Raw genomic sequence first — 57,671 nt, 5'->3', positions numbered from 1 at the left:
ATCCTGTCCTCCTTTAATGATTATGTATTAGCCAATAAACAATTTATGCTTTTTACTTTATCAGTAGATATAAGCATCATTGTTTGTCGCCAACACATACCTGATTATTAGTATTTTTAATTGAAATTATTTTGGAATGGGATTGAAAAGATATAGGTCAACATCCTGTACGATTGATAACAAAATCTACGTTCTGTTACTTCTTACCTTAACCAATTTAGCTTAGCGGAAGTAATGAGGGATTTAAAGATAGAAAGCTTAACCTCTTACTATAGTTGTGTGATAAGTTGTTATTTTTGTAGCGGAAATTAACATAGACTGTACATTTGACCGATAATTTCAAGGGAATCGTAGCTCCTAAAACTAAGATTTGCTATGATAGAAGAATGTGACATCTCGCCACTATCCTTACAATTTGAGAGTATTCTATGAAAAAAATTACTACCTTAAGCATTAGTGCACTTGCTAGTGCGATGTTATTAGTTACCGGCTGTAATGCTAGTAATGGCAATAAAGAAAGCGCCAGCAAAAGCGTTTCAGTAACTGAAAAAAGCCCAGCCAATGAAAAAGTGGGTTACAGCTTGGGTTATATGATGGCAGAAGGTAATAAAGAAGCGGTCGGCGATCTGAACCTTGATACCTTTGAAAAAGGCTTCCGTGACGGCTACGAAGGTAAAGACTCAGCATTGACGCAAGAACAAATGCAGGAAGTGTTGATGACCTATCAAAAAGAACAAGAAGAGAAGTTCGTCAAGGAGATGGAAGGCAAAGCTGAAGATAACAAAACCAAAGGTGCGGCGTTCTTAGCAGAAAACGGTAAAAAAGAAGGCGTCAAAACTACTGCTTCTGGCTTACAGTATAAAGTATTGACCCCAGGTACTGGCAAATCACCAAAAGCAACCGACGTGGTTGAAGTCAACTACGAAGGTAAATTGATTGACGGTACGGTGTTTGACAGCTCTTATGAGCGCGGTGAGCCAATTGAATTCCCACTAAACCAAGTTATCGCTGGCTGGACAGAAGGTCTACAGTTGATGAAAGAGGGCGGCAAATACGAATTTTACATCCCATCAGATATTGCTTATGGCGAAGCGGGCAACGCAGGTATCGAGCCAAACAGCACGCTTATCTTTACCGTTGAGCTATTAAAGGTAAAATAAGGCGTTATTGGACTTTTGACCTTTTTAAGCCACAGTGGTTATAAAAGAACGGTTATGAAGTATAAAAAAGCCCTCATGTATTATGAGGGCTTTTTAGTGGGAGAGAATTAAGTCAGTCGTTTATAAATCCGTGAATAATTAACTCGATGTTTACAGCGTTTTTTGGAACACTTTAGAATTACGACCGTTATTGTATTTCTCACGGCGCGCTTCTGGTAGAGCGCTGGCTTCAACTTCAGCAAAACCTTGCTCGACAAACCAATGCGCGGTACGAGTGGTTAAGACAAATAATTTATGTAGGCCATGGCTTCGTGCTTGTTGCTCCAAAAATGCCAGCAAGTCAGCACCGCGGTTGCCACTACGGTATTCAGGGTGAACTGCCACGCAAGCAACTTCAGCCGAATTGTCGTCTAATGGATAAAGCGCTGCACAACCTAAAACCATTCCGTCGCGCTCAATGACGCTATAGTGGTCAATTTCTTGTTCTAAGCGCTCGCGTGAGCGGCTGACTAAGATGCCTTGTTCTTCTAGCGGAGATAATAGCTCAAGCAGCCCGACTACATCGTCGATATTGGCACGGCGAATTTCTTCGTAAGGGTCATGACTAATCAAAGTTCCAGAACCATCACGGGTGAACAGCTCTTCGAGTAGCGCGCCATCTTTGGCGTAAGAAATAATATGGGTACGATGAACGCCTTGACGGCAAGCATTACTGGCGCAGCTTAAAAAGTAATTAATCTCACAATTTAAGTCACGGTCACGTAAGAAGCGATCGACTTCATTTGGAATCATCTCACGTAGCAGGCGGTCATCATGGTTGATGCCAGCTTCTTCGCCTAAAAATATTAGCTTATCCGCGCCAAGCGCTACGGCAGCGCTAAGCGCGACGTCTTCAGCCAATAAGTTAAACACTTCACCAGTCGCTGAATAACCCATCGAGCCTAAAATCACAATATGATCGTGTAATAGGTTGTTTTTAATGGCCTCAACATCGATAGAGCGAACTTCTCCGGTCATCTGATAATCGACACCATCACGAATACCGTAAGGACGGGCGGTGACAAAGTTACCCGAAACCGCGTCAATGCGCGAGCCATACATCGGTGAGTTTGCTAGGCCCATCGATAACTGGGCTTCGATTTGCAAACGAATGGCGCCAACGGCTTGTAAGATAGCGGGCATGGCAACGCGCGGGGTGACGCGAATATCTTGATGCAATGGCGAGGTAATCTGAGCGTCTTTTAAGTTTTTTTCGATTTGCGGTCGTGCCCCGTGCACTAATACCAATTTGATCCCAAGACTGTGCAATAAAGCAAAGTCATGAATCAGCGTGCTAAAATTGGGATGATTGACCGCCTCACCACCAAACATAATCACGAAAGTCTTACCGCGATGGGTGTTAATGTAAGGGGCGGAGTTACGGAACCAATGGACGTATTCAGGATTGATCTGTGGCATGGCGCTAGTAGTCATAATGGGAGCAATAGTCGTTAGAATAAGAAAAAGAGCGTGACAGAGCAAGCCTGTCGCTAATGAATTACCATAGCAAAAAACGCTGTTATGAGCTATCTTTTATTTCAGGCACGTTAAGAAGTCTTGGTAGTCAATAGATGATATACACAACCTCAACACGGGGTTAGTGTGCCAAGAAATGCTTTTTGATATGCTAAGCGCTATTGCTTTAGCGATAGCTTACGCAGATAATTGATAAAAATAACAATCGCCAAAAATGGTGACGGTAAAAAGTTAACATTAACCGTGATAGCAATATATGATGATGTTTAAGTAATCAGTTAACTGTTTGAGCAATCGGACAGTTGCTTGCTTAGCATCCAATGTTTTAAAAACTGGCCAGTTTTACTAGCTTCGTTTTACCGACATGCGCTTTATAAAGAAATCGTTTTATCGATATACTGTTTTACCGATACATTAACTAGGGATAATGAATGTCATGAAGAAAAGTAACCATTTTGCAAACCCATTCAGTGCATGGAGCGGACACCGCTTATTTCATGTTGTTGCTGGTACGCTTGTTGGCGTGATGGCCGTGACACAGGCGTCAGCGATGTTGCCAACGCCAGAACAAGCCGTTGACAATTCAGTGGCAGTTCAGTCAAACGCTAATCCGGCCAGTAGCTCAAACGCCCAAGCAGTTAATAGCAAAATCACCGCGTCACTGGTTAGTGTCGATGCCAATGGTCAGGAGCTATTGGTGCCTGTTAATGCCAATACGCGCTTACAGTCGGGAAATGTTTTGGAATATCATGGCTATTTTACCAATACCAATGCTGATCGCGTACGCAAAATGACGGTTACCATGAGCATTCCAGAGCAAGTAGAGTTGCTACGTGCGGTATCGCCTGATTTCCCCTATGGCAGTGCCGATGGCGATACGTTTGCTCGAATGCCATTACGCGGTAAGGTTGACAACCAATTGCAAGAAATCCCGTTAAAATACTATAAAGCGGTGCGCTGGGATTTAGAAGGCGTTGGTCTAAATGATACGGTCGTGGTCAAATATCGTGCGCGCGTTAAATAAGTTGTTTGGCTAATATTTGCATTAACAAAAAAGCACCTCAGTCTATGCTGCGGTGCTTTTTTGTTTTCAATTTTGAAGAGTTGGATTGAGTAAAATAACTATTTATAGGGGAGGTAACTTCTACATTAGAGCGTTGCCAATTTACTTTGTGCTTTGTCTTTCAATGACTGCTCTTTAATAAGTTGTTTAATGGCATTCATTTGCGCGGCAGTCGCTTGCGTGCCCGCCGTCATTAACGCGCGACGCTGGCTAGTATCTAGCGAGCTAATATGACCGACATTTGGGACAATGACAATGTCAGCACGATCGCGTTCGCGGCGCATTGCCGTAGAACGATTAATTCCCGCTTGGCTAACAGTTGAGGCATTAGCAAGATTTGTGACGACAGTACTCTCAAGAAAGCTCCAAAAACTGGTTAATGGATTAATAGTCGTCGGCATTTTGCTATTAGCGGAAGTATTAACGTTAGCAGCCGTCACATCAACAGCAATAATAATATCGGCCCCTAAATCACGGGCGGTATCGACTGGTACTAAACTGACCACTCCGCCATCGATATACTTTTTACCACCTTTTTCGGGAATGCGCGGCGCAATAAAGATATTGGGAACACTGCACGATGCTTGAACCGCAAGACCCGTATCACCACTTGTAAAAATGGCTTTTTTTAACGTGTGTTTTTCGGCAGCAACCGCGGCAAAGCTGATCGGCAAATTCTCTATGGTACGTCCGCCAATTTTAGTATTAATAAAGTTTTTTAGCTTAATACCTTCAATAAAACCTTGATTGGATAAGGTAAAATCTGTCAATTCATTATCAGAAGTGTTCAGTGCTAAGTGCTCAAGCTGATTGGCGTTATAACCGCTGGCATATAAGCTGCCAACCAAACTACCGACACTGGTACCGACCACTAGTGTTGGTGTGATACCATTTTCTTCAAGCGCCTTAATCACGCCAATATGGGCAAAGCCTTTAGCACCGCCGCCGCCTAAAACTAAGGCGACTTTTGGTTGGTTGATTATAGGTGTGACGGTTTCAGTGATCGGCGGTAGACTTTGACAGGCGCTGATAAGCAACCCCAAAATACTAAGCATACTAAACCGTCGTAAAAAATGACGAGAGGAAAAATAGTTAAAAGGTAAGGACATAAAAAACCTTAACAAAAATCGTCGTAAAGAAATAAATGATTGCATGCTACGCTATTCAACAATGAGAATGCAGAAATCAGCTAGACGCCGTATTGTTAAATAGCTTAGCATAAGCAAGCGCCTTATCCGTTATAATCATTATGACTGAACGTTTTATCGCAGCTTGATGATAGTTTTTATAAGTCGGTGCAGAAGTTAACGTACAGATTTTAAAAACTCGCTTAGCAATTAACATGTATATTCATTTTGTTAGGATTATTGATGCCCAAATCGGTAAATCACGCTACTACCCTTAACCCATCAGAAGCTATAAGGTCTGACATGCCCATCTCAGCGCTTGATATGCCGGTGACAGCGCTAGCAGGTGTGGGATCCAAAGTGGCGGAGCAATTGTCTCAATTGGGAATTGAGCGTATTTTTGATTTGCTGCTGCATTTGCCGCGTGATTACGAAGATCGTAGCCGACTGGTATCGATAGCTGATGTGGCGCATGGACAAGCCGCTTTAATTACCGGGCGCGTGGTGCATGTCGATACTAAGCGCAGTGGCATGACCGTGATCGTAGATGATGATACAGGTACGATATCGCTGCGTTTTTTTAAAGTATATCGCGGTCTGGCACAAACCATGAGTATCGGCACCCAGCTACAACTATTTGGTGAAGTTAAAGTCAGCCGTTATGGTAAGCAGATTCACCATCCTGAGTATCAGATTATCAGCAGTAACGAAGCCATCGTCAATACGGGACTTCAGCCAATTTATCCGAGCGTTAAAGGCTTACATCAAAATAAGCTACGAACGTTAATTAAACTTGCTTTGCAAACGGTTCGCACTCAAGGGTTACCGATGACCTTGTTTACGCCAGCCGACTTTGCCGTCGTTGCTGATTTACCGTTAGCACCTTTTGAGCCAACTAAGTCTCCAGTCGCAGAACCAGAATATTCAGATGATATCTTTTCGACCCTTGCACGTAGTGTGCCTGATAATTCGATAAACAATAATCGCCACACAGCCGCTACTAACGATATCGCTAATAATAACGTTTATAACTTAACGATATTTGAGGCCTTAGTATTGCTGCACACACCGCCGACTTATACCGATGCGGGGCGGCAGTATCAGCTGCTGACGCAGTTAAGCGCTCGAACCCATGCTGCTTGTCAGCGATTAATCATTGAAGAATTAACCGCACATCAACTTAGTCTGCTATATCGCCGTCAGCAATTACATCAGCATAAAGCACCCAAATGTACGATGAATAGCCCTCTGGCCGACAAGCTATTTGGCGCGTTGCCGTTTGATTTAACCAGCGCACAGCAACGAGTCATGAAAGATATCACAGCTGATATGGCGACTTCTATTCCGATGTTAAGGTTGGTGCAAGGGGATGTCGGAGCTGGCAAGACTTTAGTGGCAGCAGGTGCGGCAGGCTATGCGTTAGATAGTGGCTGGCAGGTAGCGGTCATGGCGCCGACGGAGATATTGGCAGAACAGCATTTGGTGAATTTTAAGCAATGGTTTGAACCTTTAGGGATTGGTGTCGGCTGGCTTGCTGGCAAACAAACGGCAAAGCAGCGCCGTGAAGCGTTAGAGGCGGTAAGCGAAAATACCGTACAAATCGTTGTCGGTACTCATGCATTGTTTCAAGAGCAGGTACAGTTTGCCAAATTGGGACTGGTTATTATTGATGAGCAGCATCGTTTTGGCGTTGAGCAGCGCATGGCCTTGACCAATAAGGGCGTGGCCAATAGTACCCCGCATCAGCTGATTATGACCGCAACGCCGATTCCGCGAACGCTTGCGATGAGTGTCTATGGTGATATGGATACCTCTATTATTGATGAGCTACCACCGGGAAGAACGCCAATTACCACTGTGACCATTGACCGTAATCGCCGCGATGAAGTGATTGAGCGTATTGCGGTTAATTGTGAGGCGGGCAGGCAAGCGTATTGGGTGTGCTCATTGGTAGAAGAATCTAGCGTGCTTGATGCACAGGCGGCAGAAGCAACTTTTGAGGACTTAAATGAGCGCTTAGATATTAGAATTGGCTTAGTACACGGAAAAATGAAATCCGCTGATAAACAAGCCATCATGCAAGAGTTTAAAGCGGGTAATTTAGATTTGTTGATTGCCACCACTGTTATCGAAGTTGGGGTTGATGTACCGAATGCGTCACTTATGGTGATTGAGAATGCCGAACGTTTGGGATTATCGCAATTACATCAGTTGCGCGGGCGGGTTGGACGCGGCTCGACCAAAAGTTTCTGCGTACTGTTATACCAAATGCCGTTGTCGGAGACGGGAACGGAGCGTTTAAATGTTCTGCGTGAAAGTACCGACGGTTTTGTTATTGCCCAAAAAGATTTAGAGCTGCGAGGCCCGGGCGAGTTATTAGGTAAACGCCAAACGGGAAACGTCGGTTATTATTTGGCGGACCTTATCCGTGATGAACAATTATTTGCCATTGCGCAGCGCTTAGCAAAACATCTCATTAGCGATCCGACGCGTAAAGCCGATGTCAGTCAGCTTATTCATCGCTGGATGCCTGAGGCAAGTCGTTATACCAATGCGTGATACCAATTGGGCGCGTCATTTTTTATTCTTAATTGTCATAAAAAAAGCCATTATTTCTAAGCAATAATGGCTTTTTTTATGATTTTTATAAGCTATTTATTAGCCTAAATAAACGCTCCATTTTATTTTTCATCAACTAATATTGACTTAGCTGTTCTCTAAAATTTCTTGATATGACCATTAGAGTGTGGCAGTTTACGGAAGTGGATTGTCAAATTGCGGTCCATTTACTTACTAAAATTTTGCTGTAGACCTATTTTTTTTATAACGATAGGTGGTTGAAATAGCTTATTTTTAGTCGTTTTACCAATTCTAACAGGACGTTAGAATAAGAACTTGATTGGCTTAATTCTGCCAGCTTTACCTGACCTGCTTAGTGATTACTGTGCCATTCATGCTTTTAATTAACGGCCTGAATTTTTTACAAGGATGTTTCATGAAAAAGACGTTAACCCTCGCTTGCGCTATCGCCGCACCCTTATTGTTTAGCCAGTCCGCTATTGCTGCATTCGATTATTTTAAAACCGATGGTAGCTTTAAACGCTTTTCTGTCTCTGCTGGTTGGCTGCACGCCTCACCGCAGGGCAAAGCCAATCCTATGCAAACCACGACTGTGATTAAAGATGGAACCGTTGCTAAGAATGGCAGTATCAAAGTCGATACGGTCAAAGATATTATCGATGATCCTAAAGAAGATGAGATAAATGGACTTTTAGATTTTGTAAGTTTAGGGAATGGCGACCTTGATTTAGGCAATGTTCCGGTATTAGGTAATCTTTCGGGTACTTCTGTGATTAACGGTCTAGGTGAGTGGACCAGTGCTGGAACAGGTCTTGAGGCTGATGATGCGGATACGGTAGGGTTGTTATTCAACTATTATATGAATGACAGGTGGTCAATGGAGCTAAAAGCGGGCATACCGCCCAAAGTCGATATTCTAGGTCAAGGTCAAGTGTTTGCTCCATTAACAGGCACAGTTACTCCTGGTAAGGTCATAGGGATACCATTACCTGAGTTTAATATTTCAAAAGATATTCCCATTACTGATTTAACTCAAGGCGGCGGTGTTGCGTCGTCTGCACGTGCTTGGTTACCAGCAGCGGAAGTTCACTATCAATTTGGCAAATCGGGCGTGAATAAATTCCGTCCTTATGTTGGTGCTGGTGTCCTTTATGCATACTTTAATGATATCGAGCTAAATGATGGTATTCGTAATGATTTGGAAATGGCTGGCCATCAAATACAAAATATTAAAGATGGAAAGGCAGGCGCGGCGTTAGAAGGGATAAAATCGAATCAGGGAATGAGCGTAGATGTTGAGGCAGATAGCTCTTTTGCGCCTATCTTTACTGTTGGCGCGACTTACGATTTCAATGATAGATGGTATGGTGTTGGTTCTGTATCCTACGCCAAACTAGACAGTGATACCACAATTACGGTCAAAAATGATTCTGGTGAGGAGTTGATCCGTGCAGGAACAACCCTTGATATCGATCCTTATATTACTTTCCTTGGCGTCGGCTATCGTTTCTAATAGACGAGGTATAAAAAGTCAAAAGTAGTGGTATGAGTCAACAATATAGCGCACATTCTTAGGGGTGTGCGTTGTGCTTTTTAAAAGATAAAAAAGGTCAATCTAGATCAATTTATTAACAAGCCGTTTTGCTTGTTTACCATTTTTATCATTTTCGCTTTGCAAATTTTTACGCCTATCCATGCTTAATAGCTGGCAAGCTTACGAACCTAAAACACTATATATAAAAATAAGATGATGACTTAATATATGCTATCCTCAATAAATTTATAGACTCTTTTAATCATCAATAGCACTTTTTTCCACGGATTATTTTTCTAACTTTATACCTTTTCTAATTGCCTGTATTGACAGAGAGTTATCATGAGCGATGTTGAAGACAACAACCGGCCAGTTGAATCTGAGCTACCTCCCTACCGCCAAGCGGACGCGCGAGCGCCTAAACCTTCGTCAAAATTCCCTTTATGGTTGTTGCCGGTATTAGCCGTAGTGCTCGTACTTGGGGTTTTGGTCGGTAAATACTGGGGTGGTGATGAAGGCGTGAGCCATGACTCGCTAGCTACTAGCAGTGCCCAAAGCGATAGTGTAAATTCAAATGACGCCAGCCGCGAGCAGACAGTGCTATCGGTCGAAACCGTGACGCCAAGCCAAGATAGCATTGGCAACACGCTTCGTGCGGAGGGAACCATCAGCGCGAAAGATGTCGCTAATGTCAGTCCCAAAGTAAACGGCGTTGCTATCGAGCAAGTCTTGGTTGAAGAGGGCGACCGCGTCAAAGCGGGGCAAGTGCTGGCGATATTTGATACCGATGCCATGCAGCAGCAAGTGTTGCAAGCTGAGGCCGATGTTGCCGAAGCAGAAGCAACGCTTGCCAATGCGACAGCCGATGCTGCCCGCGTCCTGCCACTCATCGATATTGATGCCATCAGTAGGCAAGAAGCGGATCGCTATCGCACTGCCAAACTACAAGCGGAGGCGTCACTGCAAGCGTCCAAAGCTCGACTCAGTACGCAGCGCTTGAGTGTTAATAATGCCAATGTAGTTGCCCCTGTCAGCGGTGTCATCAGTGAAAAAATGGCTGAGGTCGGTATGGTCGCTGGTGGCGAGCCGTTATTTACCATTATTAAAGGCGGTGTTCTAGAGTGGCGCGCGGATATCGATCCTAAGCTTCTCGGTGAAGTCAATGTTGGTACTCCCGTGAGCGTCAGCTTACCAGGCGGCAATTCTGTCATGGGTAAGGTTAATCGTATTGCCCCAACGGCCGACGATAATCGCCAAATTACCATTTACGCCAGCCTTGCGGCAAACTCAAAAGCACGGGCAGGGATGTACCAAACGGGTGAGTTTTTATTGGGAAGCACCAGCGCGCAAACCGTGCCTAATAGTGCCATCGTCAGCAATGATGGTTATGATTATGTGATGATGGTGACCAATATCAGCAGTCAAGACGGCAAAAACATCGGTCGTATCAAGCAACAGCGCGTGACCTTGGGAGAACGCTTTGGTGATAATGTGGCGCTAACAGAGCCGCTACCAGCAGACAGCCGAATTGTGAAGCAAGGCGGTAGCTTTTTAAACGATGGGGATTTGGTACGTCTGGTTGATGGTCTCAATCAGGCAGATGCTCATACGAATGGTAAAGCAACAGGCAAAGAAGCGAATACCGCTGCCGCGCAGGCGCGCTCATGAATCTAAATGTCTCCGCTTACTCGATTAGAAATCCTTTAGTTGCCATTTTGCTGTTTGTGCTGTTGACCTTGGGCGGCATCTACGGTTTTATGCAAATGAAGGTGCAGCAGTTTCCTGATATTGACCTACCAGCAGTGGTGGTTACCGTTACTTTACCGGGTGCCGCGCCATCGCAGCTCGAAAACGATATTGCCAAAAAGATAGAAAATAAGCTCACCAGTATTGAGGGCGTCAAGCATATTCGCACGACGCTACAAACGGGTGCGGCGACCATGGTTACTGAATTTGTTTTAGAAAAAGATATCCAAGAAGCGGTTGATGATGTGCGATCGGCAGTCGGTGAGGTACGTGGCGATTTGCCTGCCGCTGCCAATGATCCCATCATTACCAAAGTTTCAACTGCTGGATTTCCCGTTGTTACATACTCGGTAGCGGCAGAAAACATGAATGTGGAAGACTTGTCTTGGTTCGTCGATGACACAGTTACCAAGCGTCTTTCTGATATTCCAGGTGTCAGTACCGTCAGCCGTATCGGTGGTCTACAGCGTGAAATCACCGTTGCTGCTGATCCGATTGCCTTGAGTGGTTTGAAGTTTTCCATCGCCCAGTTATCGGAGCAAATTACGGGTATCCAGCAAGACAGCTCAGGCGGTGAAGCAGAAGTGGGCACAACCACGCAAACCATTCGTGTCCTCGGAGCGGTTGATCGTGCGAGCGATTTAAATAACTTACAAGTTGCTGTTCCGACAGGTGGCACCCAAGCACTTGGCCGTATGGCGCAAATCACCGATGGCGCTGCAGATCCGAGCTCAATTGCCAAGCTCGATGGTGAAACGGTGGTTGCCTTTAATATCACGCGTTCGCGTGGCGCTAGTGAAGTGGAAGTGATGGAGCTGGTTGATGCTGAGCTTGCAAAGCTGTCAGCCGATGTCGGCAATATAAATATTGAGAAAGTCTATGATCGCGCCACGCCAATCGCCGAGGATTATCAAGCGTCATTACGCATGTTAATTGAGGGTGGTTTATTGGCTGTGGTCGTGGTTTTCTTATTTTTACGTAATATCCGCGCGACCTTTGTGGCTGCTGTGGCATTGCCATTGTCGGTCATTCCTACTTTTTTAGGCATGTACTTATTTGGTTTTAGCCTTAATATTATCTCGCTTTTAGCACTATCATTGGTTATTGGTGTATTGGTCGATGATGCCATTGTAGAAGTTGAAAATATCATTCGCCATTTACGCATGGGAAAAACACCATATGAGGCTGCGATGGAAGCGGCGGATGAGATTGGTTTGGCGGTCGTCGCCACTACCTTTACCTTAATTGCAGTATTTTTACCAACGGCCTTTATGGGCGGTATCGTTGGGCAGTTTTTCCGCCAGTTTGGTTGGACAGCAGCACTGTCTATCTTTGCGTCGCTCATGGTGGCACGTCTTATCACGCCGATGATGGCTGCTTATATATTGCGACCTGAAAAAAAGCATGTTGAAAAACAAAGCGCGTTGACGGATTGGTATTTAAAAGTTGTGTCATGGACGCTGCATCATCGCTGGATAACGATGGGGGCGACGTTACTCTTGTTTGTGGCGTCGTTGACTCTGGTGAAGTTACTGCCAACGTCCTTTATTCCTGATAATGATATTGATCAGACGCGGGTAGAGATTGAGCTAACTCCCGATGTGGCATTAGAAGATACCGAACGCGTTGCTGCGCTGGCAAGTGAGCGTATTTTAGCCATGCCCGAAGTGACTCATATTTTTACCTCAGTAGGGGAAGCACAAGCGGCAATGGAAGCCAGTTCCGGCGGTAAGGCTGAAAATATTGCTGGATTAGATATTGTGCTTGCGCCAAGAGCAGAGCGTAGCTCTAAGCAAGAGATTGAGCGCCAGATAAGTAGCATGTTGGCAGAAGTGCCGGGTGCGCGATTTACTGTTGGTTTATCGAGTGGCGGCGAGACAGGTTATAATTTTTCTTTGACCAGTACCGATCCGCAACTGCTCGAACAAACCGCTCAGCAAATGATGGCAGAGATTCGCGCGTTACCTAGTGCTGGTGCTGTCACTAGTGATCGCAGTCTGCCGCGCCAAGAGCTGACGGTGACACCAGACCGACTGTCAATGGCGGACAAAGGCGTGACCACGCAAGACATTGCCACGACCTTGCGTGTGGCGACCGTTGGCGATTATGAGCAGCGTTTATCTAAGCTAAATCTCGATACGCGGCAAATCCCCATTGTGGTTCGCCTCCCCGATATTGCTAAGCAAAACGTCAGTCAGCTAGAAGGTCTATATGTCCCAAGTGCATTGCCGCCGGGCCAAGGCGTACGTGTGGGCGAAGTAGCATCGTTAGATTTTGGCACAGGACCTGCGCAAATCAGCCGCCTCGATCGTGAGCGGGCAATTAGTATTACCGTTCAGCCTGCCAATGGCGAGCTTGGTGATTTGGTGCAAGCGGTTAAAGGTATACCCAGTATGCAACAGCTGCCAGCGTCTATTACCATTATTGACCAAGGTCAAGCAGAAAACATGGCTGAGCTATTTAGCGGATTTGTGATTGCGATGTCGGTCGGCGTGGTCTGTATTTTAGGCGTGCTTATTTTACTATTTGGACGGATATTGCAGCCGTTTACCATTTTGATGGCGCTACCTTTATCGATTGGCGGTGCCTTTGTCGGCTTGGTCATTACTAAAAGTAGTCTGTCCATGCCATCGATGATTGGCTTTATCATGCTGATGGGTATCGCCACCAAAAACTCTATCTTATTGGTCGATTATGCCTTGATTGCCCAGCGGCGCGGTTTGGCTCGTTTTGACGCCATTATCGATTCTTGCCGTAAGCGTGCGCGACCAATTATCATGACTACCATTGCAATGGGAGCAGGCATGTTGCCATTGGTCTTTGGTTGGGGCGATGCCGATCCTACCTTCCGTCGTCCAATGGCCGCCGCTGTCTTAGGCGGTTTGGTCACTTCAACTTTATTAAGTCTCGTGGTCATTCCCGTGTTTTATACTTTGATGGATGATATCTCAGGGTGGTTCGCTAAATGGTTGATACCGCATGGTAAAGATAAGGAAAGCCCAGCTATTGAAAAATGAGAAATACTGGTAGAGCGTTTAGGTCAATCACGTAGAAGTGGTTGACCTTTTTTATTTAAACGTAACTTACCCAAACGTAAGATGTCGAAGGCACGCCAAACTTAGCAGCAAAGTTTTGAATGGCTGACTATATAGAAGAATGAACGTTTAATATTTCAATAAACTTGTAAACAGAACATTCTTTAAGGCTGCTAGGTTAATTTTCAACCCATAATTAATTTACTGCTGTAAATACATGAATACAAAACCTTTCAAAAAATTACTTAAAGGTGTATTATATTTCGCCCGAAATATGGTAAGGCGAAAAAAATTGTACAATACTAAGAAGCTTTGAGTATGTTAAAGATTATTAAAAATCAGTTTAGAGAACAAATTAAGTTTAGAAAAAACGATGCAGAAAGCATTCCTAATGCATCGGCTCGTATTGCTGCGGATATCTTGAAAAGCGTCGCCTTTAATTGTCGGTGTGGTGAAATCTGTATTCCAACTGAATTAGTAGGCGATTCATACAGATGCATCCGATGTGGCAAGGAGATAGTTAACTCTCGATATAACCTTATCACGAGATCACCAAATTCATATAATCCATTTACGAATATGGACTTTTATGAAGCTGCTATGGTTTTGCTAAAAAGCGATAAGAAAAAACGCCTAACACTAAATGAAATAAAGTACCGTCTAGAGCACTAATTAGTGCTCTATATATCGAAATAGCCGCTGATTGTCTTGCTGGCTATGTTCACTACAACATATTGAAAAACCTGACCGCAAGTACGGCTGTTAATATAAAAATTAGAAGGCTCACGCCTAAAACCTGCCAAAGAAAATTTTTTTCATTCATAATCAATCGCCTAATATTCTTTTATACGAATATACACGTTAATTATCTTTTAATGTGAAAAAATCACGTGAAATATCAATATTTAGCACATCGCTAAACACACTGACAATAAGCATCAGAATCTCGCTTGCCAATCCTCCTTTAAATCAAAACATTACCAAAGTGAATTATACTCATCATTAATTTAAATAGTATCATTTTTATTCATGTTTTGGTTGGGGTATGATTTATCTCATACACAAATTAGGTTTTATCTCACACAATGAGATTAGGGTAGCGGATTATCATGAGTAAACAATTTACATATTCCATATCGAGCATTCGTTTTGATGAAAACTATCATCCGGCAGATAGCACACGTCTGACGACTAATTTTGCCAATTTGGCACGCGGCGAGCAGCGCCAAGAAAACTTACGCAAAACGCTTAACATGATAAACAATCGTTTTAACGCTTTGGCGCATTGGGATAACCCGACCGCCGATCGTTACTCTGTTGAAGTTGATATCATTTCGGCAGACTTGGATATCGAAGGTAATGGCGATACTTTTCCGGTCATCGAAACGCTAAAAACCACGATTATTGACCATAAAGAGAACACCCGTATCGACGGTATGATTGGTAATAGTTTCTCCTCTTATGTTCGCGATTATGACTTTAGTGTCGTGCTATTAGACCATTTTGATAAAAACCCGTCATCGCCACCGCCAGCAGATTTTGGTGAATTGCATGGCAAGCTGTTTCAATACTTATTGAACTCAGAAGCCTATAAAGCCAACTTTACCAAACAACCAGTAATTTGCCTGAGTGTATCAACCAGTAAAACCTATCATCGTACGATTAACCAGCATCCAGTGTTAGGGGTGGAATACCGACAAGATGCGTATTCCTTGACGGACGATTATTTTCATAAAATGGGCTTAACCGTGCGCTACTTTATGCCTGCTGGTAGTGTTGCGCCTTTAGCGTTTTATTTTGCAGGTGATTTGCTGAGTGACTACACCGATCTTGAGCTCATCAGTGCGATTGCAACTATGGAAACCTTCCAAAAGATTTACCGTCCTGAAATTTATAATGCCAACTCGACGGCAGGTCAGGTATATCAGCCCAGTTTGAAGTACCAAGATTATTCACTGACGCAAATCGTTTATGACCGTGAAGAGCGTAGCCAGATGGCAGTGAAGCAAGGTAAGTTTACGCAAGAGCAGTTTATCAAGCCTTACCAAGCGATTCTTGAAGAATGGGCGGCAAACTATGAGGTTAATGAGCGTTCGGTAGAAAAATGTGCGGATAAAAAGCACGCCGCCTAACCAACCCCCATAAACTCAATCGAGCCAAAATATAGAATACGAATAAATAAGAAGATAAATCCTATGACAATATTATTACCGACACAAAGATTATTACCAACCTCAACCGCTGGCAGCTTGCCAAAACCTTCTTGGCTTGCTGAACCTGAAAAAATTTGGTCACCTTGGGCATTAAAAGGCGAGCAGTTGCGGGAAGCCAAACAAGATGCGTTACGGGTTTCATTGCAAGAACAACTGCACGCCGGGATTGATATTGTCAGTGATGGCGAGCAGACGCGTCAGCATTTTGTGACTACCTTTATTGAACATCTTGATGGTGTCGATTTCGAAAAACGTGAAACGGTTAAAATTCGCAATCGTTATGAGGCAAGTGTTCCGTCAGTTGTGGGTAGCGTAAGTCGCCAAAAAGCTGTGTTTGTTGATGATGCCAAATTTTTACGCTCGCAAACCGATCAGCCAATTAAATGGGCGCTTCCTGGCCCAATGACGATGATTGATACCTTATATGATGGTCATTATAAAAGCCGTGAAAAACTGGCTTGGGAATTTGCCAAAATTTTAAATCAAGAAGCGAAAGATTTAGAAGCGGCTGGTGTGGACATCATTCAATTCGATGAACCAGCGTTTAACGTGTTTTTTGATGATGTTAACGACTGGGGTATTGCCACTTTAGAACGTGCTATTGAAGGTTTAAAATGTGAAACGGCGGTGCATATTTGCTACGGCTACGGTATCAAAGCCAATACCGATTGGAAAAAAACTTTAGGGACAGAGTGGCGTCAATATGAACAAGCCTTTCCAAAACTGCAGCAGTCAAATATTGATATCGTCTCTTTGGAGTGTCAAAATTCGCATGTACCGATGGATTTGATTGAACTGATTCGCGGTAAAAAGGTAATGGTCGGCGCCATTGATGTGGCAACCAATAATATCGAAACACCGGAAGAAGTAGCAGATACGTTACGTAAAGCGCTGCAGTTTGTCGATGCCGATAAGCTCTATCCTTCGACCAATTGCGGCATGGCACCGTTATCTCGCTTCGTTGCGCGAGGCAAATTAAACGCTTTGAGCGCGGGTGCAGCAATCTTACGCAAAGAGCTCAGCGTTTAGCATTTCTTAACAAAGCTTACCTTGTTTAAACCCATGAGTGACCTCAGTTATCAATATACTTAAAGATCAAAATTTAGGAGTTAAGTCATGATTGAAGCAACTGATTTTAGAGATGCCATGTCTCTATTACCGACAGCGGTCAATGTGATTACCACAAAAGGCGACTCTGGCTGTCATGGGTTTACCGCCTCTGCGGTCTGTAGCGTGACCGACACACCGCCAACCTTACTTGTCTGTATGAATCAGAGTTCGCGCTCACACGAACATTTTCTTGAAAACAAAACGCTAAGTGTCAATGTCTTAGGTACGCAGCATGAACCCATATCCAATGCCTTTGCCTCCAAACTATGCTCAGAAGAGCGTTTTTGTCACGGAGCTTGGACGACATTAACCACAGGTGCACCTGTTTTAGAGGACGCGCTGGTCAGTTTTGATTGTGAAATTGATGACATTCAACAAGTCGGCACACACAGTATTTTTATGTGCCGAGTGGTCGCCATCAAACAAGGTGTCAGCGATGAAAGTTTGGTATATTTCAATCGCTCGTACCACCAAGTCGGTCAAACAGAAATCGTTTAATTTACCTTGAAATCCATTGTTATTTAACTAAAACCCTATCTAACCGAGAAGTAACTATCCTGTGGAATTAATCATTTTTTTAATAATAGGCGCGCTAGCAGGATTTGCTGCTGGGCTTTTTGGTGTGGGCGGTGGCACAATTATCGTGCCATTATTGTTTATCGTTTTTACCCAAATGGATTACAGTACTGACACTATCATGCATCTGGCGCTAGGTACATCACTGGCGACCATTATAGTGACTTCTATTAGCTCGCTTATGGCACACAATAAGAAAGGCGCGGTGATGTGGCCGGTGTTTAAAAATTTGGCACCCGGATTGGCGCTAGGTTGTTTCTTAGGAGCAGGGATTGCAGGACAGATATCTGGGTTATATCTTCAACTGATTGTTGGGTTGTTTTTGTTGTGGGTTGCTTATAAGATGTTTTTTGCTGGTAAAAAACCTGTTGCTAGTCATGTTAATAGCGCTAGTGGCGCTCATACTGAGCTGCCATCAAAACCTAAGCAATTAGCAGCAGGCGGGGTCATTGGTGTCGCTTCTGCTATCTTTGGTATTGGCGGTGGCAGCTTAACCGTGCCTTATCTCACGCGTTATAACGTGGTGATGCAAAAAGCGGTTGGTACCTCAGCGGCGTGCGGATTGCCGATTGCTATTGCCGGTGCGTTGGGGTTTATGTTTTTTGGTATGCAGCAGCAAGTCGATGTGCCCAATACCATTGGTTTTGTGCATATTTATGCTTTTCTAGGCATTAGCATCATGAGCTTTTTTACCGCCAAGTTGGGCGCAAAAGTCGCTCATATATTATCGCCTGAACTATTAAAGAAATGTTTTGCGGTGTTATTAACGGTGGTGGGATTTTATTTCCTATATAAAGGGCTGGTTTAAATATTCATGTTTGTATAATAGGGCGTATTCTCTTTAGAATGAGGATGCGCCCTCATCATATTATTTTGGATAATTAGGTTCAATAAAATAACTAAGTTCAATAAAGATAATTATGTTTAATAAACTTAAAGCATTAGTTGTACTTTCAGCTTTTCTCACAGTTATTGCCTGTTCAGATGATAATTCGGTTTTAGCTCATGATGAAAAAGTTACCACAGCTAACAATCACGAGCGCGATGTACAGGAGATGTATCGTAAGATCGATACGTTAAAGAGAGAGCTGCCAAGCGTACTTGATGAAGTCACTACGTTAGAAAAGAGTGATTTTGACGGAACAACGGTCACTTTTGGCTATCGGCTAAAGATATCTGATTATAATGCTTCTGAAAGAAAAGAGATTGAAACGGCAATGCGCGATGAACGTACTGGGTTAGCCTGTGCAGAAGCAGAAGTTATGCAAGGGATAAATAAGGGATTTGATTATCAGTATAGTTATTACGATTTAGATGATAGTAAAGTGGCCAGTTTTGAGGTCACCAAAGACATTTGCGACAACCTAAATAAAGCCGACTCTGAAATTGAAATAGAAACATAATTAATTCTGATGTGCTTTGCTGCTTAATATAATATTTATACTGACATGTATCCAAGTTATTGAAATCTTTTATGTTCATTATAAAAAAATCCTTTGCTATCTAGAATACTAGACAGCAAAGGATTTAGTGTTATATAATATTGCGATAATATAAAAATATTTTAAAATCAAATACTTAGTCTACTCAACCGTGACTGATTTTGCGAGGTTACGTGGCTGATCGACATCTGTACCACGCATCACTGCCACATGATAAGAGAGTAGCTGCACTGGCACGCTATAAACGATAGGGGCGAGCGTTTCGCAAACCTCCGGCACATAAACCACGTGCATTCTATCTTCTGCGACCATCTTGCTTTCTTCGCTAGCAAATACAAATAGCTCACCATGACGCGCATGAACTTCTTGCATATTGGCTTTCAGCTTATCAAACATACTGTCTTTTGGCGCTAGCACCACGATTGGCATGTCTTTATCGACCAATGCCAATGGACCGTGTTTAAGCTCGCCTGCGGCATAGCCTTCAGCATGGATATAAGAAATTTCTTTTAGCTTCAGTGCACCTTCTAAGGCAATAGGGAACTGTAAACCGCGACCTAAGAATAAGCAGCTTTTCTTATATTCAAAATGCTCACTCATGACTTTGATAGGCGCATCAAGGTGTAAGCTGGCATGTAGTTGGCCGCGTAGCTCTTGTAACTGACCAAGCAGAGTAGTCAATTTTTCGCCAGTCATACGCTCTTGAACGACACCTACTTTTAAGACAAGTAACATCAAAGCGGCAAGCTGAGTGGTAAAGGCTTTGGTAGAAGCAACGCCAATCTCAGGACCGGCAAGCGTTGGTAAAAAGATATCCGTTTCACGTACCAAAGATGAGGTCGGCACATTACACAAAGCTAAGCTAACGAGACCTACTGACGTGTGCTTTTGAATATCACGCAGCGCTGATAACGTATCCGCCGTTTCACCAGATTGCGAAATGCAAATGACCAGCGTGTTATCGATGACGACAGGATTGCGGTAGCGGAATTCACTAGCCACCTCAACCGAGCACGGAACACGAATGAGGCTTTCAAACCAATATTTTGCCACCAATCCTGAGTGATAACTGGTACCACAAGCGATGACTTGAACGTGCTTAATACCCTTTAATTGTGCTTCATGACGCTGTAAAAAATCATCACGCAGCTTAGACGGCTCATCAAAGTCTAACGCCATCTCAATCGTACGAGCGACTGCATCTGGCTGCTCATAGATTTCTTTGAGCATATAATGCTTAAATTCACCTTTATCGGCATTGTGCTGGGCGGCGTCAATTTCATGTATCTGCCGTTTAACCTCAACGCCATCAGCATAAACCTGAATACTATTGCGCGTTAATTTAGCAATATCACCTTCTTCTAAGTACATAAAACGGTTGGTCACGGGTAAAAGTGCCAATTGATCAGAAGCAATAAAGTTCTCGCCAATGCCAACACCAATGACCAAAGGTGAGCCCAAACGAACGGTAATCAGCTCCTCTGGGCAGTCGATATGCACAATACCAAGGGCAAAAGCGCCGTGTAATAAAGGAATGACCACACGAACCGCTTCTAATAAATCAGGCGTATTTTTATAGATGTCATTGATTAAATGAGCGACGACTTCGGTATCGGTTTGCGAGGTAAACTCGTAGCCTTTAGCAATCAACTCTTCTTTTAGCTCGGCATAATTCTCAACGATACCGTTATGTACGACGGCGATTTTACCGGAGACGTGCGGATGGGCGTTACGCTGAGCAGGCTCGCCGTGAGTGGCCCAGCGCGTGTGCGCAATGCCAATATGACCATCGAAAAATTCAGGATTGGTTGCGACCGCATCGACCAACGCTTGCACTTTTCCCACTTGGCGCTCACGGTGGAGCTCGCCATCACGGATGACGGTCAGACCGGCCGAGTCGTAACCGCGGTATTCGAGTCGTTTCAGACCTTCAAGTAAGATATTAGCGATATTACGCTCAGCGACTGCTCCAACGATTCCACACATAGATTTTCCTTAAATTCGATGTTTCATGTCTTGATTTTCAACGCTTTAGTATTGAAATGCTTATGAGGTTTAAATGCTCAAAACTACATTCATAATTCTGATGCTATAAATATAAATAAGCAGCACCACAAAAATTGCCGTACTGCTTACCGTTATTCAATAGGCTTTTATTGTATATAACTATTTTGACTTTTTAGTCGGACGCTGAAAGTCACTTTTTTGTGTTTGCCGCGCTCGCCCAAAGGCCAACGCTTTTTCATCGACGTCTTTAGTAATCACAGACCCTGCAGCAACCGTTGCGGTATTACCAATCGTGACGGGGGCAACCAAGCTCGCATTAGAGCCGATAAAAGCGTTATCTTCGATAATGGTTTGTGATTTATTGGCGCCATCATAATTACAGGTAATCACGCCCGCACCGATATTGACATTTGTTCCGACAGTCGCATCACCCACATAGCTTAAATGATTGACTTTGCTACCTTGACCGATGGTTGATTTTTTAATCTCGACGAAATTTCCCACTTTGCTATGATTGGATAAAATAGTGTCGGGGCGCAGATGGGCGAAAGGACCAATATCGACGCCGTTACCGATTTTCGCGCCATCAATGACGCAATAAGGTTTCAAATAACAAGCATTGCCGATGTGCGCATTTTTTATCACACAGCCAGCTTCGATATAAACGTTGTCACCCAAGACGCAGTCGCCTTCAAATACTACACCAACATCGACAAATACGTCTTGTCCGGCGGTCAAGGTGCCACGAATATCAACACGGCTTGGATCAGCAAATTGAACACCCGCGTCTTGCAAATCTGCCACCAGTTTGCCCTGCCACGTGCGCTCTAAGCTGGCAAGCTGCTGGCGGTTATTAACGCCTTCAATCTCAAAGCTGTGTTCAGGCTCAATCGCAACAATATTAATGCCTTCAGCAACCGCCATTTTAACGATATCGGTTAGATAATACTCTTGCTGTGCATTGTCGTTAGACAGCTTAGGCAGATATTTATGCAATAACGCATTATCAACGCAGTAAATACCGCTATTAATCTCTTGGATTTTTTGTTCATCGGCATTGGCGTCTTTTTGCTCAACAATGGCTTCAATATTGCCGTCTTTATCACGTTTGATACGACCAAGTCCAAACGGATTGTCTACCGTTAGTGTCAACATCGACAGGCCATCAGTGTTGGCAGATTTTAATGCCGTTAACGTCTGGCAGCTGACCAATGGCACATCGCCATAAAGAATCAGGCTTTGCCCTTCTTTTGGTAATTCAGACAGTGTCACTTTGACCGCATGACCCGTGCCTAACTGCTCAGTTTGAGCGACCCAAGTAATCGGCAAATGCGCGTATTGCTCATTAATATTGGCTTGGACTTGGTCACCACCAAAACCATGAACAATGATAGTATCATCAACGGTCAATTGATAGCAGGTGTCAAGCACGTGGCCTAATAATGATTTGCCAGCCAGTGTCTGAAGCACTTTTGGCTTGGCCGATTGCATCCGCGTGCCTTTCCCAGCCGCGAGGATAATTACTGAAAGAGGAGAAGTCATAATAGCCCACAAATGTAACAAATTATAATTTTGAATTATAACGCAAACTGTCATTTAACTAAAACGCTAAGTCGTGACATCTTTGTAAACTGACTGTTTAGTTAGCTGTCTATAGGTCAATCAAATGATGGGGGATTAAAACTCTACAAGTTAAAAAGGTGATCAAATAAAAGACAATAAAGTAGTGACGTTTATTTAACGCTTAAGGGATAAGCTTGAGGCTAAAATTTAAGTGAAAAAATAAAAGTATAAATAATGACCCAAACCACTGCTGCCATCACACCAGCAATGATGTCATCGAGCATAATGCCGAGACCGCCTGCGACTTTTTTATCTGCCCAGCCAATCGGTGGTGGCTTAATAATGTCAAAAAAGCGGAATAGTATAAATGCGAGAATGAGCGCGACAATAGAAGAGGTTTGGGCGATATTTTGCCAAAAGCTTTCGGTAGCAACACCCAAATAAGACAACGGCAGTAAGGTAAGCCACATGCCAGCCCACTCATCCCAAACAATGTGCGGATTATCATGACCGCCCATCAGTTCGGAGGTGCGACCGCATATCGCATTACCAAGCAAACAAGCGAAAATGGTAATCATTAAAAATGGCACAAAACCTAAGCTTAATAACGGTATCGCGACGATTAAAGCGCCAACCGTACCCCAAGTACCAGGCGCACGGCGCGGCAGACCACTACCTAGACCGATACCAAGCCAATAAACCAGACGGTCAAGTGCACTGGCATGAATAGGTAAAGGTGGGCAGTCGTTGGCTTTACGGATATCAGGCTTAGATAGGTTGTGATCAATCATGGGTTAACCTGCAAAATGTTGGTAACCCGTCAGATTGGGCCAAGTAGAAAAAGGAGCGGGAGAAGTTGGTATGACGGCCTGATCTCGATAAAAAATCTCGGGTCGTAAATTCGTCGCAGCATCAATCTTATTTGCCGATATGACTTCACCAATACAGGTGACAGGCGTATCGCTGCTGTTATCAATCAGTGGCTCGATATGAGCAGGCAAGGTAAAAGCGAGCTCATAGTCATCACCGCCAGCCAGCTGACATAATAAGCGCTCAGACAAATCAACGCTTGCGAGTGCTTTACTAGTCGGAAGCTGCTCTATATTAAGACGCATATTAACCGCGCTTTGCTTACAGATATGACCAAGGTCTTGATACAGACCATCAGAGATATCGATCATCGCTGTTGCACCAATTTTTGCTAATGCTGCCCCTAAGGCAATTCGCGGGGTCGGCATATGCAATCTGTGTGCAAGCTCTATTCCCTGAGCATTATCAGGATGCTGTAAAGCATATGCAGCATCACCAAGCGTGCCTGAGACATAGACCTTATCGCCGACCTGCGCGCCTGAACGGTAGACAGCTGACGTGTTTGCTTTAAGAAATCCCTGTGCGCTGACACTAAGAACTAAATTATCACTACGCGTGGTATCACCGCCAATAAGGGTCACGCCAAATAGCTGGCAGGCGTGAAATAGACCTTTAGCAAATTCAGCTAGCCATGTCTCGTTGACTAAACGCTCAGGTAAGGCCAATGCCAATAAAATACTATGTGGCGTTGCCCCCATTGCCGCAATATCTGAAACGTTAACCGCGACCGCTTTGTAGCCAATTTGAAAGGCTAGTTGATTTACGTCATTCCAATCGGCACTAAAATGCCGCCCTTGAACGAGGGTATCGATACAGCTAACCAAGCGCGCTCCTGCAGGAAAGCTCATCACCGCAGCATCATCACCAATACCTTTTTCGATCTCGCTTGATGACGGCAGTGTGGCTTGCATTTGCGAAAATATGCGCTCAATCAGCTCAAATTCATTCATGGCTAGTCTTTGCTTTCTGCGTCAGAGCTGTTTGTATCAGTGCTATCTGTTGTAACTGCTTTTTTGCTCGCCTTAAACTCACTGATATTTGCCATTGCTTTACTGGCGCTATTGCGTTTAACGCTGGCATTATTGGCACTGATTCGTGGCTTGTTTGAAGCAGTCGGCTTATCCTCAGTCGCGGATTCAGTGGCGGTTTCGATAGCTTTTTCAGCATTTGCAGTAGATTGAGCTTCCGCTTGCTTGGTTGTAGATTGAGTCGCCGCTTTTTGCGAGGTGCGTAAATTGGCTTTGCTGTCTGCTTCTACTTCAACAGCGCGCAATTCAACCGCCATTCTATCTAATACGGCATTAATCAATTTATGGGCGTCAGTGGCACCAAAATGATTATTTAACTTCATTGCTTCATCAAGCACGACTTTATATGGAATCTCTAAGCGGTTTTGCAGCTCATAAGCACCAATCAATAAAATGGCGTGTTCAACGGTATCAAGTTTGTCGATGTCACGGTCAAGATGCTGACTGATAAGGGAATCTAGCGCCTCGATTTGTTCTGGAATATCGCGCATCATTTCATGATAGTAGCCGATATGAACGGTATGCATGGCATTGGTCGCGCGCGTACGGGCAGCGATATCATGCGGCGCATTGTCCTTCCAGCCAAGCTTGCCGTCTTTATCAAAACGGCGGTCGGTAACCAACCACTCATATAGGCCTTGCATCGCAAAGCGGCGCGCCTTACGAATGGCGGTGTGACTGGTCTTATAAGAAGACTCACTCATATCAAAGGTTTGCTCACCCGCACTGCTGCTCGCGATACGAGTAGCTTCAGCTTGTTTATCATTGGCTTGAGCGGTTTTTGCAGCGCTAATAGCGTGCTTGAGTTGGTCAGTCATAGGGGGTCAATACCTAAATTTTAAATAACTATCTTATAAAAATAGCAAGTTGTAAGAAATAGCATAAAAGTTGTTAAATAGTAGACGACTGGCAGGCCGTGACAGTCGAGTGTTAAAGCAAAGCTTAGTAGTGTTGTAACGCTGTTTATCACATTCATTTGTGGCATTGACGCTGCGAGTATTTATAAAAATTACTATAAAAACCACAGCGTCAATTAAATGACAAATAACATGTTATAAAATGAGGACTTGATTAAGCGTCATCACTATTGTCATAGTCATCATCGATGTCTAGCTGCGATAAAACTGCTAGCATTTCAAGCACAACCATCGCCGCTTCAGAGCCTTTGTTACCGGCCTTGGTGCCAGAGCGCTCAATCGCTTGCTCAATGCTATCGGTGGTGATGACGCCGTTGGCCACAGGAATATTATAATCAATAGCAACGCTGCTTAAGCCTTTGGCTGACTCGCTAGCGACAAAATCAAAATGCGGCGTGCTACCACGGATAATCGCACCTAGAGCAATGATGGCATCAAAGCGATCAGACTCAGCGGCGCGCTGAGCAACGAGTGGCAACTCAAAGGCACCAGGAACACGAATCACAGTAATATTGCTGCCCAAAACGCCATGGCGAAGTAGCGCATCAATCGCACCATCTACCAATGATTCAACGACAAAACCATTAAAACGACCGACGACGATTCCGACACGCGCATCTTCATTTTGATGTAAATTGCCATCGATATGGGTAATATCATTGCGCTGCTGTTGTAAGTTTGACATAAGAAAATCCTTTGAGTAAGTGGCGTTTAAACCAAAATTTTTATATAAAATCTCGATTGTTTTCAATAGTTAACTGACAAAAATAAATAAGTAGCGCTATGATACCATTTTTTGCACAGGCATTGATATTTTAGCAATCTTAAAGACGCATCTGTATGCCTTGTGCTGCCATATATGCTTTGGCTTCTTGAACGGTATATTCACCAAAGTGAAAAATACTGGCTGCAAGTACCGCATCAACGCCGCCTTCTAACACGCCTTCGGCTAAATGTTGCAAGTTACCAACACCGCCTGAAGCAATAACGGGAACATTAACGCGGCTGGTGATTTGCTGCATTAAGACCAAATCATAGCCTTTTTTGGTGCCATCGCCATCCATTGAGGTGACCAACAATTCGCCAGCCCCAAGCTCCGCCATTTTACTTGCCCAAGCAACGGCATCAATACCGGTTGGCTTGCGACCACCGTGGGTAAAAATCTCCCAACGCGGCACGATAATGCCATCGACCGAGATATCTTCAACGCGTTTGGCATCGATAGCCACGACGATACACTGATTACCAAATTTTTGCGCCGCTTCGCCGACAAATTCGGGCGTGAATACCGCCGCCGAGTTAATCGCGACTTTATCTGCACCCGCATTGAGCAAGTTACGAATATCGGCAATCTTACGCACACCGCCGCCGACTGTAAGCGGTACAAATACGGTTTCTGCCATGCGTTCAACGGTATGATAGGTGGTATCGCGCGCATCACTGGTAGCAGTAATATCTAAAAAAGTAATCTCATCAGCGCCTTGCTCGTTATAGCGCTTGGCAACTTCAACAGGGTCGCCGGCGTCTTTAATGTCGACAAACTGCACGCCTTTAACCACGCGGCCATTGTCCACATCCAAACAAGGAATGATACGCTTTGCTAACATAGGGTCTTTCACCTTATAATCAATTTATCCATAAGCGCTAGTCTAGCAAAATCGCTGCCATATCAGGCAGGTTTTCGCAAGATTATTATGCTTTTAACCACAGTTTGCTCATGCGCGGTACAATCACTGTCGTTACCGTATATATTTACCCTCTTATTCCATTGCCATAAGTGAGATGTCATGTCCGTCTATACCCAGTTAACCGATAATCAGTTTGCCGCTTTTTGCCAGCGTTTTGGCGTGTCATTTGCGCGCGCCATTCCGATTACCCAAGGTATCAAAAACTCTAACTGGTTTATTCAGACAACTGACGATATAGATGGCACGCACTCTTATGTGTTTACTTTATTTGAAGAGCGTCCACCAGAAGACATCGAAAAGATGGCGATCATTCTCAATCAATTAGATGGTAAGTTACCGGTCGCTGCGCCGTTAGCATTGCTTGATTTAGGCGCTGATAGTGAAGAAAAACGCTACATCATTCATTATGATAATAAAGCAATTACCTTAGTGCCTTGTCTGGCTGGCGCGCATCCACAGCAAACCACCCAAGCGATGTGCCATGAAATTGGTGCGGCGTTAGCGATGCTGCATGAGACCTTACAAGCATTACACCCTGCGGAAGAATATGGCGTGCCTTTATACCCATGGGCGGATGTGCGCGACCGTGAAATGCAATTTATGCCCGGTGACGAAGCAAGGCTTATGAGTGATATTTGGCGCGCTTACTCAGATTTGCCGCTTGCGACTTTGCCAAAAGGCTTATGTCATCTCGATATGTTCGCTGATAATACCTTATGGAACTTATCGTTAAATAATAGCCAAAAAGGCGAAGCGCGCCTCACAGGCTTATTGGACTTTACCGAAGTCAGCGTCGAGCATTATGTGATGGATATTGCTATTACCATTAATGATTTTTGTACGACGTGGGGCGATGCCGAGCAGGGCGAAACCGTCAATTTCGACCGCAGCAAAATGGCGGCTTTTTTACAAGGCTATGAATCCAAACGTACACTTGGCGAAGATGAAAAACGTGCCTTACCAGTGATGCTCGCCAAAGCGGCGGTGATTTTTTGGCTATTGCGTTTAAACGTTATCCACTATAACCGTACTGAAGGGCGGACTGGCGATAATATCATGGTCAAAAATCCTGACCTGATGAAACGCTTAGCGGCTTATCATTGGTCACATGTTGAAAAAGAACAAAATACGGTATTCGTGCTTGAACACGCACGCTGTAAAGACGATGATAAAGACAACGATGTCGAAGACTTTAAATTAATCGGCGTATTTGCGACTGAGCAACAAGCGCAAGCCGCTATCAACCAATTAAAATCACAACCCGGTTTTAAAGAGTACCCAAACGGTTTTCATATTGATGCTTATTCGTTAAATCAAATTAACTGGTCATCAGGTTTTGACTTTTATTAAATCCATTTGTATTAATAAAACATTTAACTGTTTAAAAGGAATTTATCATGACCGATCAAGTTGATAACTGGCACAAACTGGCACGCTACGATACCAATATGCAAGGCGAGCTGCATGCCAATCTGCTGCGTAATAACGGCATTACGGTGTCTCTGCAACCGCTAAGTGCAATGCCCGGAATGAATTCTGGGATAGTGCTGTGGATACAAGATACGGATTTGGCGCATGCGCAACGTATTTTGGCGAATATTGATACTGATGGCGCAACGCCTTATGAGATGTTTGATGAGGCTCCAGAAACTGATTTAGGTTCTACTTTAAATTCCCCAAAAGACGACAACAACGGCGGTACTCTATAAATGTGTCAACTCTTAGGAATGAACTGTAATACCCCAACCGATATTGGTTTTAGCTTTGCAGGGTTTCGCCGTCGCGGCGGCATGACCGACAGCCACGAAGATGGCTTTGGTATTGCCTTTTTTGAGCGCAGTGAATGTACCAATAATGACAAAACCGCCAATGCTTCAACTGGTTTACGACTGTTCCATGACAATCGCCCAAGCCATTTATCACCCGTTGCCGACTTGGTCAATAACTACCCAATCAAAGCCATGAACGTCATCGCTCATATTCGTAAAGCGACTCAAGGGCAAAGTTGTTTGGCAAATACCCATCCCTTTGTCCGTGAAGTTTGGGGCGAGCAGTGGGTGTTTGCCCATAACGGTCAGATGAATATCGAATTTATCAAACGCTGTCAGCGCTTGCAAGACAATGGTAACGCCTCACACTGTCAACCAGTTGGTAATACCGATTCTGAAATGGCGTTTTGTTATTTGGTCAATCGTCTAAAAAGTAGCTTTAAAACCCGCCCTGATGACCAAACGCTGTTTAATTTCTTGACCACTCAATGTCGCTATCTTTCTGCAAATGGTTTATTTAATTGCCTCATATCAAATGGTCAATGGCAATTGGCGTATGCAGGCAGCTTGCTGTTTTATCTCACGCGCCAAGCACCGTTTGGTGAGGCAAAATTGGCCGATGACGATTTGGCGATTAACTTTGGCGATGTGACCACTGACACCGATAAAGTAACGATTTTAGTCACCGTGCCATTGACCGAAAACGAAAAGTGGCAGCAGCTAGCAGTCAATGAATGTCTGATATTTCAAGATGGCGATGTGATTTATAAAGACAGCCCAAGCCAACGTAAATTTTTGACGATTGAAGAAGGTAAAGCGATTGCACGAGCGGTTGGGGCGAGTGTTTAGTTATCAAATCTTTATTAATGCTTAAAAATATAGCCCACAACACCGCTTAAACTTCTCACCCGAGCCACAAATACACGGCTGTTTCTGTGTGACAGACATAGAAACAGTTGGATCTAAAAAGTACCAACGCCCATCATTAGTAGCTTTGTCTTTTACCTTTACGAAAGCAGACAACTCATGATGCGCCTGTATACCGTCTACGGTATTGAAGTATGCTTTAAACTCAACCTGCGCATGACGTTTACCCCGCTTTGGCGTGTGTTCGACGATTTCTAGCCCTGCCCAATCTGTCTCTTTTGCCCAATTCTCCATCGCGTTAATATCAAGTAAGCTTTGCTGAGTAGGCAGCGTGGTTTTGACGATATAATCTGGCTTAACTAAGGCAAACGCACTATAGCGCGTGCGCATAAGACGCTCAGCTGATTCTGCCATTATGCTATCAGCTTCTTGGCTTAAAAGGCTGTCGTGATACGGTTGACAACAGTCTTTATAAGATAGCGCTGCTTTGATAGCCTCTGAGACGGGATTAATTTGGCAAGGGCACACTGGTAGATTAGGTTGCATATTTTACTCGGGTTATCATTTTGAATTTAGCGACATCTATGCCTGTTAACGCTGCATATTTTTTATTATCTCAGGCAGTATACCGACTTTTAGTTGGGCCCAAGGCACGGGGTCACGCAGCTGCTGCCAAAACGGCTCAAAAGGCGGCGCAAAATAGACCAATAACGCTAAAATGACGTACAGTAATAAATACCACCATTTGTCTTTATGTTGATAAAACTTCATCGCCGTGCCTGATGAGCGCTTTAATTTCATGTTAGATAAATTCACGCTATAAATCTCATCTAATGCCAAATGCACCATCGCGCCGCCAAATAAGAATAGACCATAAAACCAGCTCACCGTTAATGACAGATGCAAAATATCATAGCTTAAATAAGTAAGCCCTAGTCCCAAGATTGCCATATAAGGGACGGAGTGAATCACGCCGCGGTGCACGGTCATATTGGTAAAAATCGAGAACACCACATAGCGCATAAAGCCGTAACCGGCCAACCATAATGCAATTAATGCCAGTAAACTTAGCTCACTACGCCAATGCATGACCAAACCAAAGGCAAAGACAAAAGAGGTGACATTAAAGCCAAGTTTGATCGGTGTTGAATGATCAGAGTCCAAATCAGGTAGCAATCCGCCCATGGTACCGAGTGCCACGCACATCAAAAATCCCGAATCATCAATCAATCCAGCTTTATAAATCGTTAAACTCATCGTACCACTAACCATAAATGCGGTATTTAAGTGGGTGTTAAAATTTGCCATAAAAACTCATCAATAAATAGCGCACGAAACCGTCGTTTCGAGCGGCTTGTCTAGCCGTAAAAAAGCGCTCCATGATACCATAGCGCAGCCATACCGCTAACCGAGATTCCTAACATGACTGCCGCCGATTTATCTATCACGTCTCACTCTGACATCCTTTTTGATCATCCGTCTATATTTACCAGTAGCCTCGACAGTAGCTTTGCTATGATCGACTGGCAAGCGCCATGGCTTTGTCATTTACATCAATTGACCTACCTAAGCAAAAGCATTACCCAACTCAGTGCGTTACAGACTGACACCGCTAATGCCGATAAAGTTGAAAATACGCCTGATATTATTGCAAAGGTATTGAATACAGCGTTGCAGCAGCAAAGTGAATGCTCACAACAGCCACTGCCGCAAACCAAACCTGCGCTAAACAATCAAGCCCAAACCTTACAATTCGTCTCGCAAAAGGCGCTGCCAGAAGGCGAAGCGTATGAGAGCTTTATCGGTACGGTCGGCAATATCCCAACCCGTAATAATTTACACGATTTATTTAACGGTAGCATTTGGCTTACCTTTCCAAAGACTAAAGCGCTGCTCAATTATTATCATATGAATGAAATTGCGGCGCAGGGGATTGGCAGTAGCCGCGGGCGTGTGCGCGATACCATTACTGTATTTGATGAAAACGGTGCAGTACTGGTCACCTCTGACCCTAGAATTGGTGAGGCGTTGGTAGGTTTTGATTGGCAAGGAAGTTTGGTAAATCCGCGTGAGAAATGGGACGAGCCAAAGCAGCTTAATGATAAAGCTCAGGCGGCGGTTTATATTTTTGGTCATGCACTGCTAGAAAAATTAATACAGCCACGTAAGGCGTTATGCGCCCATAGTATCGGGATAAAGGTAACGCAGGATTTCTTTGCTTTAACGCTAGCTGAGCGCATGCGTTATTTGGATCAAAAAGTGGCGGATTATATGGACGCGTTATTATCGCAGCCAGATGTTACCCCGCGCAAACTATCGCCGTTACCCATTTTAGGAGTGCCGCATTTTTGGGCAGAAAATAGCAATCCTAGCTTTTATGAGGATAGCTTCGTATTTCGTGATGGTCGCCGCCGACAAAAATAAAAGGCGAGGCGTCCCTTGTCAATTAACCTTTAAGTTTTAGTCGCTAAAGCATTGTTCTGTTTACGATTGGGCCACGATTTAACTACGTCCAGACGTTAACAAAGCGTAGGTTATTTGTTATGGTAAAAGAACATTACTGTTAAGTGCAGCCATTTAGTTCAATTGCTTCATTTTAAGAAAAATTGAACCTCCATCTATTTAGCCACCAGTTATCATCATAACCAGTTATGCATTTAACGTAGTATCAATTGCATAGTAATTTATGTTCAGGATCTATAACAACGATAAGGAAGCTACCATGAGTGATATTTTTAATGTCAAAGACACGATTGAAGTCGCTGGCAAGGAGCATGCATATTATAGCCTGCCGAAGCTGACTGGCACCTACAAGAACATCAGCAAACTGCCATTTTGTATGAAAATCGTCTTAGAAAATCTATTACGTAATGAAGATGATGGCCAGTCTGTTGGTAAAAATCATATCGAAGCGGTTGCCAATTGGGATGCAGGCGCAGAAGCTTCAAAAGAAATTGCCTTTATGCCAGCCCGCGTGGTTTTGCAGGATTTTACTGGTGTTCCGTCGGTTGTTGATTTGGCGGCAATGCGTGATGCGGTGGTTGAGCTTGGTGGTCGAGCTGAGCAAATTAACCCATTTATTCCAAGTGAATTGGTCGTTGACCACTCGGTTCAAGTCGATGCGTATGGCCGCGAAGATGCGCTAGATTTAAATGAAAAAATTGAATTTAAACGTAATAACGAGCGTTATGAGTTTTTGCATTGGGGCAAAAATGCTTTTAAAAACTTCGTCGTTGTGCCGCCAGCAACCGGAATTGTGCATCAGGTTAATCTTGAGTATTTAGCCCGCGTGGTCATGGCCGCTGAAGTCGATGGTGAGCTGACGGCTTATCCTGATACGGTATTTGGCACCGACAGTCACACCACCATGATTAATGGTATCGGTGTGCTAGGTTGGGGTGTTGGCGGTATCGAAGCGGAAGCGGCGATGCTCGGTCAGCCGTCTTCAATGTTAATTCCCCAAGTGGTTGGTTTTGAGCTCAAAGGTAAATTGACCGAGGGTGTCACCGCAACGGACTTAGTACTACGTGTGGTTGAGATGCTACGTGCCCATGGTGTGGTGGGTAAATTTGTCGAATTTTACGGTGAAGGCTTACATAGTATGCCACTCGCTGACCGTGCCACGATTGCCAATATGTCACCAGAATATGGCGCAACTTGCGGTATTTTCCCAATTGACCAGATGGCGATTGATTATCTTCGTCTATCAGGCCGTGAAGAAAGCCAGATTGAGCTGGTTGAAAAATATGCCAAAGCGCAAGGTTTATGGCACGATGCCGATACACCAGCGGCAACTTACTCAAGCAAGCTAGAGCTGGATTTATCTTCTGTTCAGCCGGCCCTTGCTGGTCCAAACTTGCCACAGCAGCGTATTAATCTATCCGATATGCATGAGAAGTTTGGCGAAACGCTTGAAAGAATGACCAAAGACCGTAAGGCAGAAATCGAAGGCAAAGTACGCTTTGACCAAGAAGGCGGTGAACAAGAACAAGCTAAAGCTTTGGCGGCCAAACCTAAGCCTTTTTGCGCGGAGGGCAGTACTTACTGTACGGTCAAAATTGAAGATGAAGAATATCGATTGCGTGATGGCTCTGTCGTTATTGCTGCGATCACTTCTTGTACCAATACCTCAAACCCGGCAGTAATGATTGGCGCAGGTCTAGTCGCCAAAAAAGCCGCTGCAAAAGGTCTAACCGCTAAACCATGGGTCAAAACTTCCCTTGCCCCAGGCTCAAAGGTGGTGACCGACTATCTTGAAAAGTCTCAGTTAATGGATGAATTAGAGAAAATTGGCTTCTATCTGGTTGGTTATGGTTGTACTACCTGTATCGGCAACTCAGGTCCCCTATTAGGGGCAATCGAAGGCGCGATCGAAGAAGGCGACTTGGTTGCCGCTGCCGTATTGTCAGGTAACCGTAACTTTGAAGGTCGTATTCACTCCCATGTCAAAGCCAGCTACTTGGCGTCGCCACCATTGGTCGTTGCTTATGCACTAGCAGGAACGGTCGATATTGACTTAACTACGCATCCGCTAGGTCAAGACCAAGACGGCAACGATGTATTTTTAAAAGATATTTGGCCAACGTCCGATGAAATTAATGAGCTGATCGCCAATAATATCGACGCAGATATGTTCCGCAAAAACTACGGTCATGTCTTCGATGGTAGTGCAGAATGGAATGCTATTAGCTCGGCAGATAGCCAATTGTACCCATGGAGTGAAGCGTCTACTTATATTAAAAATCCACCGTTCTTTGATGGCATGACTATGGAGCCAGAAGGTATTCCAGATATCAATGGCGCACGTATTTTAGGTCTGTTTGGTGATTCAATCACCACTGACCATATCTCACCAGCCGGTAACATCAATGCTGAATCTCCAGCAGGTAGATACTTGCAAGAGCGCGGTGTGATGGAAGCCGATTTCAACAGCTATGGCTCACGCCGTGGTAATGATGCGGTGATGACGCGCGGTACGTTTGCCAATATCCGTATCAAAAATACCATGATGGGTGGTAAAGAGGGTGGTTATACCTATTACTTCAAAGACGATAATGCCTCGCTACAAGACGGCGAAGAAATGGCCATCTATGATGCGGCAATGAAATATAAAGAAGATGGTCGTCCGCTAGTTGTACTTGGCGGTGCAGAGTATGGCTCTGGCTCTAGCCGAGACTGGGCTGCCAAGGGGACTATTTTGCTCGGTGTAAAAGCTGTATTGACCAGCTCATTTGAGAGGATTCACCGCTCAAACCTCGTCGGAATGGGTGTGTTGCCATTAACCTTCAAAGATGGTGAAAATGCAGAGACTCATAACCTCGATGGCTCAGAAGTGCTGAGCATTACTGGTTTAGATAACGGTGAGAGTAAAACTGCAACAGTCACAGCCACACGTGCTGATGGCTCGTCTGAAACCTTTGAGGTCAATGTCATGCTTCAGACGCCAAAAGAGCGTGAATACGTGCGTCATGGTGGTGTATTGCATTATGTCCTACGTCAATTGGCAGCTGAGAATAAAGACGCTGCATAACGGTTTATTAGACTTAGTATGACAAAAAGTCCAATCCTAGTAAAATAGGGATTGGGCTTTTTTATGAAAAGTAATTTTTGCTTCATTAGGGCGTGTCCTCAATTCAATCGATGGACATCTAAATGGGCTAAAAATGGCTAAATTTTGCCAAACTTCGTTAAATAGCTGGGTAATATGCCGATATTAACTGCACTATTTTCCTTGTTTAGCTGCCATTTATCTCATTTTTATCACCATTTTTAAAATGAGGACACGCCCTAGTTTTTTACTGTTATCCCTTTTCAGTCAGCAACTTAATTCCCAGCCCAACAAACACAACCCCGCTTACTCTATTTAAAAACACTTCTATCGCAGGATTCTTCCTTAGGTTTTCGCTGAACTTTGATGCAAGTAGGGCCAAACATAAGCACCATATAAAACCGGTGACGGCAAAGGTTAGTCCCAAAACGATAAATGACACCATGCTATTGGCATAATTAGGATGGATAAATTGCGGAAAGAAAGCCAAAAAGAATAACGCGACTTTTGGATTAAAAGTATTGGTGAGTACGCCTTGTTTATAGATTTGTCCATAATCTAAAACGTTAGCACGGGCAGAATAACTATTGTTGGATAGGTTATCGGTTATTAGTCCATCTTGTTTCGTTATGAGCATCTTTAAGCCCAAATAACATAAATAACTGGCGCCAATATATTTGACGATCATAAACGCTGTAGGGGAATTGGCAAGTAACACTGACAAACCTAGCGCGGCTAATAACGTATGCACTAAAATTCCTGAAATAATACCTAGCACGGAATAAAATCCTGCCGTTTGTCCTTGCGAGATACTGCGGGTAATAATATACATACTATCGCTGCCAGGGGTGAGGTTTAACAAAATGGCCGTCATGACAAACCCTAGATAATTCTCAATACCAAACATCGCCAACATGCCTTTCAAATAGTAGGAGCAACTCTGAGTATAGGTTTGAGTAAGACGGAATGTCTAGTGTTTCAATCCTTCATCTCTAAATTGTGGCCAATAAAAAGCGCTTTCAATAAAAAATCACTCAGCAAAAAAAAGCCCAACCACGATATATCGTGATTGGGCTTTTTGACGAATGTTAATAAAGACTTTAAAGCTTTATGATTTCCATTCTAGTTAACATCTTAGCGAACATTATCACCTAAAGTAACGATAGGCTTGTCTAAACGATGGTTTGCTGCCGCACTTCTTGCACCCATGATAGCAGCGATAAAGGTTAGGATAGTGCTAATTAGCCAAAAGAGACCACTGTATAATGCCGCTTTACGAGCAACGTCTTCCGCTTGTTGAAGTTTTTCTTCAGCGGCTGCTTTTGCTTCAGCGATACTTTGCTCTGTTTTCATTTTATATTCGTTAAATGATTGTTGAACTTCGGTACGAACTTCGATAGCTTGCGCTTCTGTTAGGCCTTCTTGTTGCAAGCGCGTAATAAGCTCAGGGCCTTTTAGCGTCTGCTCAATTGATGCCATACGCTGTTTTGCATAGTCATCGATGTGACGCCATGTATCGATATCGGTAAAATCCATATTAGTGACTTGAGTTTTGGTACTATTTATCATGTCTTTTACCACACGACTGGTTGCTGCGACTTGTTGTTCATTTAAATTCTGCGTATTTTTTGCAATCATCGCTTGGATATCTTCTTCACTGATATCACCTGAAACGCGCTGATAAATTTCTTGTGCTTTTTGTTGTACGCCTTCATTTTGTGACGCTTGTCCCGCAGCAGCTGCGCCCACTGTTGCTGTCGTTGCAGCCGTCTTAGCAACGGTACCAACTGTAGAACCTACCACGTTCCCCGCTGTCGTTAAAATTCCAGTAGCGCTGCTTAAAGTGAAAAAAGTGGTAAACAATACAATCAAAGCGGCCGTTAGCATTCCCGTTAGAGTAGCATCTCTTGGGTCGACATCGGTACCATCGCCAAATAAAGCCTCGGGTGCTGAAAATTTAATCGCAAAATGACCTGCTACAAAAGCACTGACTAAGGCGGTAATAACCGCATAAATGCCACCTGCGATACTCGTTCCTTTTAAGTCAAACGGTAAAAATGAGCTAAGTACCAAAGCAAGGGCAACCATTGCCATAACGATGATCAATCCCATAACCAGACCGGCAAGTACACCGCGCCAGGAGGGACGACGCTGAGGGGTATAAGTAGTTAACATAACCATTCCTTTTTAAAATTTCTTACTCTTGTATGAATATTTATAATTTTCATTATTGGGGTGAGAGGCGTTGGACAAGAACCAACATTTACTTCCCATCATAGGCATTTACCTTTGATCGTTGTTCATCGTTCGCTATCACGATGAACATAAGATAAGCATAAGGAAAAGAAGGACTTATTAATAATACTATTAAGTAGAAAAGCATGAGGAATGTGTATTGGAGTGTTAATATAAGTGACAAAATCAACGAAATGTAAGTGGATGTAAGAAAGAATTAATCAATTAATATTTGTCTCATAATAGTTTTTTAAAAATAGGTGACAAAAAATACAGACGCAAAAAAGCCCAGTCACCATAAGATGACTGGGCTTTTTTATTGTTCGCTTATTAGTCTAACCTGACGCTAAGCAAAAGTGCTAATAAGTGACGCCGAATAGTGGCGTCCCCAGGGGGATTCGAACCCCCGTTACCGCCGTGAAAGGGCGGTGTCCTAGGCCTCTAGACGATGGGGACGCATAGAGTGTCATAACCAAGGGTTACAACGGTACTTCACAATATCAGAGTGCTTATCTATTAATAGAGCAAGCCTTGCCTAGGTGCTGATATCGTCCTACTAGCGAGTATTTATGTTAAGTTTCAGTCATACTGAGCGTTGCGATAAATAGTATGGTGGAGCTAAACGGAGTCGAACCGTTGACCCCTTGCATGCCATGCAAGTGCTCTACCAACTGAGCTATAGCCCCTCGCTAAGAGTGTGCGTATTTTAGGTAAGAGCGGCAGTCTTGTCAACTGCTATTTTAAAAATAATGCGTAAATATGCAAAAAAAGTTATTAAAAGTATTTAAACGGCTAATTATGGGCATTTTAGTACGGAGATTAACGTAAAAAAGGGCCAGTATTAGCCTGACCCTTTTTATTATTCATGCATTCTATTTTTAATTAACAAATGCAAGATTATTCAGCCGACAAACTATTTATCAGCTAAGAAGTCTGGCAGTTCTGCCGCTTGTTTCTCTAGTTTTTTCAGTTTCTTTTTACCCAAACCGCCAAGCACATCAATCGCATGACGTAAGCGTGTCAGAGTCATATCAGCACCAATAATCGCCATGGAGTTCATGACAGGCGTCGATGAGGTGCTGCCAGCGATAGCGATAAAAAACGGTGCCATAAAGTCACGCATTTTAATATCAAGATGAGCCGCAAGACCTTTTAGTGTGGCGTAGATATTTTCTTCCGACCACGTCGGTAAAGTTTCTAGTTGCCAAAGCGCCAGTTGTAGCATTTCGGTAATTTGCTCAGGCGTCAGTGATTTATGCGTAAAGCTCTCTGCTGTGATATCAGGTAGGTTTTGGAAATAGAAACCGCCCCAATTGACCGCATCAGACAGTAGTTCAATACGAGGCTGAATCGCCGCGGCAATCGCGGTCAATTTATCACTGTCACTTGCCCAGTTGAGGATTTTGTTTTTTAGCTCTTCAGGGGTGAGCGCACGAAGCCATTCGGCATTGAGCCAGTTGAGTTTTTCGATATCAAAAATAGGACCGCCAAGGGACACACGCTGAATATCAAAGCTGGCAATCATTTCCTCCAAGGTGAATTTCTCAGCTTCGTCAGGCATTGAATAGCCCATACGACCGAGATAATTGAGCAAGGCTTCAGGGAGCACGCCGGCATCGCGATAATAAGTAATCGAGGTTGGGTTTTTACGTTTTGACAGCTTTGATTTATCTGGGTTACGCAGTAATGGCATATGGCAAAGGGTTGGCATCTCCCAACCAAAATACTCATAAAGCAGTTGATGCTTTGGCGCCGAGTTGAGCCATTCTTCACCGCGCATGACGTGACTGATTTCCATCAAGTGGTCATCGACGACGTTGGCCAAATGATACGTTGGCATGCCGTCAGTTTTTAGCAGCACTTGCATATCGACCTGCGTCCAAGGAATCTCAACCGTTCCGCGCAGCATGTCATGAATCTGGCAGACGCCTTCGGTTGGCACGCGCATACGAATCACGTGCGGCTTTTCTTCAGCAACCAGTTGCGCGGTTTTCTCTGGTGCTAAATGTGCGCAGCGGCCATCATATCGCGGCGTTTCGCCATTGGCCATTTGTTCAGCGCGCATCGCATCGAGCTCTTCAGTCGTACAAAAGCAACGGAAAGCGTGATCGTTTTCTATCAGCTGCTCAGCGTGTTTTTTATAAATATCACTACGCTCGCTCTGACGATATGGCGCATGTGGGCCGCCAATATCTGGACCTTCCGCCCAGTCAAGACCGACCCAACGAAGCGCATCTAAAATCATTTTTTCAGATTGTTCGGTTGAGCGCGTTTGATCGGTGTCTTCGATTCGTAAAATAAATTCGCCGCCGTGGGCTTTGGCAAAAGCCAAATTAAATAGCGCGATATAAGCGGTCCCGACATGCGGAAAACCAGTCGGTGAAGGTGCAATACGAGTACGAATAGGGCGCTTGCCATCAGTAGTAGGTTGGGTCAATGATTGGGTCATAAAAATCTCGGAATAGGGTTATTAATGGTTGAAGCGGTGAAAAAAATTAAAGCTCAATTCAAATAAAACAATTGAATGAAGAATATGGATGAAACACTAGCCGTCAATAAAGAAAAATAGCGTAAAATATAGCGCTAGTATAACAGAGAGCTGAGATATTTTTAACGAAAAGCCTCTCTAGCGCTTGACTAGCCGTGTATCCTTGCGATAATAATGCTAGGTGAGTCATAACTTGTTTATTTTCATCTGATTTTTTACTATTACTGGCCAAAAAGGCCATCATCTACTGAGTCGTTTGTGTCCATATCGAAACCAAAGCCAAAAAACACGCTAAACCATACGCCCAATTCTAAAGTCAGTCATTCTAATGCCTCTGCTAACCCTGAGTCAGCGGTTGCGGATAATGCTATAGACAGCATTTCTGTCGAAAAATCTGCGCAAAATATTGCTCAAGAGCCAGTCATAGAGCAAGCGGGTTCTGATGAATTAAATTTCGTCCATGATGCCGTGCTTCTACAAGAAACGGTGGCGGCGGTGTTAGGCGTTAAATCGCTACCTAAGCAAAAAGATGACGACCAACAAAGTGGCTTACAAATGAGTGGGATATACGTCGATGCGACTTTTGGCCGTGGTGGTCATAGCCGTCTGCTATTAAGCCAGCTTGCTGACGATGCAACCTTGGTTGTTTTCGATAAAGACCCGACGGCCATTAGCGTTGCTCGCGATTTGGCAAAGACTGATAGCCGCGTCAAAGTGGTTCATGACAGTTTTGCGACCTTGACCGATAGCTTAGCTAATATGGGTATCACGAAAGTGGACGGTTTAATGGCAGATTTGGGTATCTCCTCGCCACAGATTGATGACGGTAATCGCGGGTTTAGCTTTATGCGCGATGGCGCAGTCGATATGCGAATGGATACCAGTCGCGGGCAGTCGGTTGCCGAGTGGCTAGAGACAGTCGATGATGAGACCTTGGCCAATGTGCTTTATGAGTTTGGTGAAGAGCGTCACAGTCGTCGAATCGCGCGTGCGATTAAGCAGATGGACAGCTATGACTCCACGCTTGCGTTGGCAGAGGTAATAAAAGCGGCGCATCCAAACTGGCAGCGTGGCAAGCATCCAGCGACCCAAAGCTTTCAGGCGATGCGTATTTTTATCAATAATGAGCTTGGCGATGTTGATGATTTTTTAACGCAAAGCGTTCCAATTTTAAAATCGGGTGGTCAGCTGGCCGTCATTAGCTTTCATTCATTAGAGGATCGCCGTATTAAGCAGTTTTTTCAGCGTCATAGCAAAGGTCAATATCCTGAGGATGAAAACTTGCCAATGCCGCCAAAGCGTCCGCGATATTTTACCAAGCCAAAACGTATCGGTCCTAGTAAAGCAGAGCTAAGCCAAAATCCACGTGCCCGCAGTGCATGGCTGCGCATGGCAACGCGTACCGATACCGATTATTTGTCTAACGCTGAAATATAACAGTGAGAAAATTTTGCATGATGGCAAGCAGGAATGGTAGATAGTTATTATTGAAAGGATTTCTGTCAGTGGTTTATGTAGCTATTTATGACCAAATGTTTTAATACTTACGCGGCTGTTAAAAAGCTGTAAATATTATCTGCTAGGCTCAGCAGTTACTTTTTTGCTTGGTTTTAGTTTTATTTCTGTTCGTAGTCGTTTTCGTTTTTATTGATGGTGCTGATGGCTTAAAAGGGTTTTATCACTCGCAAATAGTTATCGCTTTTTATATTTTGAAGTTCACTTTTTTGAGATCGTCATGGCAATATCTGACAAACCTGTAGACCGCCGCACTGCAATGCCCCCTAACACAGACATTGGCGAATTATTCGTGCGCCGATTTAATGTGGTCAGTATTTATGTGGTCATATTATTGTTGCTTGCAGCCGCGATTATTTGGAGTGGTATCAAAACGGCCGAAGGCGTTCAGCAATATCATCAGGATTATAAAACCTTGCAAGATATGAAAAAACAAGAGCGTAAGTTGCAAGTGGAACATCAGCGCTTGCTGATTGAGCAGCAGACCTTTAGTGCGACCCCGCAAATCGCCAGTCGTGCGGTTGCCGAGTTGGGAATGTTTTCCCCCACGCTTAAAGATAAGCTGATTATTCAACCCGGGGCCGCGGTTAAGCTCACACTAGCACCGGACGAGGCTGATGGCGAAGGTGCGGCTGCTAATGAAACAGATTTTTTTGAAGCGGATGCCGACCTAGCGGAGGCAGGACAATGAGTGATAAAAAGCCTACCGTCAAAAACGGCAAAGCCACCGTCAAGAATAGCAACAAAAAAGCAACCAGCGGCAAAGTCACTAAGCCGCTACGCCGTGCTAGTGCCGCCAAATCTGGACAGACAGGTGGTAAAAAAGATAATAAAGCTAAAGATAACCGCAAAGATAAGTTATTTAGTCGCCTAAAAAAGAACGAAGAGCAGGGCGCTTATACCAGTGTTAAAACCCAAAAAAGCAAAAGAACCTTTCTGGGAAAGGCATCGGGGGCGTCGTCTCGCGGCGGAGTCGAGCAAGATAAAAACCGTTTCCGTACCATTTGGGCGCTATCATTAATTATTTTAGGCCTACTCATCAGCCGGGCTTATTATTTACAAGTTGCTAATGCTCAGTTTTACCAAGATAAAGGCAACGAGCTCATCACTAGCGTAAGAACGCAAAAATCTTATCGCGGTATGATTACTGATCGTAATGATTTACCGTTAGCGGTCAGTGCACCACTGGCGACCGTATCTTTTAGTCCGCATGATTACGCGCGCGAATATTACGAGCTTAAACGTATTATCTTGACCAACCCTGAAAGTCCGCAGCTGATCGCGCGAATGCAAAAACGCTTGGACAATATGGATTTGACCACGCTTGCTGCCGCTGCCAATATTTCGCTCACTGAGCTCAAAAAGGTCACGGCTATTGATGACAGTATCGACGTTACTGATGAAGAGGCTGTTAAAGCGGCATTGCCATCGGGTGCAGGATCGCATTATCTGCCGCTTCTTAATAAAGTAACGCCAGAGATTGCACAAAGTGTTAGCTCGCTAGATTTCCCGGGCGTGTATGAAAAAAACTTCTTCCAGCGCTATTATCCGCAGCCGCAGCCGAACTCGCAGTTGTTAGGATTTATGGGTCAAAACGCTAGCGACCCTGAAGGGGGTTATGAAGGGCGTGCTGGTATCGAACGTCAATACGAAACTGAGCTGGCGGGTGATGACGGTAAAGTATTGGTATTAAAAGACGCCAAGCAAAACAGCCTTAAAGAAATCAAGCAAGTTAAGCCAGAAATACCAGGTAAAGATGTCGCGCTAACCATTGATTCACGACTACAATATTTGCTCTATAAAGAGCTAGAAAAAGCGGGTCGCCTACAAAAAGCGCGCTGGTCGACAGGTATGATTGTTGATGTTCAGACTGGTGAGGTGCTGGCTTTATCGACGTGGCCGTCATTTAACTCGAATAATCTCAATGAGATGACGGGTGAAAACCAGCGAAACCGCGCGCTACTTGATGTCTTTGAGCCCGGTTCTGTTATGAAACCGTTTACCGTTGCCGCCGCATTAGACTCAGGTAAGTACACGACGACCTCTTTAATTGATACCAATCCTGGCTCTATCCGTGTGCGCGGTTATACGATTCGTGACCATAATAATCTGGGACGCATTACGCTTGCGACGCTATTGCAAAAATCTAGTAATGTGGCCTCGACCAAGATTGCTTTATCTTTGCCGCCTGATGCCATTACTAATATGCAAAGGCAGTTTGGCTTTGGGGCAAAAACACCGCTGCAATTCCCTGGTGAGGGCAGTGGCCTCGTCGTTACACCAAAAGAAAAAGAAACCTCAAGACGGGCAACAGTCAGTTATGGTTATGGTTTGCAAGTAACGGTGGCGCAGGTGGCGCAGGCGTATTCGGCGCTGGCAGCGGGCGGCGTGATGCATCCATTAACCTTAATTAAAGATGACAAAAAACAGCCAAGCAAACGTATCATGGCGCATGAACAAGCCATGTCTATCGTACAGATGCTAGAAAGTGTGACCGAGCCGGGTGGTACCGCAAAAGCTGCGGCCATCGATGGTTATCGCGTTGCTGGTAAAACAGGAACCTCGCGGCGTATCAATCCGAAAGGCGGCTACTATAGCGACCAGTATCGTAACGTCTTTGCAGGTATAGCGCCAGCGTCCAATCCTAAGCTGGTCGGTGTGATGCTTATCGAAGACCCGCGAGGTCAAATTTATGCGGGTTTAACCGTAGCACCCGTTTTCCATAACGTCATGAAAGAGGCGCTGCGTTTGTATAACGTGCCGTTAGATAAGCCGCTAAAGACCGAAGACCAGTAGCTAAAAAATAGTTTTTAATTGTCCGCCCTTAACTATATGATGCGTTTTAACCGTTTAGGATTTGCCCATGACACTGTCCACCTCGCCGCTAAGCAGCACCCCAGTCACCTTGCAACAGCTGATTGAAGCCAGCGGCAGTGGGAGCAAGGCTAATGGACAAAGCCACCGCCATAGTTTAGCGCAGGCATTGTCTGCGATGATGGCAAAGCAGAAGCTATCCAATTCAATAGATTTGGTTGCCAATATCCCCTTTCAGCAATTCTGCTTAGACAGTCGTCAGTTAGCGGCCAACGATGTTTTTGTCTCATTAAAAAGTCAAACACCGAATTGTCAAAAAAGTCGTGATTATCTTTATCAAGCCACTGAACAGTCGGCTTTTATCCTATCAGAAATTGATCCAATTGCTTTGCTGTCTAAAGCTAATGTACCACCCCATGCCAATATTCAATTATCTCCTGTTGATTCACAGTCGGTAGCTCAGCAGCAATTAGCTGCCCTGCCTTGTCCAGTTTTATACGTTCCCAATATTCGCGATTTTTTAGGCAGTCTCATTCAAGCACGGTTGCAATATCAGCAGGCTGTGACCTTGCCAACCGTAGTCGCGGTGACGGGAACCAATGGCAAAACGACCATCAGTCAATTGGTTGCGCAATTGACACAGTTGACTGGCATGAGCAGCGCGGTGATGGGAACGGCGGGCAATGGCAGACTTGGTGCTCTGGAACAGGCCAGTCATACCACGGGCGATGCCTTAGCGGTACAGCAGTTTTTATATCAAATGGGCCTTGAGAAGGCAGAATTATTGGCCTTAGAAGCCAGCTCGCATGGCCTAGACCAGCAGCGATTACAAGGTATGCCAGTGTCGGTAGCGATTTATACCAATTTGAGCCGTGATCATCTCGATTATCATGCCGATATGGCAGAATATGCAGCGGCAAAAGCCAAGCTGTTTGATAAAGCACATTTTCCAGAGTTAACCCACGCCATTATCAATATCGATGACGAGTATGCGCAGATTATGCTCGACACCGCCCATGCCAGTGATTTGACAGTTTGGACCTATAGCTTAGACCCGTCAAAAATGGCTACTTTCGTCGCCGCTGATATCACGCCAAGTTTGCAAGGCGTTGAGATTACGCTGCGTACAGATTTTGGCAATGAAAAAATTCATACTATTAATATCATTAGCCCATTATTAGGGCGTTTTAACGTCGCCAATTTACTTGCGGCTATGGCAGCTGCAGTGGCTTTAGAAATTAGTCTTGAAAGCATTGCTGCCGTTGTTTCGCAACTGCAAGGAGCGATTGGACGAATGCAGCGCGTGCCGTCTAATAACGGCTGTTTTATTGTTGATTATGCTCATACTCCTGATGCATTAAGCCAGGTGCTTGCTAGCCTAAAAACCCATTGTACAGGTCAGCTTTGGGCAGTGTTTGGTTGCGGTGGCGACCGTGATGCGGGCAAGCGTCCATTGATGGCGCAAGCCGGATTGGCAGGCGCGGACAAGGTTGTATTGACGGCGGACAATCCACGTTCTGAAGACCCAAAGGCGATCTTGCAAGATATGCAAGCGGGTATGACAAATGAACAATATCAACGTACTCATATCGAGCCTGCGCGCCAAACTGCTATCGAATATGCAGTCAATCAAGCAGCGCCTGATGATATCGTCGTTATCGCGGGAAAAGGTCATGAGACCTATCAAGAAATTAATCACGTCCGTTATGATTTTGACGACAGCGTTATTTTGCAATATGCCTTAAAACAAGCAGGGCGCGTATAGCATTGATAAATAAATCATAGCGCAGCAGCTTGTTTTTATACTTTTTTAAAAACCTATATTTTTAATTATCAAAGATAAGTAGTCATCATATATAAGGTAATCATTATGACAGCCGACAACGATAACAACATTCAGTCGCAAGGGCTGTATGTCTGGCAAGCAGACAATCTGCTTGCGACAACCGCAGTACTTGATGGACATTGGCAGTTTGATAAAAAACAAGCAGAGTCAAATCATGACGCAATAAAACCAATTAGCAGTACTCGTATTGCTACCGATACCCGAACTATAAAAGCTGGTGATATCTTTTTAGCATTAACAGGGGATAATTTTGACGGTCATGATTATCTTAATATTGCTATAGAAAAAGGCGCGGTTGCGGCTATTGTTTCACGCCCTATTTCCACCACTGATACTCATGGCATTCCGCAACTAATCGTTAATGATACCCGCTTAGCGCTCGGCCAACTGGCTGCGTATCGTCGGCAGCAGCATAAAAATTTAACCGTGATTGCCATTACTGGCTCTAGCGGCAAAACCACCTGCAAAGAGATGCTCGGTAGTATCTTTGGCAGATTAGCACCAACGCTGATTACCCGTGGCAATCTAAATAATGACTTGGGTGTGCCGATGATGTTGCTCGAGTTATCCGACTACCATCGCTATGCGATTTTGGAGTTGGGCGCTAACCACATTGGCGAGATTGCTTATACTACCGAAATTGTTCAGCCTGATGTTGCATGTATCTTAAATATTGGTACCGCCCATTTGGGTGAATTTGGTAGCCGTGAAGGCATTTGCCAAACCAAGGCTGAAATTTATCATACCTTAAGCGACGCTCAATTCGCCATCGTTCCTGATAAAGACGACTTTACCAATCAATTGCGCCGTATTGCCGAAAAGTACACCTCGCATGTGATAGGTTTTGGTAATACGGATGTCAGTGCCAGTCATTTAGATGTCGAGCCTGAGCGCAGTGAATTTAAGCTACATATCGGTAACCAAGTTCATGATATCAATCTGCCATTAGCGGGCGAGCATAATGTTAATAACGCTTTGGCCGCTGCTGCTTGTGCGTATGCGCTAAATATTGACATCAGCGATATCGTTGTCGGGCTTGAAAACGCTCGTCCTGCAAAAGGGCGGTTGAACAGTCAGCTACTTGGTATGCATCGCTTGATTGATGATACTTATAATGCCAATCCGCATTCGGTGCGAGCGGCAGCTAAAGTACTTGCGGCGCAAACGGGAACGCAAGTAATGGTACTTGGCGATATTGCGGAGCTAGGCGAGGCGGCAATTAGTGAGCATCAAAGTTTGGGCCGGACGATTGCGACCACGGGCATCGATGTGCTGCTGTGTGTTGGCGAATACGCGCCTTATACGGTAGCAGGCGCGCAAGAAATTTCTGCTATTAGCGCTCATGCGTTCGCTGATAAAGACAGTTTATTGGCGTATTTGCAGTCCTATTTACAAGCCCAACAGGCGCAGTCTTGTACGGTGCTGTTTAAAGGCTCACGTTCCATGGAGATGGAAACCCTTATCAATGCGCTAGTCGAGGAGTAGGCGGTGTTAGTTTGGTTGTTTGGCTGGCTTGGCCAGTATTATACACCGTTTTCTGCGGTTTCTTCGTTGACGCTACGGGCGTTACTGGCGGTCATTACCGCACTTGTATTTAGTATGGTTTTTGGTAGCCGGGTGATTAAACGTTTGCGTGCGCTTAAGTACGGTCAGGCGATTCGCAATGATGGTCCGCAATCACATTTGGTCAAGACTGGTACACCGACCATGGGTGGGGTGCTGATTTTAAGCGCGATAGGGGTCTCGACTTTACTGTGGGCACGTTTAAACAATCCTTATGTGTGGATTTTGCTCGTGGTGATGGTCATCTTTGGCGCGGTCGGCTGGGCGGATGATTGGCTTAAAATTAAATATAAAGACCCCAAAGGTCTAATCGCCCGTAAAAAGTACTTTTGGCTGTCGATGGGCGCATTATTCGTCGGCGTGTCTTTATATTATATCGCTACTTTGCAACCAGATATGACGACCACGCGTGAGATGCAGGATTTGCTGCTACCGATTTTTAAAGATTGGATGATTCCTTTTTCGGCAGTACCATTTGGTATTGGCTTTATCATCTTTACTTATTTTGTGATTAATGGTGCCTCAAACGCCGTCAACTTAACCGATGGTTTGGATGGTTTAGCCATTTTACCCGTGGTCTTGGTGGCGGCAGGTTTAGGCGCGATGGCTTATGTCTCAGGCGACGTACGTTTTGCTGATTATTTGCATGTGCCTTATATTGCCTACAACTCAGAAGTGATTATTGTCTGCGGCGCAATGATTGGTGCAGGACTTGGTTTCTTATGGTTTAATGCCCATCCCGCACAAGTATTTATGGGTGATGTTGGCGCACTGGCGTTGGGCGCGATGCTCGGTACAATTGCCGTTATGACCCGTCAAGAAATTGCCTTTGCCATTATGGGTGGTCTATTCGTTGCCGAAGCATTGTCGGTTATGCTCCAAGTTGGCTCTTATAAACTACGCAAAAAACGCGTCTTTCGGATGGCACCCTTGCATCACCACTTTGAAGAGATTGGTTGGAAAGAAACCCAGGTGGTGGCTCGATTTTGGATTATTGCCATTATCCTTGTGATTCTTGGACTAATGACTTTAAAACTACGTTAAGCCATCCCATTTGATAGTGAATAAAAATATCATTTATGCAAAAGCCATCTCAGCCTAGTTGAGATGGCTTTTTTTAATACTTGTTTATAAGTTTTCTTCTCCGTTTTTATCGCGCCTTTTATCCCGCAGCCGGTCTGAACTTTGTTAAAATACCAGTCCTATTGCAATGACTTTGAGATGCTTGTGGCCTTATTTGTTTGTCCCCTTTGTCAATCACCCATGCAGCCCGCTGCCGATACATGGCGCTGCGATGGCAGTTTGAACCCCAAGCACATTAGCCATCCATTTGATGTTGCGCGGCAGGGTTACGTGAATCTGTTGCCCGTACAACAAAAAAAATCCAAGGCACCGGGCGACAGTCGACAATCTATCGAGGCACGCAAGCGGTTTTTAACTGCAGGTCATTATCAGTCGCTACAAGCGCTCGTTTGCCAAAAAATGGCGGCGTTACTGACGACAAAAAAATCTAGTACTAACCAAAAAGATAAGCCCATTAACTGGCTAGATATTGGCTGCGGAGAAGGCTATTACACGCAGGCAATGGCGCAAACGGGCATGGATATTCTCATTGCGGCAGACATTAGTAAACCTGCCGTTGTAGAGCTGGCAAAAGCTAGTAAAACCTTGGATCAGCTTTGGTATCAAGAAATTAAAGATGATTTCACTAAGTCGGCAGCCATTTATCCGCTTGTTACCAGCGCCGCGCATTTGCCGTTGCGCGCGCACAGCGTCGATGGTATTAGCAGTATTTTTAGCCCAATCTTGCCAGCAGCGTTTCATGAGGTATTAAGCGAGGAAGGTTATCTCATCATCGCTAAGCCTGATGTTGGGCATTTGGCGACGATGCGTGAAGCACTATTTGATGACGTCCGCGAGCATGATTCTGATAAGTTTTTGGACGAATTGACGCCTTATTTTCAACTTTTAGAGACCCATCGCGTCAGTACTGAGCTAAATTTATCCGCAGAGGATTTGGCAGATTTAATGACCATGACCCCTTACGCCTATCGTGCGCGCAGCGAGAATAGACAAGCGCTGCTACAAGAAGTGGCAGTGAAGCCTTTTGAAACGCAAGCCAATTTTGTTATCTATGTTTTGCAAAAAGATAGGGCCAACTTATAAAATAGGTCCCATCGTGGCAATAATATTGTTCCAAATTCGATAAGGTAGCGGCCAGTTTTTCACTTCTTCACGCGTAACCTCATCTGAGTCAGCGATATACTGATATTGGCGCTCCATAATATCTGCAGTTAGCTTATTGTCGCTAAAGACGATATTATTTTCATAATTCAAATGAAAACTACGTAAATCCAAATTGGTTGAACCAATCAAACTGATTTCACCATCGACGGTCAGGGTTTTGGCGTGTAGCAACCCCGGCTTATACTCGTAGATTTTTACGCCAGCCTCGAGCAATTCCCAATAATAACTGTGACTGGTCGCAGCAACGATAAAGGAGTCGTTTTTCTTCGGAAAAATCATTGTAACGTCAACCCCGCGATAGGCTGTCGCACATAGAATGCTAACCAGTGAGTAATCTGGCACAAAATAAGGTGTAGAAATGATCAGCGTATGCTGAGCTTGACTAATTAAGGCACCTAAAAACTGCGGTGTGGTGCCGTGGGCCTGGGTCGGACCATCAGAGAAAACTTGAGCGGCAAAACTATTGGGCAGCAGATTTGGTTGTAAATCTGACGAATAAGGAAAGCTATCGAGCGGCGTGACGGGATTCTCAGTCAACCAATCGCTGGCAAATAGCATTTGATTTTGCGCCACGATGGGTCCTTCGATGCGCAGCATGATGTCGATCCAAGGGGCGTATTTTGCCTTCACGCGAAACTCAGGGTCGGCGCAGTTACGGCTTCCAGAATAGCCAATTTTGCCATCAATCACGGTAATCTTGCGGTGATTGCGCAAATCAATACGACTAAATAGCAGCACCTTTAAGACATTAGTCAACGGCAGCGCGACACTAACTTGCACGCCAGCTTCCTTCATTTCTTGCCATATCTTTGAGCCAACTATCTTACGCGAGCCCATGCCATCGACCATCGCTCGGCAGGTAACGCCGCGCTTTGCTGCCCGAATGAGTGCTTGGGCGGTAGCCATCCCCATGTCATCAGCCAACCAAATATAATACAGCACATGGATATGATCGGTCGCCGCATCAAAATCAGCAATCATACGTTTGCGCGTCTCAGCCGCATCTGCCATTAGCTCGGCACGATTGCCCACCGTGGTCTGAAAGCCGGTGGCTTTTGCCGAATAATCAAACGCTGCTCGGTATTCAGGCTTCACTGCATGTAGTAAAGCTGTCTCACTACCAAGCACCTCTGGTCGATGCTGACGTAGTTTCTCAATGATTTCCTCACGTTTACGCGTGAAGTCGCGCCCCAAATGCACCTCGCCGAACATCCAATAAACCAACACGCCAAAATAAGGCAAAACGAACAATATGACCATCCAAGCCAAACGCGCCGGCGCTGTTAAATCATGGCGTGCAAGGACGCGCAAAGATATCAGTACCAGTAAGATAAAATGAATGATTAATAAAATATCGACGAGCATAGAGAAGTCCATTGTTATTATATTTGTGAAAGAGATTGTGGTTATTATTTGTATTAAAGGTCTAAGTTAAAGGTCCACGTTATTTGCCAATTTACCTTATTGATGGCTTTTATAACTAGTATTCACCTAAGAGCCAGCCACTAGCAAAGGCAAAATATTCACGAAACCACGCGTTATAGCGAATTGATAGCGGCGTAGGGCTGGCGAGCATAATGGGCTGCTGATAGCCTTGATGCCTAGCTATGGCCGCGGCGCGAATGGTATGAAAATCACTGGTTACAATAGCAACCGGTGCTTTGATAGAAACACCTTTCGTCTCCAATATTACTTGGCTATTGATTAAGTTTTCAGCAGTACTGGTGCTTTTACCTTCTTGCAAAATGTGCTCAAAGGCAATGCCATGTGCCTCATGTAAATAGCTCGCCATAATATTCGCTTCACTGTGCGTCTGTCCAATACCGATTCCACCACTGGTCAGCGCTAAAGCTTTTGGTTGTGATTTAATCAGTGGCGCGGCCGTATCTAAACGCTTAGCAAGCGTCGGTGTCGGCTTTCCTTCGACCGTTCCTGACCCTAATACGATAACTGCAGCGACATCAGGGACAGGCTGCGCGCTCTGCTTAATTTGCTGCTGCAATGAAAAAACGAACAGAGCAAAGCTCATAAGCCAGATAAAGAATAGCAGCCATAGTGCATACCAAAGACGATTTCGAAAAGGGTTTTGACTAGTAAACTTACGAATGGCGTGCCAAAATATCCCATGAGCGACAAAGGCGCTGCCCAATAAGAAAGGGACCACAGTGCCAAAGTTAATTTTGCCAACTGCCATTAACACGGCGCAATCAATCGCGATAACGGTACCAGCACTAACCAATACCACTCGCGATATAGTGAGTAATTTTTTTGCCATAGTTTCGCTTTTATGATGTAAAGGCGATTTTTTCAATTGAACGCCTATTTATTTGAAAGTTTGTCTAATTATATTTTTATTTAATGATATCAATTCGAACTAAACTGAGCCCTTCAATTCTAAGAGAGGAAGACCTTATGATTCCAACGATTCTTCACAACCCTAAATGCAGCTCTTCGCGTAATACCCTCGCCATCATGCAGGCCTCAGGTGAGAAGCCCGAGGTGGTGGAATATTTAAAAACACCGCCATCTCGTGGTTACTTAACCGAGCTATTGGCATTGATGAATATTACCCCACGCGAGCTATTACGTAGTAAGGAGGATATTTATACAGAACTTAACTTAGACAATGCAGCACTAACTGATGAGCAATTGATTGATGCTATGATAGCGCACCCCATTTTAATCAATCGTCCTATTGTTGTTACCGATAAAGGCGCTGCGCTGTGCCGACCGGTAGAGCGAGTGTTTGAATTATTGGACAATCCAGTAGATAGTTTCACTAAAGAGAATGGAGAAGTGGTAAGGCATATTAAAGGATAAGGATGCCGCTAATAATGCCAAATTTTAACTGCTATTCGAAAGCTAAAGATTAATGCCAAGGTCATTGACAATGAATTAGGTCCGAAATTCACGCCTATCAGAAATTTGGCGTCGTTATCATGGTTGTTATGGCTGCATGTATTGGCAGAAAAAAACTATAAAATCAGTAGGAGTCAATATATAAAGATCGGTCTACTGATAACGCCGCCAGTATTATTAGCCATGCTATTAGCATTGATGTTTTGGTTGTCTCAATTGACTAGCATTTAAAAGGTCAAATATAAGCTTTAGGCTCTGTTTTTTAAAGGATTTTATAGGTATTTAGAATGTGGTAGGACAAGAGAGGAATACGGGAGGCTTTGATTAAGCAGATAAGATTGGCGGTGAAGGAGGGATTCGAACCCTCGATACGCTATGAACGTATACACACTTTCCAGGCGTGCGGTTTCAGCCACTCACCCACTTCACCGTTTAGACAGAGCGTTTTCGGACGCTGCTGATTTTTGACTGGCTAAGTATAGCGGATAGCATTTAAAATGTCACGGCCTGCGCCATATCTTTCTTTATTGCTAACTGCCTGCTAGGATAGCGTCTACGTAATGGTCGGCACAGATGGTTGAGAGTGGCATGATAAGTTTTTTTAAAAATAAAACGAGCGTTAAAAATAGCTTCATAACGACAATGTTCACTGTCATAGTAGGCATCACCTCTGCTCACGCGGATGACCTTAGTCAATGTAGTCAGTCTTTCTATGGTGGTATCTATCCTGAGTTCACCAATCCTAAGCTAAAAAATAACACCCAATCGCTATGCATGGACGGTTTTGCCGTCATGTACTCAGGCGTATCGCGCACACCGCTGTGGTCAGCAGAACATCTCGACCGTAAGCGCTTGCAGCAAGCCAAACAAATCGACCGTGAAGACAACTTTCACGAAGAAAGCCGCCTACCAAAATCTATGCGCGCCAAGTTGTCTGATTATTCAGGCTCCGGCTACGATCGCGGCCATTTAGCGCCTAATGGCAATATGGCCAATCGCAGCCAACAATACGATAGCTTTAGCCTCGCCAATATCGCACCGCAATCGCCGCGTAATAATCGCTATATTTGGCGTAATATTGAGTCTGCTACACGCTATTTAACCCAGCAATATGGCGAGGTTTACACCATCACAGGGGTGGCATTTACCAACAAAAAAACCAAGCAATTGGCGAATCGCGTACTGGTGCCAAGTCACTTTTTTAAAGCAGTATATATCCCAGCGAGTAACCAAGCAGGGGTGTATTATGCACCCAATGATGAGTCAGAGCGTATAGAAGTGATTAGTCTTGATGAATTAACGGCTAAGATTGGCATTGATGTTTTACCGATTCTTGACGCTCAAACCAAAGCGCGCGCGTTCGATTTACCTTTGAAGGCAGGAGAAAGTTCAGATTTACCAGAAAGTTCTCCAGAAGAGCCCACTTGGATGATATTTGTGCTAGCTATCATTGAATGGCTCGTGGCACAATTAAGAGCATAAGTCATTTAAAGGAAACTGAATCCCCACAGCATTGCAAATCCACGTAAGGTATTGTTACAGTAGAGGAGGCTCGAATGATTGAACCCTTTATGAATAATCATGAAAGTATGCAAATTGGTGAGCTTATAATCGAAAATCAAGAAGACAAAATAATTATTTATGGGGACATTAATCTGGTATTTGATGAGACGGGATATGAGCAAGCACAGCAGCTACATGAGCTCACCAGTAAAATTATGCTGGCATTTAAAAATCGAAACCAATATAGTAATAATGATGATAAGTCAAAAGAAAAAGATGACCAATCGGGCAAAATTATAGACAATCCGTTCCTGTAACTGGTTGATATGCTTTTGGTTTTAGAGAAATAATAAACTATAAAAAAATTACTAGGCAAAATCTTAAAATCGCTTATAATGAGTCAAGACATCGCTTGTGTCGATCGAATATTTTATGTAAAGCTACTCATTAATTGAGTATTAATGTAGGCGACTAACTTAAAACCAGTATAGAACCATAGCGCTTCAAATAAAATATTGTTGATAAAAGGATAAGCCTCGGATATCAGAAACACACCGTTTCTAGTAATCATTAAATGAAGGGAGTCAATTTATGAAATTATTTGCAAAGACCACTTTAGCAGTTGCTGGTATTACCATGGCAAGTATGGCATTCGCCGCTGACCCATTACACAACACTACTTGGCAGACTTATGATGAAGGTCAACCAAAAGGTTTGGTTAAAATCACTGAATCAAATGGTGTATTGACGGGTAAGCTTATCGATACCAACTCAGCCAAAGGTAAGAAGCATATTGGCACGACTATCATCAAAGGTTTAAAAGCTGACGGTGGTGGTAAATATAGTGGTGGTACAATTACTGACCCTGAAAAAGGTAAAGATTACCGTATGACGGCTAACCTAAGCGGCAATACCTTAAAACTAAAAGGCTATATTGGCCCATTCTCACGTAGCCAAACGTGGCAAAAGAAATAAGCTGGTATAGCGCTGCTTTATAAAAATTGGTTCTGAATAAAAGTTACTTCTGACTTTGAACTAAATATCATATAAAGTATAAAAATAAAAAATCCCACATGACCGAGAGGTGATGTGGGATTTTTAATGGAATTTAGTGGAATAGACTTTTATTAACAGGCATTTTATTGTTGGTGACTAGCCGATCAACAATAAAACCATCTTAGATATTTTTACCTTATAAATTTTGGATACGCTTCCATACCACATTCAGCAATGTCTGCTCCCTGATATTCTTCTTCTTCTCAGATACGCAGACCTAGCAAGATAGCACCTAGATTAGTCAAAGGGACTAGCGGCAGACCGAATAAGCCCGCCACGCCGTGCACCGAATTTGAGCGTACCAGTCCTGCTTCTAGCATGCTAAAGCCGACGGCTATCCATATGACTAGGTCTCATAGGTTAAGAAGTAAAACGTATCTAGCGCGTACTGGAGTTCAAAAATTTGGTGTTGCGTGTTAATTCCCCCTTGAATATATGCAGTACAATGATCGAGATGACCCATAAATCAGTGTTTATAGGCGCTCTAGCACTTAACTATTAAATAGCGTCAGGACCTGTCTCACCCGTACGAATACGAATGACTTGCTCAAGATTGGTCACAAATATCTTGCCGTCGCCAATTTTGCCAGTACTGGCAATACGCGTAATGGCTTCGATAGCAGGCTCAACCATCTCATCCATAACTGCCACTTCGACTTTTACTTTAGGTAAAAAGTCCACCACATACTCGGCACCGCGATAAAGCTCAGTATGACCTTTTTGACGACCAAAACCTTTGACTTCGGTGACGGTGACGCCTTTTACACCGATGTCAGAAAGCGCTTCACGCACATCATCGAGCTTAAACGGTTTTAAGATCGCAGTGATTAGCTTCATAAAAAAATCCTTATATAGATGATGTCACAGGTTAATAGAGGCAATTTGCTCGCTCATATTATTGTCAGGATTACAGTGAGTAGTTCAAGAATTGTGCCAAACCTACTCAAGGGGGGTTGGTAGGTCTGCACGCATCAGCTTAAAAATACCCATGATAATGACAAAGAACACTGCTTATATCGCCATGATGACATTGCTTTTATTGATATCAGTCAGTGTGATTAACCTTTAACGTTGAGTAAATGAACACTTTATTATAACCAACTTTTTAAGCACTTGGGGAGGCCATCACTTTATTTCATGTGACAACTTGATAAGAGAAACTGGGAGAAAAACAGGTAAAGATGGCACAGAATTAAGTGAGTTATATTTTTAAAAATACTGCATGAAAAACGCTATTAATGATAATAGTGCTTAAAATTTCGCCTCAGTATTCAAATAAACAAGCGGCTTTAAGCTTTGGGAAAGAGTAAATACGGGGTTTTAGTACTACCGAGCAGTTTTTTGGTTTCACTACCTTTTAGCAGCTCAAGCAAACGCGGTTGACCAAAAGCACCCGTCATCAGCAGCCCAATATCGTTCTTGCTTTGATAATAGTTTAAGGCGGCCGTTACATCGCGGCAATCAAGTAAAGCCTTTTTACATTTGATACCCGCTTGCTTAAGGCGAGCATAGGCTTCCCGTAACGCATCGCAGTTTTCTGAATTTTCTTTACCAACCATGACGATATGGACGGTCAACGCGCGAACAAGTGGTGTTTTGCAAAGCCAATTGAGTAATTTATGCGAGGTGGGGCTATTATCAAAAGCAAATAGTGCCGTTGTTGGGGGTGAAAATGCTGCATGAGTCACCAAAATGGGGCAGTGGCTTAAACGAATAAGCTGGCTCAAGGTGGATTTGCAGGTGACATGATGACCGATGACGATTAATTGTGCCTTATCATCGACGTAATCGATACTTTCATTTAGACTTTCATGCCGATGTAGGGTATAGGTTTTAAGCTTATGGCGTTGCTGCTCGCAGTAAGTGCTGGCTTGATGTAGCAGCAGTTTACCTTGGGCTTTTAGCTCACTATTACTCAAATGCTCTTTTGCCGTGAATTGGTCTAACAAGATATTTTCATCATCAACATTGAGGCAACCTGAATAATCAACGGCGGCTTTTTGTTGTAAGCTTGGTACAGAATGGAGCAGGCCAATCGGCGCTTGCAGACGGGTTGCGGCCCACATACTGGCATCCAAAACAGCTTGCACATAGTTCGGACAGTCTAAGCAGGCAATGACGCTATCTGATTTTAAATTACTCATAAGGGCACCACATATTTCAATGATTAAAATCAGGCTCGCTGGT

47 protein-coding genes and 3 tRNA genes (1 of these 50 cut by a window edge) are annotated in these 57,671 nt (G+C 44.1%); 28 read left to right on the top strand and 22 right to left on the bottom strand.

Annotation, left to right across the window (positions count from 1 at the left end; all coding sequences use genetic code 11):
* A protein-coding gene (locus tag B4K26_RS07150) for a mechanosensitive ion channel (RefSeq protein ID WP_296244439.1) crosses the window boundary here: on the bottom strand, positions 1-2 show a 2-nt sliver of it. Its footprint begins 1,768 nt before the window's first position; a 2-nt sliver of its 1,770-nt coding sequence is all that appears in the window; only part of the start codon is in view: it crosses the left edge, with 2 bases visible at positions 1-2; its stop codon lies beyond the left edge, outside the window.
* Positions 3-428: 426 nt separating this feature from the next.
* On the opposite strand from B4K26_RS07150, the gene B4K26_RS07145 reads away from it, so the two are divergent.
* Positions 429-1,160, top strand: a complete 732-nt coding sequence (locus tag B4K26_RS07145; RefSeq protein WP_296244437.1) for an FKBP-type peptidyl-prolyl cis-trans isomerase — start codon at positions 429-431, stop codon at positions 1,158-1,160.
* 150 nt (positions 1,161-1,310) lie between these two features.
* Here B4K26_RS07145 and argA read toward each other — a convergent pair whose 3' ends face one another.
* Positions 1,311-2,633, bottom strand: coding sequence for an amino-acid N-acetyltransferase (argA, locus tag B4K26_RS07140; RefSeq protein ID WP_296244435.1), 1,323 nt, complete (start codon positions 2,631-2,633; stop codon positions 1,311-1,313).
* 478 nt (positions 2,634-3,111) lie between these two features.
* Here argA and B4K26_RS07135 point away from each other — a divergent pair, with 478 nt between their 5' ends.
* The gene (locus B4K26_RS07135) at positions 3,112-3,699 is read left to right on the top strand and encodes a hypothetical protein (protein WP_296244433.1); all 588 of its coding nucleotides are present in this window, start codon (positions 3,112-3,114) and stop codon (positions 3,697-3,699) included.
* Positions 3,700-3,824: 125 nt separating this feature from the next.
* Here the strand turns inward: B4K26_RS07135 and B4K26_RS07130 are convergent, their stop codons facing one another.
* Positions 3,825-4,793, bottom strand: coding sequence for a patatin-like phospholipase family protein (locus tag B4K26_RS07130; RefSeq protein ID WP_296244432.1), 969 nt, complete (start codon positions 4,791-4,793; stop codon positions 3,825-3,827).
* 315 nt (positions 4,794-5,108) lie between these two features.
* Here B4K26_RS07130 and recG point away from each other — a divergent pair, with 315 nt between their 5' ends.
* The 9 genes from recG to B4K26_RS07085 all read left to right on the top strand — a co-directional run bounded on the left by recG (position 5,109) and on the right by B4K26_RS07085 (position 19,062).
* Positions 5,109-7,424, top strand: a complete 2,316-nt coding sequence (gene recG / locus B4K26_RS07125) for an ATP-dependent DNA helicase RecG (protein WP_409521394.1) — start codon at positions 5,109-5,111, stop codon at positions 7,422-7,424.
* Between the two features lie 436 nt (positions 7,425-7,860).
* The gene (locus B4K26_RS07120) at positions 7,861-8,958 is read left to right on the top strand and encodes an OmpW/AlkL family protein (protein WP_296244430.1); all 1,098 of its coding nucleotides are present in this window, start codon (positions 7,861-7,863) and stop codon (positions 8,956-8,958) included.
* Between the two features lie 363 nt (positions 8,959-9,321).
* A complete protein-coding gene (locus B4K26_RS07115) occupies positions 9,322-10,647 on the top strand; it encodes an efflux RND transporter periplasmic adaptor subunit (RefSeq protein ID WP_296244428.1) in 1,326 nt (441 codons plus the stop codon).
* The gene (locus tag B4K26_RS07110) at positions 10,644-13,742 is read left to right on the top strand and encodes an efflux RND transporter permease subunit (RefSeq protein WP_296244427.1); all 3,099 of its coding nucleotides are present in this window, start codon (positions 10,644-10,646) and stop codon (positions 13,740-13,742) included. The genes B4K26_RS07115 and B4K26_RS07110 overlap by 4 nt, the downstream gene beginning before the upstream one ends.
* 1,127 nt (positions 13,743-14,869) lie before the next feature.
* Positions 14,870-15,892 (top strand): DUF1852 domain-containing protein, encoded by a 1,023-nt coding sequence (locus tag B4K26_RS07105; protein ID WP_296244426.1) that lies wholly within the window; start codon positions 14,870-14,872, stop codon positions 15,890-15,892.
* Between the two features lie 63 nt (positions 15,893-15,955).
* On the top strand, positions 15,956-17,002 hold the full coding sequence (locus tag B4K26_RS07100) for a methionine synthase (RefSeq protein ID WP_296244425.1): 1,047 nt from the start codon (positions 15,956-15,958) through the stop codon (positions 17,000-17,002).
* Positions 17,003-17,089: 87 nt separating this feature from the next.
* Positions 17,090-17,581, top strand: a complete 492-nt coding sequence (locus B4K26_RS07095; protein ID WP_068406101.1) for a flavin reductase — start codon at positions 17,090-17,092, stop codon at positions 17,579-17,581.
* Between the two features lie 61 nt (positions 17,582-17,642).
* Entirely contained in the window at positions 17,643-18,467 is an 825-nt protein-coding gene (locus tag B4K26_RS07090; protein ID WP_296244422.1) for a sulfite exporter TauE/SafE family protein, read from the top strand.
* 112 nt (positions 18,468-18,579) lie between these two features.
* Positions 18,580-19,062, top strand: a complete 483-nt coding sequence (locus B4K26_RS07085) for a hypothetical protein (protein WP_296244420.1) — start codon at positions 18,580-18,582, stop codon at positions 19,060-19,062.
* A 180-nt stretch (positions 19,063-19,242) separates the two neighbouring features.
* Here the strand turns inward: B4K26_RS07085 and glmS are convergent, their stop codons facing one another.
* From glmS to hisF, 7 genes are all read right to left on the bottom strand, one after another.
* On the bottom strand, positions 19,243-21,087 hold the full coding sequence (gene glmS / locus B4K26_RS07080; RefSeq protein ID WP_296244419.1) for a glutamine--fructose-6-phosphate transaminase (isomerizing): 1,845 nt from the start codon (positions 21,085-21,087) through the stop codon (positions 19,243-19,245).
* A gap of 180 nt (positions 21,088-21,267) precedes the next feature.
* Positions 21,268-22,650: a bifunctional UDP-N-acetylglucosamine diphosphorylase/glucosamine-1-phosphate N-acetyltransferase GlmU gene (glmU, locus tag B4K26_RS07075; RefSeq protein WP_296244417.1), complete on the bottom strand. Its 1,383-nt coding sequence runs from the start codon at positions 22,648-22,650 to the stop codon at positions 21,268-21,270.
* A gap of 221 nt (positions 22,651-22,871) precedes the next feature.
* A complete protein-coding gene (locus tag B4K26_RS07070) occupies positions 22,872-23,462 on the bottom strand; it encodes a phosphatidylglycerophosphatase A family protein (protein WP_296244416.1) in 591 nt (196 codons plus the stop codon).
* A 3-nt stretch (positions 23,463-23,465) separates the two neighbouring features.
* Positions 23,466-24,491: a thiamine-phosphate kinase gene (gene thiL, locus B4K26_RS07065; protein ID WP_296244415.1), complete on the bottom strand. Its 1,026-nt coding sequence runs from the start codon at positions 24,489-24,491 to the stop codon at positions 23,466-23,468.
* Between the two features lie 2 nt (positions 24,492-24,493).
* Entirely contained in the window at positions 24,494-25,387 is an 894-nt protein-coding gene (gene nusB, locus B4K26_RS07060; RefSeq protein ID WP_296244414.1) for a transcription antitermination factor NusB, read from the bottom strand.
* A 253-nt stretch (positions 25,388-25,640) separates the two neighbouring features.
* On the bottom strand, positions 25,641-26,171 hold the full coding sequence (ribE, locus tag B4K26_RS07055; protein ID WP_296244413.1) for a 6,7-dimethyl-8-ribityllumazine synthase: 531 nt from the start codon (positions 26,169-26,171) through the stop codon (positions 25,641-25,643).
* Between the two features lie 139 nt (positions 26,172-26,310).
* Positions 26,311-27,093, bottom strand: a complete 783-nt coding sequence (gene hisF / locus B4K26_RS07050; protein WP_296244412.1) for an imidazole glycerol phosphate synthase subunit HisF — start codon at positions 27,091-27,093, stop codon at positions 26,311-26,313.
* 180 nt (positions 27,094-27,273) lie between these two features.
* Between hisF and B4K26_RS07045 the strand changes: the two genes are divergently transcribed.
* Genes B4K26_RS07045 through B4K26_RS07035 form a run of 3 tightly spaced genes read left to right on the top strand, consistent with a single transcriptional unit; the run spans position 27,274 to position 29,792 of the window.
* Positions 27,274-28,524, top strand: coding sequence for a homoserine kinase (locus B4K26_RS07045; protein ID WP_296244411.1), 1,251 nt, complete (start codon positions 27,274-27,276; stop codon positions 28,522-28,524).
* 47 nt (positions 28,525-28,571) lie between these two features.
* Complete coding sequence (locus tag B4K26_RS07040; protein WP_296244410.1) at positions 28,572-28,883, top strand: hypothetical protein; 312 nt, start codon at positions 28,572-28,574, stop codon at positions 28,881-28,883.
* On the top strand, positions 28,884-29,792 hold the full coding sequence (locus B4K26_RS07035; RefSeq protein ID WP_296244409.1) for a class II glutamine amidotransferase: 909 nt from the start codon (positions 28,884-28,886) through the stop codon (positions 29,790-29,792).
* 21 nt (positions 29,793-29,813) lie between these two features.
* Here the strand turns inward: B4K26_RS07035 and B4K26_RS07030 are convergent, their stop codons facing one another.
* Positions 29,814-30,356 carry a YchJ family protein gene (locus tag B4K26_RS07030; RefSeq protein ID WP_296244408.1) on the bottom strand — a complete coding sequence of 181 codons (543 nt, stop codon included), beginning with the start codon at positions 30,354-30,356 and terminating at the stop codon, positions 29,814-29,816.
* Positions 30,357-30,401: 45 nt separating this feature from the next.
* Entirely contained in the window at positions 30,402-31,118 is a 717-nt protein-coding gene (locus B4K26_RS07025) for a metal-dependent hydrolase (protein ID WP_296244407.1), read from the bottom strand.
* A gap of 114 nt (positions 31,119-31,232) precedes the next feature.
* Here B4K26_RS07025 and B4K26_RS07020 point away from each other — a divergent pair, with 114 nt between their 5' ends.
* A complete protein-coding gene (locus B4K26_RS07020) occupies positions 31,233-32,234 on the top strand; it encodes a DUF3025 domain-containing protein (protein WP_296244405.1) in 1,002 nt (333 codons plus the stop codon).
* Positions 32,235-32,532: 298 nt separating this feature from the next.
* Complete coding sequence (acnA, locus tag B4K26_RS07015) at positions 32,533-35,340, top strand: aconitate hydratase AcnA (RefSeq protein ID WP_296244404.1); 2,808 nt, start codon at positions 32,533-32,535, stop codon at positions 35,338-35,340.
* A 271-nt stretch (positions 35,341-35,611) separates the two neighbouring features.
* Here acnA and B4K26_RS07010 read toward each other — a convergent pair whose 3' ends face one another.
* The 5 genes from B4K26_RS07010 to gltX all read right to left on the bottom strand — a co-directional run bounded on the left by B4K26_RS07010 (position 35,612) and on the right by gltX (position 40,042).
* Entirely contained in the window at positions 35,612-36,265 is a 654-nt protein-coding gene (locus B4K26_RS07010; RefSeq protein ID WP_296244402.1) for a LysE family translocator, read from the bottom strand.
* Between the two features lie 227 nt (positions 36,266-36,492).
* The gene (locus B4K26_RS07005; protein ID WP_296244401.1) at positions 36,493-37,533 is read right to left on the bottom strand and encodes a hypothetical protein; all 1,041 of its coding nucleotides are present in this window, start codon (positions 37,531-37,533) and stop codon (positions 36,493-36,495) included.
* 440 nt (positions 37,534-37,973) lie between these two features.
* Positions 37,974-38,049 (bottom strand) — tRNA-Glu (locus B4K26_RS07000).
* Between the two features lie 154 nt (positions 38,050-38,203).
* Positions 38,204-38,279, bottom strand: a tRNA-Ala gene (locus B4K26_RS06995).
* A 227-nt stretch (positions 38,280-38,506) separates the two neighbouring features.
* Positions 38,507-40,042 carry a glutamate--tRNA ligase gene (gene gltX / locus B4K26_RS06990; protein WP_409521375.1) on the bottom strand — a complete coding sequence of 512 codons (1,536 nt, stop codon included), beginning with the start codon at positions 40,040-40,042 and terminating at the stop codon, positions 38,507-38,509.
* A 462-nt stretch (positions 40,043-40,504) separates the two neighbouring features.
* Here gltX and rsmH point away from each other — a divergent pair, with 462 nt between their 5' ends.
* The 7 genes from rsmH (at position 40,505) to B4K26_RS06955 (ending at position 49,985) form a co-directional block, all read left to right on the top strand.
* Positions 40,505-41,518: a 16S rRNA (cytosine(1402)-N(4))-methyltransferase RsmH gene (gene rsmH / locus B4K26_RS06985; protein WP_296244460.1), complete on the top strand. Its 1,014-nt coding sequence runs from the start codon at positions 40,505-40,507 to the stop codon at positions 41,516-41,518.
* A gap of 298 nt (positions 41,519-41,816) precedes the next feature.
* Positions 41,817-42,287 carry a cell division protein FtsL gene (gene ftsL / locus B4K26_RS06980; RefSeq protein WP_296244400.1) on the top strand — a complete coding sequence of 157 codons (471 nt, stop codon included), beginning with the start codon at positions 41,817-41,819 and terminating at the stop codon, positions 42,285-42,287.
* A complete protein-coding gene (locus tag B4K26_RS06975) occupies positions 42,284-44,392 on the top strand; it encodes a peptidoglycan D,D-transpeptidase FtsI family protein (RefSeq protein WP_296244399.1) in 2,109 nt (702 codons plus the stop codon). Before ftsL ends, B4K26_RS06975 begins: the two co-directional genes overlap by 4 nt.
* Before the next feature lie 67 nt (positions 44,393-44,459).
* Positions 44,460-46,175, top strand: a complete 1,716-nt coding sequence (locus tag B4K26_RS06970; RefSeq protein WP_296244398.1) for a UDP-N-acetylmuramoyl-L-alanyl-D-glutamate--2,6-diaminopimelate ligase — start codon at positions 44,460-44,462, stop codon at positions 46,173-46,175.
* A 105-nt stretch (positions 46,176-46,280) separates the two neighbouring features.
* The gene (locus tag B4K26_RS06965; protein WP_296244397.1) at positions 46,281-47,741 is read left to right on the top strand and encodes a UDP-N-acetylmuramoyl-tripeptide--D-alanyl-D-alanine ligase; all 1,461 of its coding nucleotides are present in this window, start codon (positions 46,281-46,283) and stop codon (positions 47,739-47,741) included.
* Between the two features lie 3 nt (positions 47,742-47,744).
* Positions 47,745-48,863, top strand: coding sequence for a phospho-N-acetylmuramoyl-pentapeptide-transferase (gene mraY, locus B4K26_RS06960; RefSeq protein WP_296244396.1), 1,119 nt, complete (start codon positions 47,745-47,747; stop codon positions 48,861-48,863).
* 177 nt (positions 48,864-49,040) lie between these two features.
* Positions 49,041-49,985, top strand: coding sequence for a putative RNA methyltransferase (locus tag B4K26_RS06955; protein WP_296244395.1), 945 nt, complete (start codon positions 49,041-49,043; stop codon positions 49,983-49,985).
* Here the strand turns inward: B4K26_RS06955 and cls are convergent.
* Both cls and B4K26_RS06945 read right to left on the bottom strand, forming a co-directional pair.
* Positions 49,980-51,431, bottom strand: coding sequence for a cardiolipin synthase (gene cls / locus B4K26_RS06950; protein WP_296244394.1), 1,452 nt, complete (start codon positions 51,429-51,431; stop codon positions 49,980-49,982). The two genes, B4K26_RS06955 and cls, sit on opposite strands and share 6 nt — an antisense overlap.
* Positions 51,432-51,546: 115 nt before the next feature.
* Entirely contained in the window at positions 51,547-52,341 is a 795-nt protein-coding gene (locus B4K26_RS06945; RefSeq protein WP_296244393.1) for a YdcF family protein, read from the bottom strand.
* A gap of 137 nt (positions 52,342-52,478) precedes the next feature.
* Between B4K26_RS06945 and arsC the strand changes: the two genes are divergently transcribed.
* Positions 52,479-52,886: an arsenate reductase (glutaredoxin) gene (gene arsC, locus B4K26_RS06940; RefSeq protein WP_296244382.1), complete on the top strand. Its 408-nt coding sequence runs from the start codon at positions 52,479-52,481 to the stop codon at positions 52,884-52,886.
* A 21-nt stretch (positions 52,887-52,907) separates the two neighbouring features.
* A complete protein-coding gene (locus B4K26_RS06935) occupies positions 52,908-53,156 on the top strand; it encodes an ArsB/NhaD family transporter (RefSeq protein WP_313631231.1) in 249 nt (82 codons plus the stop codon).
* A 108-nt stretch (positions 53,157-53,264) separates the two neighbouring features.
* Here the strand turns inward: B4K26_RS06935 and B4K26_RS06930 are convergent.
* Positions 53,265-53,355 (bottom strand) — tRNA-Ser (locus B4K26_RS06930).
* 212 nt (positions 53,356-53,567) lie between these two features.
* On the opposite strand from B4K26_RS06930, the gene B4K26_RS06925 reads away from it, so the two are divergent.
* The 3 genes from B4K26_RS06925 to B4K26_RS06915 all read left to right on the top strand — a co-directional run bounded on the left by B4K26_RS06925 (position 53,568) and on the right by B4K26_RS06915 (position 55,403).
* Positions 53,568-54,407 carry a DNA/RNA non-specific endonuclease gene (locus B4K26_RS06925; RefSeq protein WP_296244381.1) on the top strand — a complete coding sequence of 280 codons (840 nt, stop codon included), beginning with the start codon at positions 53,568-53,570 and terminating at the stop codon, positions 54,405-54,407.
* A 74-nt stretch (positions 54,408-54,481) separates the two neighbouring features.
* Complete coding sequence (locus tag B4K26_RS06920; RefSeq protein WP_296244379.1) at positions 54,482-54,745, top strand: hypothetical protein; 264 nt, start codon at positions 54,482-54,484, stop codon at positions 54,743-54,745.
* A 274-nt stretch (positions 54,746-55,019) separates the two neighbouring features.
* Positions 55,020-55,403, top strand: a complete 384-nt coding sequence (locus B4K26_RS06915) for a DUF2147 domain-containing protein (RefSeq protein ID WP_296244377.1) — start codon at positions 55,020-55,022, stop codon at positions 55,401-55,403.
* A gap of 579 nt (positions 55,404-55,982) precedes the next feature.
* Here B4K26_RS06915 and B4K26_RS06910 read toward each other — a convergent pair.
* The gene (locus B4K26_RS06910) at positions 55,983-56,321 is read right to left on the bottom strand and encodes a P-II family nitrogen regulator (RefSeq protein ID WP_011514651.1); all 339 of its coding nucleotides are present in this window, start codon (positions 56,319-56,321) and stop codon (positions 55,983-55,985) included.
* Between the two features lie 452 nt (positions 56,322-56,773).
* A partial coding sequence (locus B4K26_RS06905; protein ID WP_296244376.1) for a hypothetical protein occupies positions 56,774-57,671 on the bottom strand: 898 nt, incomplete at its 5' end.

Origin of the sequence: Psychrobacter sp. UBA6766, from assembly GCF_002453355.1 — a bacterium.
Taxonomy (GTDB): Bacteria; Pseudomonadota; Gammaproteobacteria; order Pseudomonadales; family Moraxellaceae; genus Psychrobacter.
This window is presented reverse-complemented; position numbering and strand designations above follow the sequence as displayed.

What these genes read in the sequence shown, in the direction of transcription:
- B4K26_RS07145 (WP_296244437.1), top strand. Translation starts at nt 429, where the DNA reads ATGAAAAAAATTACTACCTTAAGCATTAGTGCACTTGCTAGTGCGATG.
- argA (WP_296244435.1), bottom strand. Translation starts at nt 2,633, where the DNA reads ATGACTACTAGCGCCATGCCACAGATCAATCCTGAATACGTCCATTGG.
- B4K26_RS07135 (WP_296244433.1), top strand. Translation starts at nt 3,112, where the DNA reads ATGAAGAAAAGTAACCATTTTGCAAACCCATTCAGTGCATGGAGCGGA.
- B4K26_RS07130 (WP_296244432.1), bottom strand. Translation starts at nt 4,793, where the DNA reads ATGCTTAGTATTTTGGGGTTGCTTATCAGCGCCTGTCAAAGTCTACCG.
- recG (WP_409521394.1), top strand. Translation starts at nt 5,109, where the DNA reads ATGCCCAAATCGGTAAATCACGCTACTACCCTTAACCCATCAGAAGCT.
- B4K26_RS07120 (WP_296244430.1), top strand. Translation starts at nt 7,861, where the DNA reads ATGAAAAAGACGTTAACCCTCGCTTGCGCTATCGCCGCACCCTTATTG.
- B4K26_RS07115 (WP_296244428.1), top strand. Translation starts at nt 9,322, where the DNA reads ATGAGCGATGTTGAAGACAACAACCGGCCAGTTGAATCTGAGCTACCT.
- B4K26_RS07110 (WP_296244427.1), top strand. Translation starts at nt 10,644, where the DNA reads ATGAATCTAAATGTCTCCGCTTACTCGATTAGAAATCCTTTAGTTGCC.
- B4K26_RS07105 (WP_296244426.1), top strand. Translation starts at nt 14,870, where the DNA reads ATGAGTAAACAATTTACATATTCCATATCGAGCATTCGTTTTGATGAA.
- B4K26_RS07100 (WP_296244425.1), top strand. Translation starts at nt 15,956, where the DNA reads ATGACAATATTATTACCGACACAAAGATTATTACCAACCTCAACCGCT.
- B4K26_RS07095 (WP_068406101.1), top strand. Translation starts at nt 17,090, where the DNA reads ATGATTGAAGCAACTGATTTTAGAGATGCCATGTCTCTATTACCGACA.
- B4K26_RS07085 (WP_296244420.1), top strand. Translation starts at nt 18,580, where the DNA reads ATGTTTAATAAACTTAAAGCATTAGTTGTACTTTCAGCTTTTCTCACA.
- glmS (WP_296244419.1), bottom strand. Translation starts at nt 21,087, where the DNA reads ATGTGTGGAATCGTTGGAGCAGTCGCTGAGCGTAATATCGCTAATATC.
- glmU (WP_296244417.1), bottom strand. Translation starts at nt 22,650, where the DNA reads ATGACTTCTCCTCTTTCAGTAATTATCCTCGCGGCTGGGAAAGGCACG.
- B4K26_RS07070 (WP_296244416.1), bottom strand. Translation starts at nt 23,462, where the DNA reads ATGATTGATCACAACCTATCTAAGCCTGATATCCGTAAAGCCAACGAC.
- thiL (WP_296244415.1), bottom strand. Translation starts at nt 24,491, where the DNA reads ATGAATGAATTTGAGCTGATTGAGCGCATATTTTCGCAAATGCAAGCC.
- nusB (WP_296244414.1), bottom strand. Translation starts at nt 25,387, where the DNA reads ATGACTGACCAACTCAAGCACGCTATTAGCGCTGCAAAAACCGCTCAA.
- ribE (WP_296244413.1), bottom strand. Translation starts at nt 26,171, where the DNA reads ATGTCAAACTTACAACAGCAGCGCAATGATATTACCCATATCGATGGC.
- hisF (WP_296244412.1), bottom strand. Translation starts at nt 27,093, where the DNA reads ATGTTAGCAAAGCGTATCATTCCTTGTTTGGATGTGGACAATGGCCGC.
- B4K26_RS07045 (WP_296244411.1), top strand. Translation starts at nt 27,274, where the DNA reads ATGTCCGTCTATACCCAGTTAACCGATAATCAGTTTGCCGCTTTTTGC.
- B4K26_RS07040 (WP_296244410.1), top strand. Translation starts at nt 28,572, where the DNA reads ATGACCGATCAAGTTGATAACTGGCACAAACTGGCACGCTACGATACC.
- B4K26_RS07035 (WP_296244409.1), top strand. Translation starts at nt 28,884, where the DNA reads ATGTGTCAACTCTTAGGAATGAACTGTAATACCCCAACCGATATTGGT.
- B4K26_RS07030 (WP_296244408.1), bottom strand. Translation starts at nt 30,356, where the DNA reads ATGCAACCTAATCTACCAGTGTGCCCTTGCCAAATTAATCCCGTCTCA.
- B4K26_RS07025 (WP_296244407.1), bottom strand. Translation starts at nt 31,118, where the DNA reads ATGGCAAATTTTAACACCCACTTAAATACCGCATTTATGGTTAGTGGT.
- B4K26_RS07020 (WP_296244405.1), top strand. Translation starts at nt 31,233, where the DNA reads ATGACTGCCGCCGATTTATCTATCACGTCTCACTCTGACATCCTTTTT.
- acnA (WP_296244404.1), top strand. Translation starts at nt 32,533, where the DNA reads ATGAGTGATATTTTTAATGTCAAAGACACGATTGAAGTCGCTGGCAAG.
- B4K26_RS07010 (WP_296244402.1), bottom strand. Translation starts at nt 36,265, where the DNA reads ATGTTTGGTATTGAGAATTATCTAGGGTTTGTCATGACGGCCATTTTG.
- B4K26_RS07005 (WP_296244401.1), bottom strand. Translation starts at nt 37,533, where the DNA reads ATGTTAACTACTTATACCCCTCAGCGTCGTCCCTCCTGGCGCGGTGTA.
- gltX (WP_409521375.1), bottom strand. Translation starts at nt 40,042, where the DNA reads ATGACCCAATCATTGACCCAACCTACTACTGATGGCAAGCGCCCTATT.
- ftsL (WP_296244400.1), top strand. Translation starts at nt 41,817, where the DNA reads ATGGCAATATCTGACAAACCTGTAGACCGCCGCACTGCAATGCCCCCT.
- B4K26_RS06975 (WP_296244399.1), top strand. Translation starts at nt 42,284, where the DNA reads ATGAGTGATAAAAAGCCTACCGTCAAAAACGGCAAAGCCACCGTCAAG.
- B4K26_RS06970 (WP_296244398.1), top strand. Translation starts at nt 44,460, where the DNA reads ATGACACTGTCCACCTCGCCGCTAAGCAGCACCCCAGTCACCTTGCAA.
- B4K26_RS06965 (WP_296244397.1), top strand. Translation starts at nt 46,281, where the DNA reads ATGACAGCCGACAACGATAACAACATTCAGTCGCAAGGGCTGTATGTC.
- B4K26_RS06955 (WP_296244395.1), top strand. Translation starts at nt 49,041, where the DNA reads ATGCTTGTGGCCTTATTTGTTTGTCCCCTTTGTCAATCACCCATGCAG.
- cls (WP_296244394.1), bottom strand. Translation starts at nt 51,431, where the DNA reads ATGCTCGTCGATATTTTATTAATCATTCATTTTATCTTACTGGTACTG.
- B4K26_RS06945 (WP_296244393.1), bottom strand. Translation starts at nt 52,341, where the DNA reads ATGGCAAAAAAATTACTCACTATATCGCGAGTGGTATTGGTTAGTGCT.
- arsC (WP_296244382.1), top strand. Translation starts at nt 52,479, where the DNA reads ATGATTCCAACGATTCTTCACAACCCTAAATGCAGCTCTTCGCGTAAT.
- B4K26_RS06925 (WP_296244381.1), top strand. Translation starts at nt 53,568, where the DNA reads ATGTTCACTGTCATAGTAGGCATCACCTCTGCTCACGCGGATGACCTT.
- B4K26_RS06920 (WP_296244379.1), top strand. Translation starts at nt 54,482, where the DNA reads ATGATTGAACCCTTTATGAATAATCATGAAAGTATGCAAATTGGTGAG.
- B4K26_RS06915 (WP_296244377.1), top strand. Translation starts at nt 55,020, where the DNA reads ATGAAATTATTTGCAAAGACCACTTTAGCAGTTGCTGGTATTACCATG.
- B4K26_RS06910 (WP_011514651.1), bottom strand. Translation starts at nt 56,321, where the DNA reads ATGAAGCTAATCACTGCGATCTTAAAACCGTTTAAGCTCGATGATGTG.